Annotated in this window: 58 protein-coding genes and 1 pseudogene (2 of these 59 only partly in view); 23 read left to right on the forward strand and 36 right to left on the reverse strand. The window is 67.2% G+C overall.

What is annotated here, in order from left to right; all coding sequences use genetic code 11:
* A protein-coding gene (locus tag AASM09_RS19955; protein ID WP_100443705.1) for an arylamine N-acetyltransferase family protein crosses the window boundary here: on the forward strand, window positions 1–634 show its 3' portion. The gene continues 206 nt to the left of window position 1, outside the view; only the last 634 of its 840 coding nucleotides appear in the window; its start codon lies off the left edge, out of view; it ends in the stop codon at window positions 632–634.
* A gap of 102 nt (window positions 635–736) precedes the next feature.
* Window positions 737–928, forward strand: a pseudogene (locus tag AASM09_RS22250) (arylamine N-acetyltransferase family protein); the annotation flags it as partial.
* An 84-nt stretch (window positions 929–1,012) separates the two neighbouring features.
* Here the strand turns inward: AASM09_RS22250 and AASM09_RS19960 are convergent.
* From AASM09_RS19960 to AASM09_RS19970, 3 genes are read right to left on the reverse strand one after another with little or no spacing between them, the layout of a single operon-like run.
* Complete coding sequence (locus AASM09_RS19960; RefSeq protein WP_049428964.1) at window positions 1,013–1,384, reverse strand: VOC family protein; 372 nt, start codon at window positions 1,382–1,384, stop codon at window positions 1,013–1,015.
* 22 nt (window positions 1,385–1,406) lie between these two features.
* Window positions 1,407–2,045, reverse strand: coding sequence for a response regulator transcription factor (locus AASM09_RS19965; protein WP_049429006.1), 639 nt, complete (start codon window positions 2,043–2,045; stop codon window positions 1,407–1,409).
* Entirely contained in the window at window positions 2,042–3,142 is a 1,101-nt protein-coding gene (locus tag AASM09_RS19970) for a sensor histidine kinase (protein ID WP_049428965.1), read from the reverse strand. Before AASM09_RS19970 ends, AASM09_RS19965 begins: the two co-directional genes overlap by 4 nt.
* Before the next feature lie 161 nt (window positions 3,143–3,303).
* On the opposite strand from AASM09_RS19970, the gene AASM09_RS19975 reads away from it, so the two are divergent.
* The 3 genes from AASM09_RS19975 to AASM09_RS19985 all read left to right on the forward strand — a co-directional run bounded on the left by AASM09_RS19975 (window position 3,304) and on the right by AASM09_RS19985 (window position 6,056).
* On the forward strand, window positions 3,304–3,726 hold the full coding sequence (locus AASM09_RS19975; protein WP_049428966.1) for a DUF2141 domain-containing protein: 423 nt from the start codon (window positions 3,304–3,306) through the stop codon (window positions 3,724–3,726).
* Window positions 3,727–3,752: 26 nt separating this feature from the next.
* On the forward strand, window positions 3,753–5,276 hold the full coding sequence (locus AASM09_RS19980) for a carotenoid oxygenase family protein (protein WP_049428967.1): 1,524 nt from the start codon (window positions 3,753–3,755) through the stop codon (window positions 5,274–5,276).
* Window positions 5,277–5,339: 63 nt separating this feature from the next.
* Window positions 5,340–6,056, forward strand: coding sequence for an ABC transporter substrate-binding protein (locus AASM09_RS19985; protein ID WP_019338955.1), 717 nt, complete (start codon window positions 5,340–5,342; stop codon window positions 6,054–6,056).
* A gap of 91 nt (window positions 6,057–6,147) precedes the next feature.
* Here the strand turns inward: AASM09_RS19985 and AASM09_RS19990 are convergent, their stop codons facing one another.
* The gene (locus AASM09_RS19990; protein WP_010481100.1) at window positions 6,148–7,047 is read right to left on the reverse strand and encodes a LysR substrate-binding domain-containing protein; all 900 of its coding nucleotides are present in this window, start codon (window positions 7,045–7,047) and stop codon (window positions 6,148–6,150) included.
* Between the two features lie 98 nt (window positions 7,048–7,145).
* Between AASM09_RS19990 and AASM09_RS19995 the strand changes: the two genes are divergently transcribed.
* Entirely contained in the window at window positions 7,146–7,289 is a 144-nt protein-coding gene (locus AASM09_RS19995; RefSeq protein WP_180849023.1) for a hypothetical protein, read from the forward strand.
* A gap of 7 nt (window positions 7,290–7,296) precedes the next feature.
* Here AASM09_RS19995 and AASM09_RS20000 read toward each other — a convergent pair whose 3' ends face one another.
* Both AASM09_RS20000 and AASM09_RS20005 read right to left on the reverse strand, forming a co-directional pair.
* Window positions 7,297–7,863, reverse strand: coding sequence for a GIY-YIG nuclease family protein (locus AASM09_RS20000; protein ID WP_049428968.1), 567 nt, complete (start codon window positions 7,861–7,863; stop codon window positions 7,297–7,299).
* Window positions 7,864–7,905: 42 nt separating this feature from the next.
* Window positions 7,906–9,459, reverse strand: a complete 1,554-nt coding sequence (locus AASM09_RS20005) for an alkaline phosphatase (protein ID WP_049428969.1) — start codon at window positions 9,457–9,459, stop codon at window positions 7,906–7,908.
* 119 nt (window positions 9,460–9,578) lie between these two features.
* Here AASM09_RS20005 and AASM09_RS20010 point away from each other — a divergent pair, with 119 nt between their 5' ends.
* Entirely contained in the window at window positions 9,579–10,373 is a 795-nt protein-coding gene (locus AASM09_RS20010; protein WP_049429007.1) for a D-alanyl-D-alanine carboxypeptidase family protein, read from the forward strand.
* A gap of 6 nt (window positions 10,374–10,379) precedes the next feature.
* On the opposite strand, the gene AASM09_RS20015 is transcribed toward AASM09_RS20010, so the two are convergent.
* Complete coding sequence (locus AASM09_RS20015; protein WP_049428970.1) at window positions 10,380–10,973, reverse strand: TetR/AcrR family transcriptional regulator; 594 nt, start codon at window positions 10,971–10,973, stop codon at window positions 10,380–10,382.
* 16 nt (window positions 10,974–10,989) lie between these two features.
* A complete protein-coding gene (locus AASM09_RS20020) occupies window positions 10,990–11,586 on the reverse strand; it encodes an NAD(P)H-dependent oxidoreductase (protein WP_049428971.1) in 597 nt (198 codons plus the stop codon).
* Between the two features lie 126 nt (window positions 11,587–11,712).
* Here AASM09_RS20020 and AASM09_RS20025 point away from each other — a divergent pair, with 126 nt between their 5' ends.
* Window positions 11,713–12,246, forward strand: a complete 534-nt coding sequence (locus tag AASM09_RS20025; RefSeq protein WP_049428972.1) for a hypothetical protein — start codon at window positions 11,713–11,715, stop codon at window positions 12,244–12,246.
* A gap of 151 nt (window positions 12,247–12,397) precedes the next feature.
* Here AASM09_RS20025 and AASM09_RS20030 read toward each other — a convergent pair whose 3' ends face one another.
* Window positions 12,398–13,225, reverse strand: coding sequence for an isocitrate lyase/PEP mutase family protein (locus AASM09_RS20030; RefSeq protein WP_049429008.1), 828 nt, complete (start codon window positions 13,223–13,225; stop codon window positions 12,398–12,400).
* Window positions 13,226–13,393: 168 nt separating this feature from the next.
* Here AASM09_RS20030 and AASM09_RS20035 point away from each other — a divergent pair, with 168 nt between their 5' ends.
* From AASM09_RS20035 to accC, 5 genes are all read left to right on the forward strand, one after another.
* The gene (locus AASM09_RS20035) at window positions 13,394–14,122 is read left to right on the forward strand and encodes a DOPA 4,5-dioxygenase family protein (RefSeq protein WP_049428973.1); all 729 of its coding nucleotides are present in this window, start codon (window positions 13,394–13,396) and stop codon (window positions 14,120–14,122) included.
* Between the two features lie 358 nt (window positions 14,123–14,480).
* Window positions 14,481–14,930 (forward strand): type II 3-dehydroquinate dehydratase, encoded by a 450-nt coding sequence (gene aroQ, locus AASM09_RS20040; RefSeq protein WP_049428974.1) that lies wholly within the window; start codon window positions 14,481–14,483, stop codon window positions 14,928–14,930.
* A complete protein-coding gene (locus AASM09_RS20045; RefSeq protein ID WP_049428975.1) occupies window positions 14,927–15,352 on the forward strand; it encodes a lysozyme inhibitor LprI family protein in 426 nt (141 codons plus the stop codon). Before aroQ ends, AASM09_RS20045 begins: the two co-directional genes overlap by 4 nt.
* Before the next feature lie 53 nt (window positions 15,353–15,405).
* Window positions 15,406–15,885 carry an acetyl-CoA carboxylase biotin carboxyl carrier protein gene (gene accB / locus AASM09_RS20050; protein WP_010481080.1) on the forward strand — a complete coding sequence of 160 codons (480 nt, stop codon included), beginning with the start codon at window positions 15,406–15,408 and terminating at the stop codon, window positions 15,883–15,885.
* Between the two features lie 10 nt (window positions 15,886–15,895).
* Entirely contained in the window at window positions 15,896–17,263 is a 1,368-nt protein-coding gene (gene accC, locus AASM09_RS20055; protein ID WP_049428976.1) for an acetyl-CoA carboxylase biotin carboxylase subunit, read from the forward strand.
* A 127-nt stretch (window positions 17,264–17,390) separates the two neighbouring features.
* Here the strand turns inward: accC and AASM09_RS20060 are convergent, their stop codons facing one another.
* The gene (locus AASM09_RS20060; protein ID WP_005411254.1) at window positions 17,391–17,765 is read right to left on the reverse strand and encodes a hypothetical protein; all 375 of its coding nucleotides are present in this window, start codon (window positions 17,763–17,765) and stop codon (window positions 17,391–17,393) included.
* Window positions 17,762–18,727, reverse strand: a complete 966-nt coding sequence (locus AASM09_RS20065; protein WP_049428977.1) for a hypothetical protein — start codon at window positions 18,725–18,727, stop codon at window positions 17,762–17,764. Before AASM09_RS20065 ends, AASM09_RS20060 begins: the two co-directional genes overlap by 4 nt.
* A 164-nt stretch (window positions 18,728–18,891) precedes the next feature.
* Here AASM09_RS20065 and prmA point away from each other — a divergent pair, with 164 nt between their 5' ends.
* The 3 genes from prmA to fis all read left to right on the forward strand — a co-directional run bounded on the left by prmA (window position 18,892) and on the right by fis (window position 21,015).
* Entirely contained in the window at window positions 18,892–19,812 is a 921-nt protein-coding gene (gene prmA, locus AASM09_RS20070; protein ID WP_049428978.1) for a 50S ribosomal protein L11 methyltransferase, read from the forward strand.
* 42 nt (window positions 19,813–19,854) lie between these two features.
* Window positions 19,855–20,625, forward strand: coding sequence for a DUF3426 domain-containing protein (locus AASM09_RS20075; RefSeq protein ID WP_049428979.1), 771 nt, complete (start codon window positions 19,855–19,857; stop codon window positions 20,623–20,625).
* A gap of 114 nt (window positions 20,626–20,739) precedes the next feature.
* Window positions 20,740–21,015, forward strand: coding sequence for a DNA-binding transcriptional regulator Fis (gene fis, locus AASM09_RS20080; RefSeq protein WP_005419706.1), 276 nt, complete (start codon window positions 20,740–20,742; stop codon window positions 21,013–21,015).
* Window positions 21,016–21,143: 128 nt separating this feature from the next.
* Here fis and AASM09_RS20085 read toward each other — a convergent pair whose 3' ends face one another.
* The 6 genes from AASM09_RS20085 to AASM09_RS20110 are packed head-to-tail and all read right to left on the reverse strand — an operon-like array spanning window position 21,144 to window position 26,952.
* Window positions 21,144–22,139: a phosphatidate cytidylyltransferase gene (locus tag AASM09_RS20085; protein WP_049428980.1), complete on the reverse strand. Its 996-nt coding sequence runs from the start codon at window positions 22,137–22,139 to the stop codon at window positions 21,144–21,146.
* Window positions 22,136–22,765: a lysophospholipid acyltransferase family protein gene (locus AASM09_RS20090; protein WP_049428981.1), complete on the reverse strand. Its 630-nt coding sequence runs from the start codon at window positions 22,763–22,765 to the stop codon at window positions 22,136–22,138. Before AASM09_RS20090 ends, AASM09_RS20085 begins: the two co-directional genes overlap by 4 nt.
* Window positions 22,766–22,778: 13 nt before the next feature.
* Window positions 22,779–23,216: a hypothetical protein gene (locus AASM09_RS20095; RefSeq protein ID WP_049428982.1), complete on the reverse strand. Its 438-nt coding sequence runs from the start codon at window positions 23,214–23,216 to the stop codon at window positions 22,779–22,781.
* A complete protein-coding gene (locus AASM09_RS20100; RefSeq protein ID WP_238378662.1) occupies window positions 23,213–24,517 on the reverse strand; it encodes a phosphatase PAP2/dual specificity phosphatase family protein in 1,305 nt (434 codons plus the stop codon). The genes AASM09_RS20095 and AASM09_RS20100 overlap by 4 nt, the downstream gene beginning before the upstream one ends.
* A 23-nt stretch (window positions 24,518–24,540) precedes the next feature.
* A complete protein-coding gene (locus tag AASM09_RS20105) occupies window positions 24,541–26,292 on the reverse strand; it encodes a bifunctional alpha/beta hydrolase/class I SAM-dependent methyltransferase (protein ID WP_049428984.1) in 1,752 nt (583 codons plus the stop codon).
* A gap of 39 nt (window positions 26,293–26,331) precedes the next feature.
* Window positions 26,332–26,952: a CDP-alcohol phosphatidyltransferase family protein gene (locus tag AASM09_RS20110; RefSeq protein ID WP_049428985.1), complete on the reverse strand. Its 621-nt coding sequence runs from the start codon at window positions 26,950–26,952 to the stop codon at window positions 26,332–26,334.
* Window positions 26,953–27,175: 223 nt separating this feature from the next.
* On the opposite strand from AASM09_RS20110, the gene purH reads away from it, so the two are divergent.
* The 3 genes from purH to purD are packed head-to-tail and all read left to right on the forward strand — an operon-like array spanning window position 27,176 to window position 30,996.
* Complete coding sequence (purH, locus tag AASM09_RS20115; protein WP_343368581.1) at window positions 27,176–28,759, forward strand: bifunctional phosphoribosylaminoimidazolecarboxamide formyltransferase/IMP cyclohydrolase; 1,584 nt, start codon at window positions 27,176–27,178, stop codon at window positions 28,757–28,759.
* Window positions 28,760–28,775: 16 nt separating this feature from the next.
* The gene (locus AASM09_RS20120) at window positions 28,776–29,654 is read left to right on the forward strand and encodes a hypothetical protein (protein WP_049428987.1); all 879 of its coding nucleotides are present in this window, start codon (window positions 28,776–28,778) and stop codon (window positions 29,652–29,654) included.
* 58 nt (window positions 29,655–29,712) lie between these two features.
* A complete protein-coding gene (gene purD / locus AASM09_RS20125) occupies window positions 29,713–30,996 on the forward strand; it encodes a phosphoribosylamine--glycine ligase (protein ID WP_049428988.1) in 1,284 nt (427 codons plus the stop codon).
* Window positions 30,997–31,155: 159 nt separating this feature from the next.
* Here purD and AASM09_RS20130 read toward each other — a convergent pair whose 3' ends face one another.
* From AASM09_RS20130 to rhlB, 8 genes are all read right to left on the reverse strand, one after another.
* A complete protein-coding gene (locus tag AASM09_RS20130; RefSeq protein ID WP_100443706.1) occupies window positions 31,156–31,488 on the reverse strand; it encodes a helix-turn-helix domain-containing protein in 333 nt (110 codons plus the stop codon).
* Complete coding sequence (locus AASM09_RS20135) at window positions 31,472–31,855, reverse strand: type II toxin-antitoxin system RelE/ParE family toxin (protein WP_049429009.1); 384 nt, start codon at window positions 31,853–31,855, stop codon at window positions 31,472–31,474. The genes AASM09_RS20130 and AASM09_RS20135 overlap by 17 nt, the downstream gene beginning before the upstream one ends.
* Window positions 31,856–32,031: 176 nt before the next feature.
* Window positions 32,032–32,907 (reverse strand): RNA polymerase sigma factor RpoH, encoded by an 876-nt coding sequence (gene rpoH, locus AASM09_RS20140; protein ID WP_049428989.1) that lies wholly within the window; start codon window positions 32,905–32,907, stop codon window positions 32,032–32,034.
* A gap of 278 nt (window positions 32,908–33,185) precedes the next feature.
* Complete coding sequence (gene ung, locus AASM09_RS20145; RefSeq protein WP_049428990.1) at window positions 33,186–33,899, reverse strand: uracil-DNA glycosylase; 714 nt, start codon at window positions 33,897–33,899, stop codon at window positions 33,186–33,188.
* Window positions 33,896–34,738, reverse strand: coding sequence for a response regulator (locus AASM09_RS20150; RefSeq protein WP_049428991.1), 843 nt, complete (start codon window positions 34,736–34,738; stop codon window positions 33,896–33,898). Before AASM09_RS20150 ends, ung begins: the two co-directional genes overlap by 4 nt.
* A gap of 7 nt (window positions 34,739–34,745) precedes the next feature.
* Complete coding sequence (gene ftsX, locus AASM09_RS20155) at window positions 34,746–35,693, reverse strand: permease-like cell division protein FtsX (RefSeq protein WP_049428992.1); 948 nt, start codon at window positions 35,691–35,693, stop codon at window positions 34,746–34,748.
* A 3-nt stretch (window positions 35,694–35,696) separates the two neighbouring features.
* Entirely contained in the window at window positions 35,697–36,383 is a 687-nt protein-coding gene (gene ftsE, locus AASM09_RS20160) for a cell division ATP-binding protein FtsE (protein WP_049428993.1), read from the reverse strand.
* A gap of 169 nt (window positions 36,384–36,552) precedes the next feature.
* The gene (gene rhlB, locus AASM09_RS20165) at window positions 36,553–38,277 is read right to left on the reverse strand and encodes an ATP-dependent RNA helicase RhlB (protein ID WP_049428994.1); all 1,725 of its coding nucleotides are present in this window, start codon (window positions 38,275–38,277) and stop codon (window positions 36,553–36,555) included.
* Between the two features lie 511 nt (window positions 38,278–38,788).
* On the opposite strand from rhlB, the gene trxA reads away from it, so the two are divergent.
* From trxA to AASM09_RS20180, 3 genes are all read left to right on the forward strand, one after another.
* On the forward strand, window positions 38,789–39,118 hold the full coding sequence (gene trxA / locus AASM09_RS20170; protein WP_005411275.1) for a thioredoxin: 330 nt from the start codon (window positions 38,789–38,791) through the stop codon (window positions 39,116–39,118).
* Window positions 39,119–39,346: 228 nt separating this feature from the next.
* Window positions 39,347–41,092, forward strand: coding sequence for a transcription termination factor Rho (rho, locus tag AASM09_RS20175; RefSeq protein ID WP_049428995.1), 1,746 nt, complete (start codon window positions 39,347–39,349; stop codon window positions 41,090–41,092).
* A 209-nt stretch (window positions 41,093–41,301) separates the two neighbouring features.
* Window positions 41,302–42,876, forward strand: a complete 1,575-nt coding sequence (locus tag AASM09_RS20180; RefSeq protein WP_049428996.1) for a sensor domain-containing diguanylate cyclase — start codon at window positions 41,302–41,304, stop codon at window positions 42,874–42,876.
* A 34-nt stretch (window positions 42,877–42,910) separates the two neighbouring features.
* On the opposite strand, the gene AASM09_RS20185 is transcribed toward AASM09_RS20180, so the two are convergent.
* Window positions 42,911–43,798: an energy transducer TonB gene (locus tag AASM09_RS20185; RefSeq protein WP_049428997.1), complete on the reverse strand. Its 888-nt coding sequence runs from the start codon at window positions 43,796–43,798 to the stop codon at window positions 42,911–42,913.
* Window positions 43,799–43,864: 66 nt separating this feature from the next.
* Window positions 43,865–45,595 carry a bifunctional isocitrate dehydrogenase kinase/phosphatase gene (gene aceK, locus AASM09_RS20190; RefSeq protein ID WP_049428998.1) on the reverse strand — a complete coding sequence of 577 codons (1,731 nt, stop codon included), beginning with the start codon at window positions 45,593–45,595 and terminating at the stop codon, window positions 43,865–43,867.
* Window positions 45,596–45,836: 241 nt separating this feature from the next.
* Between aceK and AASM09_RS20195 the strand changes: the two genes are divergently transcribed.
* Window positions 45,837–46,574 (forward strand): KilA-N domain-containing protein, encoded by a 738-nt coding sequence (locus AASM09_RS20195; RefSeq protein WP_238378648.1) that lies wholly within the window; start codon window positions 45,837–45,839, stop codon window positions 46,572–46,574.
* A gap of 153 nt (window positions 46,575–46,727) precedes the next feature.
* On the opposite strand, the gene AASM09_RS20200 is transcribed toward AASM09_RS20195, so the two are convergent.
* From AASM09_RS20200 to AASM09_RS20240, 9 genes are all read right to left on the reverse strand, one after another.
* The gene (locus tag AASM09_RS20200) at window positions 46,728–47,087 is read right to left on the reverse strand and encodes a hypothetical protein (RefSeq protein ID WP_049424080.1); all 360 of its coding nucleotides are present in this window, start codon (window positions 47,085–47,087) and stop codon (window positions 46,728–46,730) included.
* A 53-nt stretch (window positions 47,088–47,140) separates the two neighbouring features.
* On the reverse strand, window positions 47,141–47,557 hold the full coding sequence (locus AASM09_RS20205; RefSeq protein WP_049429000.1) for a roadblock/LC7 domain-containing protein: 417 nt from the start codon (window positions 47,555–47,557) through the stop codon (window positions 47,141–47,143).
* Complete coding sequence (locus AASM09_RS20210; protein WP_049429001.1) at window positions 47,550–48,098, reverse strand: GTP-binding protein; 549 nt, start codon at window positions 48,096–48,098, stop codon at window positions 47,550–47,552. Before AASM09_RS20210 ends, AASM09_RS20205 begins: the two co-directional genes overlap by 8 nt.
* Window positions 48,091–49,053, reverse strand: a complete 963-nt coding sequence (locus AASM09_RS20215) for a hypothetical protein (RefSeq protein ID WP_049429002.1) — start codon at window positions 49,051–49,053, stop codon at window positions 48,091–48,093. The genes AASM09_RS20210 and AASM09_RS20215 overlap by 8 nt, the downstream gene beginning before the upstream one ends.
* A gap of 362 nt (window positions 49,054–49,415) precedes the next feature.
* Window positions 49,416–51,638, reverse strand: a complete 2,223-nt coding sequence (locus tag AASM09_RS20220; protein ID WP_049429003.1) for an NADP-dependent isocitrate dehydrogenase — start codon at window positions 51,636–51,638, stop codon at window positions 49,416–49,418.
* Between the two features lie 337 nt (window positions 51,639–51,975).
* Window positions 51,976–52,488, reverse strand: coding sequence for a hypothetical protein (locus AASM09_RS20225; RefSeq protein ID WP_049429004.1), 513 nt, complete (start codon window positions 52,486–52,488; stop codon window positions 51,976–51,978).
* A 45-nt stretch (window positions 52,489–52,533) separates the two neighbouring features.
* Window positions 52,534–52,827 (reverse strand): LysM peptidoglycan-binding domain-containing protein, encoded by a 294-nt coding sequence (locus tag AASM09_RS20230; protein WP_005411287.1) that lies wholly within the window; start codon window positions 52,825–52,827, stop codon window positions 52,534–52,536.
* A gap of 174 nt (window positions 52,828–53,001) precedes the next feature.
* Window positions 53,002–53,820, reverse strand: a complete 819-nt coding sequence (queF, locus tag AASM09_RS20235; RefSeq protein ID WP_049429005.1) for an NADPH-dependent 7-cyano-7-deazaguanine reductase QueF — start codon at window positions 53,818–53,820, stop codon at window positions 53,002–53,004.
* Window positions 53,821–54,351: 531 nt separating this feature from the next.
* Window positions 54,352–55,190: the 3' portion of a M20 family metallopeptidase gene (locus AASM09_RS20240; protein ID WP_049427338.1), read on the reverse strand. The gene runs 481 nt beyond the window's last position; the window shows 839 of its 1,320 coding nt (coding positions 482–1,320); the start codon falls outside the window, past its right edge; it ends in the stop codon at window positions 54,352–54,354.

Raw genomic sequence — 55,190 nt, forward strand, 5'->3', positions numbered from 1 at the left:
CTGCTTCGAACTCAACGGCGGCCTGCTGGCCCTGCTGCAGGCACTGGGCTTCGATGCGCAGCCGCTGAGTGCGCGCGTACTGCTGGCCGCACAGGACGGCGAGCTGACTGCACGGACCCACCTGCTGCTGCGCGTGCAGGTGGACGGCGATGATTGGCTGGTGGACGCCGGTTTCGGCAGCCTGACCCCGACCGTGCCGCTGCGCCTGCACGATGCGCAGCCGCAGGCCACGCCGCACGAGCGCTATCTGCTGCAGCGCCTGCCCGAGCAGGGCGACTTCGTGCTGTCAGCCGAATCCAGCGACGGCTGGCGGGCGATGTACCGCTTCGATCTGCAGGCACCGGCACCGATCGACAACGTGGTGGGCAACTGGTACGTGTGCACCCACCCCGATTCCAGCTTTCCGGGCCAGCTGCGCGCGTCGCTGACCGGGCCCGACTGGCGCCGCACCATCGGCAGCGGCAACTACACCGAGTACCGCCCCGGGCAGGCGCCGGACAAGCGCCCGCTGCACGATGTCGGCGATGTGCGCGAGGTGCTGCAGCAGCGTTTCGGCATGCAACTGCCCGACGATCCACGACTGGACCCGGCGATCAACGACTGGCTGCAGCGCTCGCGTGCCTCGATCTTGTAGAGCCGAGCCCATGCTCGGCTGAGCTTGGGCGCCTGGGCCAACAGCAGCCGAGCGTGGGCTCGGCTCTACAGAACTGCGCGGGCCTGCAGCGCGATGCGGTTGCCTTGCCAGCTGCGCGCGTCGCTGACCTGGCCCGACTGGCGCCGCACCATCGGCAGCGGAAACTACACCGAGTACCGCCCCGGGCAGGCGCCGGACAAGCGTCCGCTGCACGATGTCGGCGATGTGCGCGAGGTGCTGCAGCAGCGTTTCGGCATGCAACTGCCCGACGACCCACGACTGGCTGCAGCGCTCGCGTGCCTCGATCTTGTAGAGCCGAGCCCATGCTCGGCTGAGCTTGGGCGGCTGGGCCAACAGCAGCCGAGCGTGGGCTCGGCTCTACAGAACTGCCCGGGCCTGCAGCGCGATGCGGTTGCCTTCACTGTCGCGGATCTCGGCCACTCGCCAATCGCCGGCATCGGCCGGGCCGAAGCGCAGTTCGGCACCTGCCTGCAGCGCGCGCGCGAGGCTGGCATCCAGGTCATCCACGCCGATGTAGATGCGCGCGCCCTGCTCGGAGGGCCTGTAGTCCGCACCTTGCACCAGCGCCATGCTGGCACCCTCCGCGTCATCCGAAAACGGCAGGTACGCCATCTGGCAGTCATGCAGCAGGATCGGCGCATCCACGTCCACCCGCAGCCATTGCTGGTAGAACGCAATGGCACGGGCCAGGTCACTGGCGGGGATCTCAACGTGCAGGATCGAGTTCATGCCTTTTCCTGGTGCCGGCAACTCAGATGATGCGCAGGGTAATCGCCTTCAGCACCGCGCGGGTGCGGTCACGGGTGCCGAGCTTGTCGAGGATCGCCGAGACATAGTTCTTCACCGTGCCCTCGGCCAGGAACAGGCTGCGCGCGATCTCCTTGTTGCTGTAGCCACCGGCCAGCAGGCGCAAGATCGCTACTTCACGCTCACCGAAGGTATCGGTGGGCGGCGCTTCATCATGGAAGCGGTAGCGGGCGCGTACCGGCTCGGTGCTGACCGGCAGCAGCAGGGTCTCACCGGTGGCAACGCGCTCGATCGCCTCGCGAAGGTCGGCCGGTGCTGCGTCCTTGAGCAGGAATCCCTGCGCTCCCGCCTCGCTGGCGCGCAGCAGCAGATCGCTTTCGTCGAAGGTGGTCAGCAGCAGCAGCGGGGTGGCGTCACCGCGTGCGCGCAGCTGGCGCAGCGCTTCGATGCCGTCCATCCCGGGCATGCGGATGTCACTGAGCACCACGTCCACCGGCTGGGTGGCCAGCGCATCCAGCAGCGCCTGGCCGTCTTCGGCCTCCAGCACCACCTCCACGCCCAGCCCCTGCAACAGCGCGCGCAGGCCGGCACGGACCAGCGCCTGGTCGTCGGCCAGGGCAACACGGATCGCGCCGCCGCTCATGCTGGCACCCACGCGGTCAGGTGCATGCCACCCTGCGCGGTGCGGGCCAGTTCCAGCTGGCCGCGCACTGCGGCCAGGCGCTCACGCATGCCGGCGATGCCGTTGCCCTCTCGGATGCGCTCGGCGCACTGGCCGTCATCACGGATGTCGATACGCAACCGGGAATCCTCTTCGTTGATCGTCAGCCATACGGTGTCTGCGTTGCCATGCCGGGCGGCATTGGTCAGCGCTTCCTGTACCAGGCGCAGCACAGTCTCTGCCATCAGCGGGTCGGCCACGCGCACGCTCTCGCCGATCTGCAGCTGCAGCTTCGGGCGCGGAAACGGCGCGGCCAGCGCGTGCAGCGCAGTAGCCAGATCGAGGCCGCGATCATCGCGCATCGATTGCACCACCTGGCGGATGTCGGCCAGCAACTCGCCGGACAGCTGCTCGGCCAGCACCAGTCCTTCGCGCCCGGCCAGCACAGGGTCGGCCGCAAGGGCGCGCAGGTTCAAGCGCATCGCGGTGAGCTTGTGCCCGGCCACATCGTGCAGTTCGCGGGCCAGGCGCAGGCGCTCGGCATCGCGTGCACTGTCGGCCAGCAGTGCACGTGTCGCCAGAAGATCGGCATTGACGCGGGCCAGGTCATCGCGGGCCAACGCAGTGCTGCGCGCGTAGTGTGCGGTCAGTGCGGCAAATGCCTGGAACCCGCCATACAGCAGCACCACCAGCAACGGCTGGGTGAAACCACTGTGGCGCAGCACGAGATACATGGCGAGGTTGGCCAGCAGTGCAACACCCAGCACGAAGCGCGGTGGCCAATGCTCGGCCAGCTGCGCCACCAGCACCACCAGCAGTACCGGCGCGGTTCCGGTGCGCGGCTGCAGGGCAACCAGTGTGATCGCCAGCACGGCCTGCAGCGCCGCAGCCAGTGCACGCACGCGGATCGGCATTGCCGCCCATCCGTGCACCACGAACAGCAGCAGGAACGCGCCAAGCGACGCCTGGCTGAGGCCGGCACCGGCGCCCTGCACGCCGAATGACAGGCCCACCACCAGCACGGTGACCAGGCCGGCGAGGCTGAGGGGACGCAACAGGTGGCGGAACAGGCTGGGCATGACCTGATGCTGACGGCCGCGGCAGCAACCGGCAATGGGTCCAACGCAGAAAGTGACTTCTGGCACGTCGGATCGATGACCACTGGCCCTGAACCCACCAACGCGCCCCGCGCAGACTGGCTCCACACCGCAACACACCACCCACCTCCGGAGCCACCGCCATGATCCGCACCGCCCTGCTCAGCACCGCCCTGACTGCCCTGGCCCTGGCCAGTGGTGCCCACGCTGCCGATCTGGCAGTGACCGTACACGATGTCCGCGTGCAGACCGGCACCCTGCGCGTTGCACTGGTCGACAGCGCTGCCGCCTGGGACGGCAAGGCCAAGCCGGTGCAGGCGCAGCAGGCGACGCCCAGCGGCGACAGCGTCCACTTCACATTCAAGAACCTGCCGGCCGGCAGTTATGCCGTACTGCTCACCCACGACGAGAACGACAACGGCAAGCTCGACACCAACCTGGTCGGCATGCCGGTGGAAGGCTATGGCTTCAGCAACAACCCGCAGGTGATGCGCAAGCCGACCTTCGACGAGGCACGCGTCGACGTGCCGGCTGCCGGCGCTGCCATCGACATCACCCTGCGCTGATTCCTGCATCCAGACCCGAGGCCATCATGGACCGTCGCCGCTTCCTCCATACCCTGCTCAGCAGCAGCGCCTGCCTGGCTCTGGGCGCCACCGCACTGCGCAGCGCGCCCGCCTTCGCCGGTGACCCGGCCCGTTTCGCGCAGGGCCTGCAGGAGCACCCGTGGCTGCTGGGCTGGCGCGGCGTCACCAGCGAGAGCCTCGGCCCGGCCACCGTGCAGCTGCAGGGCCGGCTGCCGGCCGGCCTCGCCGGAACGCTGTACCGCAATGGCCCGGCCTGGACCGAGCGCGATGGCTTCCGCTACGACCACTGGTTCGACGGCGACGGCATGGTGCATGGCTGGCGCTTCAACGGCGATGGCAGCCTGACCCACCACGGCCGCATGGTGGCCACGCCGAAGTTCAGCCGTGAACAGAAGGCCGGCCGCTTCCAATACCCGGCGGCCGGCACAAGCGTCCCCGGTGCCCTGGCGGTACGCAACAACGATGACGCCAACGTGGCCAACACCTCGGTGACGATGATCAATGGCCGGCTGTTCGCGCTGTGCGAGTCCGGCTCGGCGTTCGAAGTGGACCCCGATTCGCTGCAGACCCTCGGGCCGGTCACCTGGCGCCCGGATCTGGCCGCGCTACCGTTCTCCGCGCATCCGCTGCCGGACCGCGATGGCAGCGTGTGGAACTTCGGGTCGATCAGCCTGATGGGAGGCCACGGCCTGCTGGTCTGGCACATCGGCAGGGACGGCCAGCTGCGCAGTGCCAATGTGATTGAAACGCCGGAACATGGCTACCTGCATGCCTTTGCGATGACCGAACAGCACCTTGTGTTCGTGCTGATGCCGTTCGACTTCAACGGCACCGGCGGCAGCTTCTTCGAGCGCATGCAGTTCGCGTCGCAGCGCCCGTCACGCATCGCGGTGGTGGCCAAGGATGCGCCGGACAAGGCGCAATGGTTCGATGCACCGTTCGCGGCGATCTATCACTTCGGCGATGCCTTCACCCGCGACGGCGGCATCGTGCTGCGCGCGGTGCGCCACGACGACATCAGCGAAGCGCGCTCGCCGATGAAGGAAGCGATGGCCGGGGACGGCGCGCACGCGGCGAACAGTGGCGCCAGCCTGGTCGAGTTGCACCTGGACCTGCGCCGCGGACAGGCACGCTGGGAAACCCTGGACATCAGCGCGGTGGAGTTCCCGCTGTTCGATCCGCGTTCGGCCAACACCCGGGGGGCGCGCCTCTACGCGCCGACCATCGATGGCCCGGCCACGGCGCCGTACTTCAACGCAGTGGCTGCATTCGATATCGAGCGTGGGCGTCGCCAGCTGTGGCACTACGGGCCGGACATCATGGCCGAGGAACATGTGTTCGTGCCGCGGCCGGGCAGTCGCAACGCCGATGACGGCTGGCTGGTCGGCACCCTGCTCGACCCGGTGAACAAGCGCAGCGGCCTGGCGGTGCTGGATGCGCGCCATGTGGATGACGGCCCGCTGGCACAGGCCTGGCTGCCGTATGCGGTACCACTGGGCTTCCACGGCACTTTCGCCGCGCACGGCTGAGTCCACGCTACGCGGACACCGTTGTTTGGCATGCTGGGACTCCCCTGCCCCGTGGAGTCCTGCATGTCCTTGGCCGACCATCGAAGTACGCTGGCACCGCACGGTTTCCTGCGCGTGGCGATCAACCTGGGCAACCCGGTGCTGGCACAGGGCGATGCGCGCTCACCGCGCGGCCCCTCGCTGGAACTGGCTACCGCATTGGCGCAACGGATGGGGGTGCAGGCACGCTTCACCTGCCACGATGCCGCAGCCTCGGTGGTCGCCGCAGCGGGCGAAGACGGCTGGGACCTGGCTTTCCTGGCCATCGATCCGGCACGCACCGACCGCATCGCCTTCAGTGCCCCGTACGTGGAGATCGAAGGCACCTATCTGGTTCGCGAGGACAGCCCTGCGCAGCAGGTGGCCGACCTCGACCGCGAAGGGCTGCGCATCGCGGTGGGGCGTGGCGCGGCCTATGACCTGTTCCTGAGCCGTGAACTGCGCAACGCCACGATCGAGCGGGCGGAGACCTCGGCGGCGGCCATCACCCTGTTCGATCAGCAGCGTCTGGATGCCGCCGCCGGCGTGCGCCAGCCGCTGGTGGCCTGGGCACAGGCGCATCCCGGCCATCGCGTGCTGGCCGACCGTTTCACCGCGATCCAGCAGGCGGTGGCGGCGCCAGCGTCGCGCCCGGCCGAGGCACTGCAGACGCTGTTCGACGAGGTGGAAGCGATCAAGACCGGTCCCTTGCTGGGCGAAGCGTTCGCCCGTGCCGGGCAGGCAGTCACGCTGGTGCGGTGACTGTAGCGTCGAGCCATGCTCGACTGCTTCTTCGAAAGACCAGTCGAGCATGGCTCGACGCTACAGATGCGAGATCGAGCACCGCGCCACGCTACAGATGCGCGTCTGCCATGTGCCGCACGTGCTCGGCGGCCTGCGCATGCAGCCAGTCGCGGAACGCGAGGAAGCCACGATGGCTGGCCGAGCGCTGCGGGTACACCAGCCAATGTGGCCAGTCGGTCTTCAGGCGCTGGCTGGACAGCGCGACCAACTGGCCCGAATCCAGCAGCAGCCGCGCCCGCGTCACCCGCCCGAGGGCCACGCCCACGCCATCCAGAGCGGCGCGATGGTGCGCCTCCGAATCATCCAGCACCGCCACGAAGCGCGACGGCGGGCTCTGCCCGCTCAACGCGAACCAGGCGCCCCATGCCCCGTCCGGATCACCCAGCAGCGGCCACTGGGTCAACGGCACACGGTCGACGCCTCCCATGCGTTCGATCAGCGCCGGGCTCGCCATTGGCAGCAGCCATTCGTCGAACAGCGGCTCCACCACCAAGCCTGGCCATTGCCCGCTGCCCAGCCGCAGCGCGGCGTCGAACTGGCGCTGCCGCTCGAAATCAATCAGGCGTTCACTCGACTGCAGGTTGATCTCGATCTGTGGGTGCTCTGCCACGAAGTGACCCAGGCGCGGCACCAGCCAGGCCGAGGCCATCGACGGTACCGCGCTGATCGTCAGCACGTGCTCGGCACGTGCGGCATAGGGCTGGAAGGCTTCGTTGATCGCATCCAGATGCGGACCCACCTGGTCGAGCAGGCGCTGGCCCTCCAGGGTGAGGGTGACACCACGCGGCTGGCGGATCAGCAGCGGCTGCCCGAGCCGTTCTTCCAGCTGCCGCATCTGATGGCTGAGCGCGCTGACGGTCAGGTTCATCGACGCCGCCGCGCGCGACAGGTTGCCGAGCCGGGCGGCGGCCACGAAGCCCTGCAGGGCATGGAGCGGTGGGCGGGACATCAGGCTTGAATTCCTCTCAAGGCATGCTTGCGGAAATGTCGCTTTTTCCCCGCCCATGCTGCCCGTATCGTGCAATCCACTCAAGTGGAGGCACGCTCATGAACATCTTCGGCGGCTTGTTGTTCCTGCAGGGCCACGTGGCCAGCACCGAGCTGGCACGCCAGCTGGCCAGCCCTCCCACACCTGCCCCGCAGTGCGCGCAGCAACCGGCTGCGCCTGTTCAGCCGCCGAGAACCCGTTGAACGCTCCTCACCCTGCGTACCAGCGTTGGACGTGTTCAGGCAGCCACGGGATCGGATCGATATCCAATGCCCGACAACCGTCGAGGGTGTCACGCAGCGCGCGCTCGCCGGGGCCACTGGGCAGCCGCAGGCCTTCCTCCTCCGGAAGTTGCACCGCAGCCCAGTCGTGCAGCCGGTCCATGCGCAGGCGCAGGGCGGCCCGCAGCCACGCCTTCAGTGGATAGCAGCGATAGCCTTGTTCGCCCAACGCGATAATTGCACGCGACAAGGCCTGGTTGGCACCACGTACCCATTCGGTGCGGCCTCCAGCCTTGTCCTGGACCGTCATCGGCGCCGGCGCGCGGTGCGCCTTGAACGGCGAACGCAGCTGCAGCTCCAGGTCTCGCGCATCGCGCTCGCTTTCCGCTTCCACCAGTGCACCGGCGTCGAGGTCGAAGAACTCGAACCAACGCCGGTGCAATGCGCTGATGCGTCCGAGCGGATCACGTGAGAAACCGATCTTCGCGTAGTCTTCCCACGCACAGGGGAAGACGTAGGCGAAGAAACGACCGTCGATGCGGATATCCGACTGCATGTGCGCAGGCTGCCTCGATAACAGCCCGGGTGCAACCGGGCGTTACCGTGGACGCTGCAGCGCCTCCTGCACCGCCGCAGCCACGTCGGTGTTGTCGATGTAACTGCCGTCGTTCCAGCGCACGTGCTGACGGTAGCCGGCATCAACGCCGCGCACGCGCTTGGCCAGCAGTTCCGACCCCGCGCCCTTGGCCCACAATGGCACCAGCGCGTTGGAGTGGTTACCGGTGGGTCGGAAGCTCATCCCCGGCATGCGGCCGCGTCCATGGTTCCTTATCGGTTCGAAGGCCACGATCTGCGCGTCCGGGCCCATCGGCATGCTGTTGTCGTGGTCGGTGGTGACGATCAACAGGTTTCGCTCCCAGCCACCGTTACGCTCGATCCAGTCGACCACCGCCGTCACCGCGTCGTTGAACTCCACAGTTTCCTCGATCAGGCGGCCGTACTGCGGCTGGTCCGTGCACTGGCCGTAGTGCCATTCGGTACCGCAGGCACTGGTATGCGCGGCCCAGTCGGTGGCGCCGCCTTCCACCATCAGGAACAAGCCGCGGGGGGAACGCTGCTGCAGGAACTGCAGCGCGCCACGGGTCATGGTCGCCAGATCGGGCACGCTGTCGATCTTCCTCACTCCCGAAGGCGTGGCTGCATCCTTGCCCAGCACCTGCAGGCGGCGCGCCTGCTGCAGGGTGTTGGCCACGCGCGGTACACCGATCAGCGGCCTGTCGGCCGGCAACCGTCCCTGCGCCAGTGCGGCGAACGCTTCCTTGCTGCGGATCAGGCGCCACGGTCCCGCCGGATTGCCGGCGATGGTGCTGCCCGCTTCCAGCTGCTGCCAATCCTGCTGCGACACCCACTGCCATGGATTCGCGCAGCCCTCTGCGTTTGCGGCGTCCGTGCCTTCGTTACAGGCGCGGCCGTCGACGCTGTAGCCGGGGCCACCGGTGCCCATCACCAGGTCCATGTGCCCTTGCGACAGCATCTGGTGGGCGATGGCGTGGTAGTTGTTGCGCGCTGCGTTCTGCGCTGCGAACGCAGCGGGCGTGGCGTGCGCGAAAGGCACCGAGGTGACCACGCCGGTGGCCATTCCCAGGCGCTTGGCGCGCAGCGTGTTGAATTCAACAGCGTTGCCATCGTTGTCCACATTGATGGCGTTGTTGTAGGTCTTGATGCCCGAAGACAGCGCCGTGCCTGCTGCGGCGCTGTCGGTCGCCACCGCGGCCAGGTACTGGTAGCCGGCGAACGGCAGGTCCTGCGCCGGCACCGGCTCGGTATCCCAGGCCTTGCCAACGTCGTAGCCGAGGGTCTGCGCGTTGTCGCCGGTCGGCTGGCTGCTGGCGTTCAACGGGAACGTGGTGACCGCCAGGCGATGCGGGAAATCCGCATAGGGGGCGCCTTCGCGGCTGCCGTATTGCCAGTAGGCAGCGGCATCCCAGGTACCCCAACCCGCGCCGTCATTGATCATCACGATCACGTTGTACGGACGGACGTCACCGGAAGGAACGGCCCCGGCACGCAGAGCGGGCTGGCAGCCGCCAAGCCCGGCCAGCGCAAGCAGCAGCGAGGAGTGGAGCCAGCGGCGTGGCGTACGTGCCGTCATTGAACAGTCTCCCAGGCCATAGGCGGCCGAAATGACGGTACGTTATATCGTTTCAATATTGCAGCTTCATGCAGCCGCCGCGGACTATCCTGCAGGCCTCCTTCGCCATCGCCGCATGCATGCCGTCTCCCACCTCCGCGCGCGACCCGCTCTCGTCCATCACCCTCGATGCAGCAACCCTCACGGTGATCCACCAGCACAACGCCGACATCGCACGACAGCCGGCGTCGCTGACCAAGCTGATGACCGCCTACGCGGCCTACGCATGCATCGGGGAGTACGGGCACTCGTGGGACGAAACGGTCACCGTCGCTGACGACGATGTGCATGCCGTGGCCGACGACGAAACGCGCATGGGGCTTGTCCCCGGAGAGACCGTCACCCTGGGACGTCTGCTGGAAGGCCTGATGATCGTCTCCGGCAATGACGCGGCACTGGCCATGGCACGTCATCTGGGCGGATCGCAGCCTGCATTCCTGGAACGCATGAACCGGCACGCGCGCCAGCTGGGCCTTCGCAGCACGTGGTTCGCCAGCGTGTCGGGCATCACCACGCCGCGTCATGCATCCAGCGCGCGTGACATGGCGGTGCTGGCCGCCTGCCTGCTGAACGATCATCCGCAGATCCTGGCGATCACCGCGCAGCGCGCGTTTGAACATGGCAGCTTCAGCCGCAACAACCAGAACGCCCTGCTGGGCGATGACGGCGTGGATGGATTGAAGACCGGTTATACCCGCGCTGCAGGCTTCTGCCTGGCGGCGACCGCGTGCCGGGCGGTACCCGGGCGTGCGCAGCCGGTGCGGCTGATCACCGTGGCCCTGGGTTCTGAAAGCCGCGAGGCACGCGATGCACGGGTACGTGAGTTGCTGGCCGACGGTTTCGCTGCGCTGGCCGGCACCGCCATGGATGCCTGAGGCCGATCAGCGGCGCTTGACCGTAGCCACGATCAGGCGCTGCAATTCGGCTTCGGCGTCACCCTTGTCCAGCGCCCCGGCAACCACGGCTTCGGACAGGGCTTCGGCTGCACCGAGAATCGCCCAACACCCCGCCAGCGGCACTGAGCCGTCAGCGGCGAACGGGCCCAGCCAGGCGTCGCAGTTGTCGATGAAGTCCTGCTGGTAGCGCCGGCGCACCTCATGCAGCTCCGGCGCGCCCACCAGCGCGGCGAGGATGCCCTGCACTTCACTGCCCTGGCTGAGGATGCAGTCGATGTAACCGGAGGCGATGGCGGCCGCACGATCAGCCAGCTGTGCCCTGGCGCGACCGATACGCTCGTGGAAGACCACCGTCTGCCGTCCGTCGTAGTCATCGTAGAGCGCGGCCAGCAGGCCGTTGCGGGTCACGAAGTGGTCGTAGGCCACCGGCTTGGTCACGCCCGCCGCTTCGGCCAGCCGGCCCAGCGTCAGCGCATCGGTGCCTTCTTCGCCGACCAGCGTCCACGCCACCTCCAGCAGCTGGCGGGCGCGCTGCTCTCGGGTCAGGCGGCGGCGCATGGGAGAGGTGTTGGCAGGCATCAGCGGAACACGGTGATCAACTCATCGGAGTACCAATTTTACGGCCGATTTCCACGGCGGTCTGCAGGTGTGCCTGCGCGGCACCGCTGTCGGCGTCGAGCAGCAGTTCGGACGACAGCACGCGCGCGCCACAGTAGTCGAAGATGCCCATGTCGATCTGGGTCTTCATCGCTGTGCCATAGCCGCGCCGTTCGATCATTTCCGCGCCCGCACCGCCAACGCCGACCAGGTGCACGCGCAGGCGCTGCAGCTTCTTCTGCACCTTGCCATCGGCGCCGTCCTGATAGGCCCAGCCCTGGGTGAACACGCGATCGATCCATCCCTTCAGCAGCGCGGGGAACGACCACCAGTACAGCGGATAGACCAGCACCAGCGTATCGGTGGCGTCCAGCCGTGCATGCTCGGCGGCCACGTCGGCCGGCACCACGCCGGTGCCACGGAACAGCGCCTGGTCCTGCGCGGTGAAGCGCGGATCGAAGCCCTCGGCCATCAGGTCGGCGTGGGCCACGGTGTTGCCGGCATCGCTCGCAGCGATGGCGTCGCCGATGCGCTGGGCGATGGCATGGGTGAGCGAACCGGGTTCGGGATGGGCGGTGACGATGAGGCTATGCATGCGGGAACGCTCCAGGATTCTCTACCTACCAATGGTAAGTATCAATTTCCGGGACACCAGCACCACCGGTGGGACGCTGTTTTCGCACCCCTTATAGTGACGAGGTTGCCCGTGAGATTCCCGACGATGCGCCGATACCTGTTTGCTTCATTGATGTACCTGTTGCTGGTTACGTCGGCACCGCCTGCCTTGGCCGGCGAGCTCACCCCGGCCGAGTCGGCCGGCCTGCGCGAGGACGTACAGGCGATGTTGACCGCATTCGCCAAGGGCGATGCCGAGCTGATCATCGCCCGCACGCATCCCAGCCTGAAACGCCTGGCCGGTGGCGATGAGACCTACGCCCAGTCGACCCGCGATACCGTCAAGGCATTGCACAAGGCTGGCGTCGTCATCATCAGTGACGAGGCCGGAGTGCCCGGCCGCACCTATGCCGCCGGTGACGAAGAAGTCTGCTTCGTACCGCGGCAGTCACTGCTGCGTGTGCGCGAAACCGCTATCCGCAGCACCTCGTTCATGGTTGCCGTGCGCCACGTCGGCACTTCGCAGTGGCGCTACCTTGATGGCGCCGGGCTGATCGACAATCCAGCGATGCTCCGGCAGCTGTTGCCGGCACTCGAGCCGGGCGTGATCCTGCCCAAGGGCGGAGTGGAAACGCTGTAGCGCACTTGCAGGGCGACGCTACGCTCCGGCGCATCCATCCACGCATGGCGTGGATCCATCGGCATGCGGGCACAGCTCCTCGGTGGGTGCGTAGCTTGCTGCGCACCGGGCATCCTGCATCCACGCATGGCGAGTATCTACCGGCTGTCCGCTAGCGGAACAACGCGTTCAACGCCGCACCCGAGGCCGCCTGCTGCAGGCCATCGAAACGACCGTCCTGCATGATCGGCTGTGTCGCCTGCATCAAACCTCCCCAGGCGGCGCGCGCCAGCGCACCCCCCAGGCTGACCCGCCGCACGCCGAGTGCGGCGATGTCCTGCAGGCTCAGCGGCGTCGGCCCACCGACCAGCAGGTTCACCGGCTTCGTTCCTGCTGCGGCAACCACCGCACGGATCTGCTCCGGGGTCGTGATGCCGGGTGCGTACAGCACATCGGCACCGGCTTCGGCATAGGCGCGCAGGCGCTGCAGCGTGTCCTGCAGGTCGGGCACGCCCACGAAGAAGTTCTCGGCACGCCCGACCAGCAGCACCTCGCCGCCCGCACGGTCGATGGCCGCACGCGCCGCACGCAGGCGTTCGACCGCCTGGTCGATCGGGCGCAGCGGTGCATCGGCCACGCCACTGGCGTCCTCGATCGACAGCGCGGCGATGCCGGTATCGATCGCTGCGGCCACCGCCTCCCCCACCGCCTGCGGCGTGGCGCCGAAGCCATCACCGAAATCGGCATTCAATGGAAGTGCTGTCGCCGCCGCCATCAGCCTCAGGTGCTCCAAGGTGGCCTGCAGCGAGACCGCACCGTCCGGTCGCCCTTCGCTCCAGGCGCAGCCGGCACTGGTGGTGGCCAATGCCAGGAAGCCCTGCCGCTGCAGGTAGCGCGCACTGCCCACGTCCCATGGGTTGGGCAGCACGAAGCACCCCTGCGCGTGCAGTTGGCGGAAAGACACACGCTTGTGCTGTGTGTCGGCATCGGGCGGGGTCATGGCAGGGCTCCGGGGCGGCAGACCTGCACCGTAGCCCGCCGTGCGGTCGCGCTCAATGGCATCGAAGCCCGCCATGCATGAGGTGATGCTGCCTGCTTATTGGACGCCACCGGCCACACTGCCCGAGCGTGCGTGCTTGCCCACACCCATGCCGCCACGGAGCCCTTCATGCAGCCTGACCCGCATCTCCTCATCGATGACGGCGACGATGACGCCCACTGGGCCGACCTGCTTTCGCCGGCACGGCGGCGCCTCATCGCCTCGGCCGGGCTGGCCGCCGGAGGCCTGGCCAGTGCCTCGACAGCCTCGGCATCGCCCCATGGCGACGTTGCAGCGAACACCACCGAGCCCGGCCGTCCCGGCTTCCGTGCCATCGTGCCGCCGGCGCCGAAGGGGCGCAGTCCCTGGGGCCAGGCCACGGCCAGCGAACCCACCCCGCGGCCAGCCAGCGTGCGTCCCGGCGAAGCCACGCTGCCCACCACCCCGCGCGCCTATACCGACATCAAGAGCTATCACGCACATATCTACTTCGATGAAGACAGCTTCGAGAAAGCCGCCCTGCTGCGGCGCTGGGCGGCCGAGCGCTTCCCGGTGGAACTGGGCAACTGGAACCTGGAGCCGCGCGGCCCGCATGTAACACCGTCGTTCTACTTCGGCTTCAACAACGACCTGCTGCCGGTGTTGGTGCCGTGGCTGCAGCTCAACAGCCTGGGGCTGACCATCCTGATCCATCCCAACACCGGCGATGGCCGCGCCGACCATCTGTACTACGCCCTGTGGGTGAACCGCGCGCAGCCGGTGAACGCCTACAACTGGCCGGTGCCCAAGCCGGGCGAGCGGGAGGCATTGGAAGAAGTGTTCCCGAACGTGGTGCCGACGGTGCCGCTGGAGACGTGAGCCGCCTTTCCCGCAGGTGCGCAGCTTGCTGCGCACCTTGGGCTGCCCTCCGGTGGGTGCGTAGCTTGCTGCGCACCGAACTTCCATCATCCATGCATGGCGGGGATCTACCGGTCGGTGGCCCTTCACCCGCACGTGGCGCGGGTCCCCGGACAAGGCTCTTGCCGCCATCGTCGGCCTACGTGCACGCATCCCCCGCCCGCACGGCGTTCAGCGCGCCTTGAACCGCCGCCCCGCATAGGGCCACAAGCGCTTCGGCAGATTTCAAACAAACGATTGAAACGCAGCAAACTTCGCCGAACTGGACAGCATCCGCCGGTTCCGCCAGACTGCCGCCCTTTCCCGTCTTCCGGATCCCATGGCGAAGCTGCTGGTCCTGCACGGCCCCAACCTCAACCTGCTCGGCACCCGCGAGCCGGAGGTCTACGGCCACACCACGCTGGCCGACATCGACCAGGCCCTGATCGCGCAGGCCGCCGCCGCCGGGCACACCGTGGAGAGCCTGCAGTCCAACGCCGAGCATGTGCTGGTGGATCGCGTGCAGGCGGCGCGCAACGACGGAACCGCTTTCATCCTGATCAACCCCGCCGCCTTCACCCACACCTCGGTCGCCCTGCGTGACGCGCTGGCGGCGGTGGCGCTGCCGTTCATCGAGATCCACCTGTCCAACCCGCACACACGCGAACCGTTCCGCCAGCACAGCTACTTCAGTGACAAGGCGGTGGGCGTGGTGTGTGGTTTCGGTGCCGACAGCTATCGCTACGCGATGGATGCGGCGCTGCTGCGCGTACAGGCGGCCGTCGCGTGAAGGTGCTGCCGCACGTGCTTGCCAGCATCCTGCTGTGGGCCGGCCTGTGCGGTGCCACCGCGGCATTCGACCGCAAGGACGAAGGCATCGACTGCGCGCATCCGACCACCACGATGGAGAGCGACCTGTGCGCCTCGGACGTGGCCGCGGCCGCTGACGCCGAACTCAATGCCGTATACGCCCTGGCGCGAAAGCAACTGCGCACGCCGGCCAAAGGCGGCAGCTGCAGCTACTGCGGCGATGCCGAGCAGCAGCTGGTGCTGGCGCAGCGCGCCTGGGTGCAGCTGCGCGACCACGACTGCAACGCGGTCTATGCCCTCAATTCCGATGGCACGGCACGCAACGGCGCACAGATGCGCTGCCTGACCACCCTCGCGCGCGATCGTACGCGCCAGCTGCGCGAGTTCTACGAACTGCTTTGACCCGAGCGCGCTGCGCTCCCCACCACACTGACATCAAGAGCAAAGAGGCCACCATGGATCTCCGCAAAATCAAGAAGCTGATCGACCTGCTGGAAGAGTCGAACCTGGCTGAAATCGAAATCAAGGAAGGCGAAGAGTCGGTGCGCCTGTCGCGCGCCCCGGTGGCCGGCTATGCCGCCCCGGTCGCCGCACCGGTGTACGCCGCTCCGGCCGCCCCGGCACCGCAGGCGATGCCGATGCAGTCGCCGACCGAAGCCTCCACCGGCGGTACCGCCAAGCCGGGCCCGGCGCTGCCGGAAGGCCACGTGCTGCGTTCGCCGATGGTCGGCACCTTCTACGCTTCGTCCGCCCCGGACAAGCCGGCCTTCGTCACCGTTGGCCAGCAGGTCAAGGAAGGCGAGACCCTGGCCATCATCGAAGCAATGAAGATGTTCAACCCGATCGAGGCCGACAAGTCCGGCACCATCGTCGCCATCCTCGGCGAGAACGGCCAGCCGGTGGAATTCGACCAGCCGCTGTTCGTGATCGGCTGAGGGGCACGCCATGCTCGACAAAGTCGTCATCGCCAACCGAGGGGAAATCGCGCTGCGCATCCTGCGCGCGTGCCACACCCTCGGCATCCGCACGGTGGCCGTGCATTCCACGGTCGACCGCAACCTCAAGCACGTGGCCATGGCCGACGAGTCGGTCTGCATCGGCCCGGCGCCGTCGCCGCAGAGCTACCTCAACATCCCGGCGCTGATCGCCGCTGCTGAAGTCACCGACGCGCAGGCGATCCACCCGGGTTACGGCTTCCTGTCGGAGAACGCCGACTTCGCCGAACGCGTGGAAGAGTCCGGCTTCATCTTCATCGGCCCCAAGGCCGACACCATCCGCATGATGGGCGACAAGGTCGAAGCCATCCGCGCGATGAAGTCGGCCGGCGTGCCGTGCGTGCCCGGCTCGGGCGGCCCGCTGGGCGAGGACATCGTCGCCAACACCAAGATCGCCCGTGAGATCGGCTACCCGGTCATCATCAAGGCGGCCGGCGGTGGTGGTGGCCGTGGCATGCGCGTCGTGCACGCCGAAGCCTCGCTGAAGACCTCGATCGAAACCACCAAGAGCGAGGCCAAGGCCGCGTTCGGCAATGGCGAGGTCTACATGGAGAAGTTCCTGGAGAATCCGCGCCACGTGGAAATCCAGGTGCTGGCCGACGGCCAGGGCAACGCCATCCACCTGGGTGAGCGCGACTGCTCGATGCAGCGCCGCCACCAGAAGGTGGTGGAAGAAGCCCCGGCACCGGGCATCACCGCCGAACAGCGCGAGCAGATCGGCAAGGTGTGCACCGAAGCCTGCATCCGCATCGGCTACCGCGGCGCGGGCACGTTCGAGTTCCTGTACGAGGACGGCCGCTTCTACTTCATCGAAATGAACACCCGCATCCAGGTGGAACATCCGGTCACCGAAATGGTCACCGGCATCGACCTGGTGGCCGAGCAGCTGAAGATCGCCGCTGGCCAGAAGCTGTCGATCAAGCAGAGCGACGTGGTGCTGACCGGCCACGCGATCGAGTGCCGCATCAACGCCGAAGACGCCGAGACCTTCGTGCCGAGCCCAGGCACCATCACCGGCTTCCATCCGCCGGGCGGCCCCGGCGTGCGCGTGGATACCCACATCTACAGTGGCTATCGCGTGCCGTCCAACTACGACTCGATGATCGGCAAGCTGATCGTGCACGGCCCGGACCGCGAAACCGCCATCGCCCGCATGCGGGTGGCGCTGAGCGAGATGGTGGTCGACGGCATCAAGACCAACATCGCCCTGCAGCAGCGGATCATGCGTGACAAGGGCTTCCAGGCCGGTGGCCAGAACATCCATTACCTGGAAAAGCGCCTTGCCGAGCGCAAGAACAAGCCGATCGCACTGACCTGATCGGCAGCAGGTGCTGGACATGAAAAGGGCGGGGATATCCCCGCCCTTTTCTGTTGTTGTAGAGCCGGGCCCACGCTCGGCTTGCTGGAAAAGCAGCCGAGCATGGCTCGGCTCTACAGCAGGTGCATCAGCGCTTGTCGGCAGCTTCGGCCGGGATCTGCGAATTCGCCAGCGGGCGAACACCATTGGGCGAGCTCGGGTCGACGATCACCATCGTCTCGGTGGACCCATCGGGCCACACCACCTGGAAAGTACTGCCTGCCGGCAACGAAGCAAACGGCATGCCGCTCTGCGCGCGATAGACCGCAGCGACCTGGCTGGCACCCACGCGGCGCACATCTTCCTGCGCCTTCACCGTGGTCAGTTCCACTTTTGAAAGATGCCGGTAACGATCTTCATAGGTGTCGATCATCAACAGCCCGACCGCGCCGGCCGAATAGGCCACGAACAGCGCCACCCAGAACCAGAACTTGGCTCCATGCAGGAATCGACGGTAGTTCATTGCCCGCCCCTCTTTCCAACCAATCGCTTGATCCACTGCTTCATTTTCCCCGCACCTTGCCGCGAAACCGCAGCGTCATACACGAAATCCCGGAAATCCTGCGTCCCATCCTGCGAACAGATCCCTCCATTCGCACAAAAACTGTTGACCAGCACACTGTCGGCACCACACGGTAGACCGAGTTCGCAGGCCGCAACCCGCCATGCCAGTTCACTGAGCTGTTCTCCCGCCACCAGGCCAGTGAGCGCCTGGTCCCCCGCCGCGCGCACGCCCATCCCCGGCGCGATCGCCATGAAGGCCTCCGGATCGCGCGATGTGCGCACCCGCTCGACCAGGTCACGGCGGTACTCGGGGCTGTCATGCAGCGGTTCGCCCTCGGCGAACAGCGATGCTTCCGCAGCCAGGTTGCCCTGCGTGGCCGCCTTGCGACGCTCGGCCAGCACCAGCGCGGACCCCAGCTTGTCACCGGGTACGAAACCGCCACAGCGCTGTGCCACGCGCTCGCGGGCCTGCACCATGGCCGGCGCGGCGGTCAGGCCCAGCCCGGCCAGCACGTTGTTGTCCAACCGGTAACCGCCCGGATCGATGGCGTACTGCGCGCAGTAGTCGTAGACCCGGCTGAGCATCCAGCGGGCTTCGTGGTTGCCTTCGTCGGCCTGCACGCGCAGGCGCTGCGCGTAGGCGTACAGATCGGTCGCATCCTCGATGTCCGCGCGCAGGTCCAGCGGCAGGCCCGAAGGCAGCCCGTTGCCGCGCTCGAACGCCGCCAGGCGACGCGCCAACGCTTCCGGCACGACCGGCAGGCTTGCCGCATCGTCCGCCGCAACCCGCGCCGTCGGCAGCTCGCCTGCGGTCACCGGCACCGATCCGGCATGGCCGCTGGCCCGATACCCGGCCACGCCCAGCACGGCCACCGCCGGCAGCACGAGCAACCAGGTTTTCAGGGTCGGAGCAAAGGCCATTGGCGGCAGTGAGCGTTCACGGCGCACAGGAAAGCACCAAGTTTAACAAGGCCCGACAGGCCTGTCTGAACCGGTTCCGTTCATCTCCGAGCGGCATCTCAGGCAATACGGAGACGCTCCGATGGTCTAGCATGGCCCCCTTTCCCGCGATTGCCCCCACCGCCATGCCGTTCCTGGAACTGACCCTGCGTTGCACCGAAGCTACCCAGCCCCGCTATGAGAATGCGCTGGAGGACGTTGGCGCACTGGCCGTCACGCTGCTTGATGCCGAGGCCGATACCAGCAACGAACAAGCCATCCTCGAGCCGGGCGTGGGCGAGACCCCGCTGTGGGACACCCTGGTGCTGAGCGCGCTGTTCCCGGCCGACAGCAATGCGCTGCTGCTGTTGGCCGCACTGGAGTACTTCGACCCGGAGCTGGACTGGAGCAGCGGCAGCTTCCGCGCGGTCGAGGACGAAGACTGGGAACGCGCCTGGCTGGACCAGTTCCAGCCGATGGATTTCGGCAGCCGTACCTGGATCGTGCCGTGGAACCATGAACTGCCGGAGGCCGCGCAGGCGGCCGACGCCGCCGTGGTGCGGCTGGACCCGGGCCTGGCGTTCGGCTCGGGCACTCACCCGACCACCGCGCTCTGCCTGCGCTGGCTGGACCAGCTGGCCGTGGACGGCCTGCTGCAGGGCCAGCGCGTGCTCGACTTCGGCTGCGGCTCCGGCATCCTTGCGCTTGCCGCGCTGAAGCTGGGCGCCGCTGAGGCCATCGGCGTGGACAACGATCCGCAGGCACTGGTCGCCACCGCCGACAATGCCGAGCGCAACGGCCAGCAGGCGCGCATGCACGTCTACCTGCCACAGGACGAACCCGTCGCCACCTACCCGATCGTCGTCGCCAACATCCTTGCCTCGGCACTGGACGCGTTGGCCGAGCTGCTGGCCGCACGCGTCGCTGCCGGTGGCCGCATTGCCCTGTCCGGCATCCTGCATGGCCAGGAAGGTGAACTGCTGCAGCGCTATGGCGCATGGTTCGACGATCTGCAGGCCACCCAGGATGGCGACTGGATGCGCATCACCGGCGTGCGCCGCGCCTGATCGTGGTTGAATGACCGCTGGATCCGAGCCCGCACCCTGAGCATGTCCGAGCCGAACCCACCGCGCCGTCCCCTGGCCACCTTCCTGCGCACGACGCCGGAGGGTGAGGCTGCGCCTGCGACCGATGCGCGCACGCAGCACGACGTTGAGCACACAGCGCCTGCAATGCAGGCGCCGACCGAGCCCGTTGATCTGGCACATGCGCCGACGGCGGAGATGCGACACGACGATGACACGGTCATCGTTGATGACACCGCAGCCATCGAACCGGCACCGGTCGTACTACCGGCAACGACGGTTGCCGCCGATGCACCCAGTTTCCTCGGCAACCCGCGCCCACCTGCCCTGCCAACGCCGCGCTGGCACTGGGTGCTGGTCGCCGCGCTGGCGCTGCTGCTGGTCCTGCAGAGCGTGCTGGCCGATCGCACGCGGCTGGCCGCCGACGCCGGCAACCGTGCATGGCTGGGCACGCTCTGTGGCGTCCTGCGCTGCAGCCTGCCGGCCTGGCATGAACCCACCGCCTTCACCATGACCAGCCGCGAGATCCGCCCGCTGCCCGGGCAGGCCGGTGTGCTGCAGGTGCAGGCCAGCATCCGCAACGACGCACGCTGGGCACAGGCCTGGCCGGACCTGCGCCTGTCACTGTCCGATGCTGATGGCCGTGTGATCGGCAGCGGTGTGTTCACGCCTGCGCAGTACCTGGGCGAGAACCCCGGTGCGGCCCTGCTGGAACCGGGCCAGAGCGCGCGCGTCGCGTTCCGGGTACAGGAGCCCGCCGCATCCACCGTCGCATTCACCTTCGACTTCCTCTGACCGTGAAAAGGCGACCGGCCGTGGCAGGCCGGGCACGCTCGCGCTAGACTGGCCGCCACCACCTCGTCCGGCCGCGCGCTCCGCGCGCACGGGCCAACCGAATCGGGAACCCCCTTGAACGCTGTCCTTTCTCGTCCTGACAACAGTCGTGGCGCTCCCCGGCCACCGCTGCGTGAACATGTCGCCCAGTCCGTGCGCCGTTACCTGCGTGACCTTGATGGCTGCGACGCGGACGATGTCTACGAGATCGTGCTGCGCGAGATGGAGATTCCGTTGTTCGTGGAAGTGCTCAACCACTGCGAAGGCAACCAGAGCCGCGCTGCGGCAATGCTGGGCATCCACCGCGCCACCCTGCGCAAGAAGCTGAAGGAATACGGCATCAGCGCCTGAGCGCGCGCGTGGATAGTGCCGGCCGCTGGCCGGCAACCCCGTGAACGATGGCAGGATGTTGCAGTTGCCGGCCAGCGGCCGGCACTACCGGTAGATCCACGCCATGCGTGGATGGAAGCCCGGCAGAATCACCCGCCCCCGCCCGCCTTCCAGTAATACCGCACCACATGGAAGAACACCGGCGCGGCGAAGCACACCGAATCCAGCCGGTCGAGCATGCCGCCATGGCCCTCGATCATGTGCCCCCAATCCTTGATGCCACGGTCACGCTTGATCGCCGACATCACCAGGCCGCCCCAGAATCCCATCAGGTTGATCAGCAGCGACAGGCCGAACGCCTGCAGCGGCGTGAACGGGGTGATCCACCACAGCGCAGCGCCCAGCGCGCTGGCACTCAGTACGCCGCCGATGAAACCCTCCACCGTCTTCGACGGCGACAGCTTCGGCGCGATCAGGTGCTTGCCCAGCAGCTTGCCCCAGATGTACTGCAGCACGTCCGAGGACTGCACCACGATCACCAGGAAGGCGAACAGCAGCACATTGCGCGACGGATCATGGCCGGGCACGTGCAGGTTCAGCAGCAGCGGCACGTGCGAGATGCAGAACACGCAGATCATCAGCCCCCACTGCACCTTCGCCGTGCGCTCCAGGTAGTGCGTGGTGTCGCCGCCGATGGTCGACAGGATCGGCAGGAACAGGAACGCATAGACCGGAATCAGCAGCGTGTACATCCCGTACCAGTCGATCCACACCAGGTAGTACTGCCAAGGCAGCACGATGTAGAACGCCGCCAGCAGCGCGTAGTAGTCACCCGAGCGCGTCGGTGCCAGGGTGATGAACTCGCGCAGCGCGAACAGCGAGATGATCGCGAACAGCACGATCACCCCGGCACGGCCGAAGAACAGCGCCAGCCCGACCACGATCGCCATCACCCACCATGCGCGGATGCGCGACACCAGATTGGCGATCACCGCGCTGGGCCGGCCGCGCTGGCGCCAGCGCAGCGATTCGGCCACCAGCGTGGCCAGTACCAGCACCGCACCGACGCCGGCGAACAGCAGGCCGGTCTGCTGGCCCACACTCTGCGTTGCCAGGTCGCCGGACACATCGATCAGGAAACTCATGCGCGCCCTCCGTTCGGCGCCAGGTCCAGCAGCGCCTGCCGGCTGCGGGCCAGGAATGCAGCCTTGTCCTCGTCGGCCTGCAACCGCAGCGGCGTGCCGAAGGTAGCCGTGCACAGCAAGGGCAGTGGCAGGAAGCGGCCCTTGGGCATCACACGCTTCAGGTTGTCGATCCATACTGGAACGAACTCCAGCTCCGGGCGTTGCCGGGCCAGGTGGTAGATGCCGCTTTTGAACGGCAGCAACGGCTCATCGCCCACGTTGCGCGTGCCTTCCGGGAACAGGATCAACGAGCAGTCCTCGTCCACGGCATCGCGCAGGGCCTGCAGCGGGTCCTGCTGGCGATGCCCGGCCTCGCGCTCGACCAGCACGCCGTTGAACACCGCATCGATCAGGTAGCGACGCAGGGCATCGCGCTGCCAGTACTCGGCAGCAGCAACCGGGCGCACCTGGCGCCGCAGCGCAGGCGGCATGGACGACCAGATCAGCACGAAGTCACCATGGCTGGCATGGTTGCCGTAGTACACGCGACGCTCGCTGGACGGCGCGCAACCGATCCACAGCGCGCGCGCGCCGGTCACCACATGGATCGCGCCACTGCAGGCGCGGGCAATCAGTTCGGCGAACATTGGTCCCTCCCGTTCACGTCTGCGGCCACAGCACGGCCAGCACCAGCAGTGCGAACTGCGCCGCGGTCAGCAGGTACTGGCGCAGCAGCAGGCGACGCATGCCGGCCCAGCGCGCGTCCCAGCCCCGCAGGGGCGCATCGGGCGCCGCGCGGCGCAGGCCACTGTCCTGCAGCAGCTGATCGGTGCGGCGCGCGGCGGCATCGCCGTCCAGGCCCTCATCGCGCAGCAGCTGCAGCAGGCTGGCGTCCAGCGCCACCCGCCACGCGTGGTACGTCTGCGCCGCCCCCGCAAACATGCTGGCCAGCAACCACCCTGCAGCGACCATCGCCAGGCCCGGCTCGGTGCCAAGCAGCAGCAATGCCACCAGCAGCAGCCCCAGCGACAGGCATGCCGGCCAACGCCCCTGCCGCAACAGCAGCTGCATGGTCGCAATGTCAGGCGTCGTGCTCATGCAGGGTCTCCGGCGGCAACGGTGATCCCGCGCAGGTGCGCCTTGCCCAGCACGATGCCTGGACGCGCTGCACGCACGATCGCCACCGCCGCATCGGCATCAGACGCACGACCACTGCGCAGCAGCCAGGCCGCCACGCTGGCAGCACTGCGCGAGTAGCCCAGCGCACAGCACACCAGCAACGGCCCCTGCGCCCGCAGGCGCTCGATGGCCTCGGCTGCCTCGCGCAGCTGCTCCGGCGTGGGCACCACCAGGTCCAGCATCGGCACACCGGCGTATGCCGCACCCGGCGCGCAGCAGGACAGCTCGGCGCAGGCATCGACCACGCCCACCAAAGGTGTCGGCAATGCCGTGCAGGGAATCCGGCCCAGCCACACGCCGTCCAGCACCGGCACCGGCTGCGGCGCGCGCCGGGTCCATAGCCGTGAATTCATCCACGCTGCCGCCAGATATGGAGCCAGCAGCCAGCGTGCCGCCATGGTCAAGCGACCATCGGCGCGCTTCTGGAACACCGCCGTACCCAGCCCGGCATAGGCAAGCGCTACCAGCAGCAGCGACGCCACCGGCCACAGCAGCCACAACGCCGCGCCACGCAGAAGCACCACCGGCACCAGCACTACAGTAGCCGCCAGCAGGTACAGCGCCGCCAATCGCCAACGTTTGGCATCGCGCGCAGTACGCCAGGCACGCAGCGGCGGCGTGCCCTGTTCCGGCCACAGCCACACGCACAGCCAGCCGGCCAGCAGCCCGGTCGGGATGTCGATGAAATGGTGCTGGAACGTGGTCAGCACCGAGACACCGATCAGCAGCGCCCACACATGCAGCACCCAACGCCACACGCCGTGCAGGTACTGCGCGAACTTCACCCAAAGCACGATCAGCAGCACGATGTGCAGCGATGGCGCCTGGTTGAACGGCTTGTCGAAGCCCAGCAGCACATCGAACAGCCAACCGAACACGCCGCCGATCTCCGGCCGCTCGAAACTGAAGCGCAGCGGCCACAGCAGGAAGCAGGTCACCGCGATCAGCTGTGCACTGAACAGCCGCAGCGCATGCCGGTCCAGTTCCAACCGTTGCCGGCACAGGAAGAAGGAGACTGCGTAGAAAAGGTCGATCGACCAGTACGGCACGATCGTCCACGGGACGAAGGGAATGCGCGTCTCCCAAGCGAACGCCATCACCGGCAGTTCGGCATGGCGACCGGCCATCCAGTTGGCGAAGCCGTAGCTGGCGAAGAAGAACGGACCCAGCAGGGCCAGCCACAGCAGAGCGCGCCGCCAGGGGCGCCCTTCCGCGGCCAGCGGGGTGGCGGCCAGTGTCGCCATCACGCGGTCCGGCGTGCCAGTGACACGGTGAAGATGCCGAATTCGTCGATGCGCTGCGCCACCTTCTCGAATCCAGCCAGGCGCACCAGCTCATCCATCTCCTGCTGGGTACGACGACGCATCACCCACGCTGCGCCGCCGCGGTGGCTGGTCAGCGCGCGCGCAATGAATTCCAGCTGCGGGTGCCAGGGCTGGCCGGTGTAGGCCAGGTAGCCGCCCACCGGCACCGTTGCGGCGATGCCCTGCAGCGAGCGCAGCACGGCGTCGTTGTCGGGGAACAGTTCGTACAGGCCCGACACCACCGCCAGCGTCGGCGCCGGATCGACCTTCGCCAGCTGCGACGGATCGAACGCATCGCCCTGCTCGAAGCGTGCGATGTCGGACGCACCGAGGCGCTCGATCAAGGCCTGGCCCTGGGTCACGTTCAGATCGCTGAAGTCACGCAGCACGATGCGGTCGGCGCGCTGTTCGCCCTGGCCCAGCGCTTCCAGCACATAGCGGCCATGCCCGGCGGCCACGTCCAGCACACGCACCGGCGTGCCTTGCCCACGCAGGCGCTGGGCGGCATCGCGCAATAGTTCCTGCAGGTGCTGGCCACGGATGCGGATGCCACGCCAGCCGATCGCATCCAGATAGTTGCGGTCGACCATGCGGCCGAACGGACCCTTGCCGCGCGCTTCGTCGCGATAGATGTAGTCCAGCGTGCTGCCGGAATCAAAACCGGTCTGCAGGCCCAGCGCGATGCCTTCGGACAACGTGCCGCCAAAACGCAGGCCGCCACGCACCACGCGCCAGCGCAGGTCCGCGAGGCTGTTGCGTTCCGGCGGCCAGGCCAGGATCTCCGATTCCTCGAAGGTCGGCCCGTGCCGGTGCGCATCGCGCCGTGACAGCTCACGCAGCGGCTCGGCGAAACGTGCCTGGATGAAACTGCGGATGCGCGCCAGCGCCGGTGCGCGGTCGCGCTCGCCCAGCGTGTCGTGGAAGAAGCCCGGCAGGTGCACGCGCTCCTTGACCGGGCTGGACAGGCGCTCGTAGAAGCGGTCCTGCGGGCCACGATGCACGACGAAGTCGGATCCGGACACCAGCAGCTGCACCGGCACGCTGATTGCCTGCGCATCGGCCACGATACGGTCGGCGGCCTCGTACAGGCCCAGCAGTACGCGCACCGAGATCGGGCGGGTGATCAGCGGATCGGTGCGGTAGCTCTCCACGCGCGCCGGGTCATGGGTCAGCCACTGCGGCTTGACGTAGCTGTTGACGAAGAAGTTGCCACGCAGCTTCTGCATCAATGCCAAGCCCGGGCGTGCGAACGGCACGTACAGCTTCACCTTGAACGCCGGCGAGGCCATCACCAGCGCACGCAGGCGCGGTGCGTAATCGTGCACCCACGTGGCAGCAACCACGGCGCCCACGCTCTGCGCGATCACCACGATGTTCTCCACCGCGATGCCGTGTTCGGCGCCGATGTGGGCGATGAAACTGTCCAGGTCACGCACCAGCGCCGGGAAGCCCGGTGCATCGCCACGTGCGCCTGGCGAACGGCCGTTGCCACGCGCATCCCAGGCGAAGAAGGCGGTGTCGGGCAGGTCCAGCTCGTCGACCAGGTGAGTGACGCGGCCGGAGTGCTCGTGGCCGCGGTGCAGCAGCACGATGGCCTTGCTGGCCGGGGCTGCGGTGGTGCCCGGCCAGTACCGGTAGAACAGCGGTACCTGATCGAAGCTGTGGAATTCCCGTTCCTGCGCCTGACGCATGCAATCTCCTGATTGATGTGGCGTGTTGTCTTGGTGTGTCTATCGCCGCGGCGTCGCCGCGGATTCCTTCAGCCCGTGCCGTACGCGATTGATCATCGTCAGCATGCACAGCACTGCCATGGCTGCGGCCACGCCGCTGACCGTCATCGCACCACCCCAGCCGAACGCCAGCAGCAGGCCCAGCACGCCGATCAGGAAGGCGCGGTCGCTCTTCCCCATCGGGCCGTCATAGCGACGGCTGGCCCCGACCATCAGCCCCAGCACGCCGGCGTATTCGCTCAGTGCCGCGGTCCAGGCCAGCAGCCACAGCGCCTCCGGGCGCACGCCGGGTACGCTGAGCAGGCTCAGGTACAGCGCCGCATCGGCGATCACATCGCACACTTCGTTCAGATAGGCGCCCAGCCGCGATTGCTGGCCGAATTCGCGCGCCAGCATGCCGTCCACGGCGTTGAGCGCCATGCGCAGCAGCATCCACAACGGCAGCAGCAGGTACAGCAGGGGCTGGGCAGGCGCGCAGCACCACACGGCCGCGGCCACCAGCAGCGAGACCACGGCGGCGGCCACGGTCACCGTGTTGGCGGTGATGCCGAGGCGGTAGAGCCCGCGCACGGCCGGACGCAACAGGTCCTGGAAACGTCCTTTCAATGCATAGATCGACATGATCCGTACCCGCTGATCCTTGGCAGTGCGGGCACAGCCTACCCCATCGTCGACTGATTCCGACAACCCGTCGCCGGTCCGGGGCTCAGCCCCCTGATCGGGCCGGATCAATGTGCCCAACCCGGTCCTGGGCCGATTGCTGCGGCAAATTACCCCTTCCGGCACCCGCCACCGGCCCCCACCGCCTACAATATCGGCCCCGCTCCGCTGCCGATTCTGTCCCATGACTGCTGATCTGTTGCCCGTCCGCCGGGCCCTCCTCTCCGTTTCCGACAAGACCGGTCTGGTCGAGCTGGCCACTGCGCTGGCGGCACGCGGCGTGGAGCTGCTGTCCACCGGCGGCACTGCCAAGGCGATCCGCGATGCGGGCCTGGCCGTGAAGGACGTGGCCGAGGTCACCGGTTTTCCGGAAATGATGGACGGCCGGGTCAAGACCCTGCACCCGATGGTGCACGGCGGCCTGCTGTGCCGCTCCGGCCTGGACGACGCAGTGATGGCCGAGCACGGCATCGGTGCCATCGACCTGCTGGTGCTGAACCTGTATCCGTTCGAATCGGTCACCGCCAAGGCCGACTGCACCCTGGCCGACGCGGTCGAGAACATCGACATCGGCGGCCCGGCCATGCTGCGTTCGGCAGCCAAGAACTTCGCCCGCGTGGCAGTGGCAACCGATCCGTCGCAGTACGCCGAACTGCTGGCCTCGCTGGACGCCAACGGCGGCCAGCTGACGGCTGCCACCCGCTTCGCGTTCTCGGTGGCCGCGTTCAACCGCGTCGCCCAGTACGATGCGGCGATCAGCAACTACCTGTCGGCGGTCACCGCCACCGACGCCGCCGTGCCGGCACGCGCCGAGTACCCGGCGCAGATGAATTCCACCTTCGTGAAGGTGATGGACCTGCGCTACGGCGAGAACCCGCACCAGAGCGGCGCGTTCTACCGCGACCTGTACCCGGTGCCGGGCACCCTGGCCACCTTCCAGCAGCTGCAGGGCAAGGAACTGAGCTACAACAACCTGGCCGATGCCGATGCGGCGTGGGAATGCGTGCGCCAGTTCGATGCGCCGGCCTGCGTCATCGTCAAGCACGCCAACCCGTGCGGCGTGGCCGTGGGTGCCGGCAACGGCGATGCCTACGAGCTGGCCTACGCCACCGACCCGACCAGCGCCTTCGGCGGCATCATCGCCTTCAACAAGCCGCTGGACGCCGCCACCGCCAAGGTCATCCTGGACCGCCAGTTCGTGGAAGTACTGATCGCCCCGGACTACGAGCCGGCCGCGCTGGAATACGCACAGAAGAAGGCCAACGTGCGCGTGCTGCGCATCCCGCATGGTGATGGCCTGAACAACTTCGACAGCAAGCGCGTGGGCTCGGGCCTGCTGCTGCAGTCGTCGGACAACCGCGGCATGACCCGCGACGAACTGAAGGTGGTCAGCAAGCTGGCACCGACCGACAAGCAGTTCACCGACCTGCTGTTCGCGTGGAAGGTGGCCAAGTTCGTGAAGTCCAACGCGATCGTCTACGCCAAGGACAACCGCACCATCGGTGTCGGCGCCGGCCAGATGAGCCGCGTGTACTCGGCCCGCATCGCCGGCATCAAGGCCGCCGATGCGAACCTGGTGGTCGAGGGTTCGGTGATGGCCTCCGATGCGTTCTTCCCGTTCCGCGACGGCATCGACGCCGCTGCTGCCGCCGGCATCAAGGCAGTGATCCAGCCGGGCGGTTCGATGCGCGATGCCGAAGTGATCGCCGCCGCCGACGAACATGGCCTGGCCATGGTGTTCACCGGCGTGCGCCACTTCCGCCACTGATGCTGGAGCGACACGGATGTCCACAGCTTCAATGAAATCGCTGGCCGTGCTCGCCCTCGCAGGCACGGCCACGCTGGCCGGCTGCAAGCCCGCAGTGGCCCCCCCGCCTGCGCCGGCGTCGGAGGCCGCCACGTCGGCCCCTGCCGAGCCGACGGCGCACGTGAGCCGCACCGCACGACTGCGGGCATTCCTGGTCCAGCGCTATGGCAAGAAGGCCAGGCTCTCCGGTGAATGGCACGGCAGCTGGAACGACGACGGCGAGACCCGCCCGATGGACTGGCACGTCTGCGCCGAGCAACCGGTGGTGAGCGGTGACAGCTGGCAGCAGTTGCTGGCGGTCTGCGGCGCACTGTCCGAAGGCGCACACATCGATGCGGGAATGATCGACTTCTTCGTGCTGCGCCCGAAGGGCGATGGCTTCGAAGTGGCCAGCGAACTGACCGGCGAACGCTTCGGCAGCGGCGGCCAGCCCGGCACGGTCAGCGTCATCCGCGCCGGCAGCGACTTCCATGGCTTCCGTGTCGAGGACGGCTGGTTCGGGCAGGGCTTCTCGCTGCTCTCGCAGTCGCTGATCCTGCCAGGCCCGAACGGCCTGGTCGCCACCGGCAGCGTCCGCAGCCATATCGACAATGACGCCCAGTACGAGTGCGACAACCTGGGTCCCGGCACCGACCCGGACACCGCCGAAGACTGCCGCACCCGCCGCTTCAGCATCGATTTCGCACTGCGTTTCGACGACAGCGATCGCAGCGCGCGCATCTGGCCGCTGCTGATCGAGGAAACCGGCACCACCTGTGGCGGCAAGCAGGTCCGGCAGGAACACCGCTTTACCCTGGACCCGAAGACCTGGGCCTATTCCTTCCCCGAATCGCTGCGACGCGAAGGCTGCGAATGAAGCACCTGCGCCGACGGGGACATCGACCTTCCCTTCCCACGCAATCTGGAATCTCGTGATGAACGTACTTGTCATCGGCTCTGGCGGCCGCGAACACGCCCTGGCATGGAAGCTGGCCCAGTCCTCCCGTGTCACCGAAGTGATCGTGGCGCCCGGCAATGCCGGCACCGCCAGCGAAGACAAGTGCCGCAACGTGGCGGTGAAGGTCACCGACATCGACGGCCTGCTGGCGCTGGCCCAGGCCGAAGGCGTGGCGCTGACCGTGGTCGGCCCGGAAGTACCGCTGGTGGCCGGCGTGGTCGACCGCTTCCGCGCCGCTGGCCTGCGCGTCTTCGGGCCGACCGCCGCAGCCGCGCAGCTGGAGGGCAGCAAGGCCTACGCCAAGGATTTCCTGGCCCGCCACAACATCCCCACCGCGTTCTATGCCGTGCACACCGAGGTGGATGCGGCGTTGGCCTACATTCGCGACAAGGGCGCGCCGATCGTGGTCAAGGCCGATGGCCTGGCCGCCGGCAAGGGCGTGATCGTGGCGATGACCCTGGCCGAAGCCGAGGACGCCGTGCGTGACATGCTGTCGGGCAACGCCTTCGGCGACGCCGGTGCGCGCGTGGTGATCGAGGAATTCCTCGATGGCGAGGAAGCCAGCTTCATTTCGATGGTGGACGGCGTGCATGCGCTGCCGATGGCCACCTCGCAGGACCACAAGCGCGTCGGCGATGGCGACACCGGTCCGAACACCGGCGGCATGGGCGCATACTCGCCGGCCCCGGTGGTCACCCCGGAAGTGCATGCCCGCGTGATGCGCGAGGTGGTGAACCCGACCGTGCAGGGCATGATCGCCGACGGGATCCCGTTCACCGGCTTCCTCTATGCCGGCCTGATGATCGATGCCAACGGCGCGCCGAAGGTGATCGAGTTCAACGTACGCTTCGGCGATCCGGAAACCCAGCCGGTGATGCTGCGCCTGCAGTCGGACCTGGTCGAGCTGGTGGAAGCGGCCATCGACGGCCGTCTGGACCAGGTGCAGGCGCAGTGGGACGCACGGCCGTCGCTGGGCGTGGTGATGGCGGCGAAGCCGTACCCGGAAGCGCCGATCACCGGTGACGTGATTTCCGGCCTGGATGAAGTGCCGGCCACTGCCAAGGTATTCCACGCCGGTACGGCATTGGATGCACAGGGCCAGGTGGTCAGCGCCGGCGGCCGCGTGCTGTGCGTGGCCGCGCTGGGCGACAGCGTGGGTGATGCGCAGGCCAATGCCTACGCCGGCGTGGCCAAGGTGACGTGGGCCAACGAGTTCCACCGCAACGACATCGGCTGGCGCGCGATCGCACGCGAGGGCTGAGGCCGACGCGGCATCAGGGCATCCATGCATCGCGTGGATCCACTGGATCTTGCCGCATCCATGCATGGCGTCGATCATGCGGGGCTTGGGGTAGATCCACGCCATGCGTGGATTGAACACCATGGAAAAGCGAAGGCCCGGCAGAACCGGGCCTTTGCTTTACAGGACTGCTTCGAGGCCCTTCCGTTCAATCAGGTTAAGCAACTTCAGTGACGGTCCGCTGGGCTTCTTTTCGCCCTGCTCCCAGCTGCGTACGGTGGAAACGCTGGTATTGAGAACTCCCGCAAATACCGGCTGACTGAGCTGCAATGACGTACGCAGGGCACGGATCTGGGCACTGCTGTATTCAGGGACCGGCTCAAGGCAAAGCGCTTCGTAGCTGCTCAACCGACGTTTATCAATGAAACCATGCGCGTGCAGACTCACAGCCGCATCATGCACCGCTTCAAGAAGCGCACTTTTCGCACGCCGTCGCTCAGGGGGCTTCGTCATGGCCGATCTCCTGTAGATCCCCGTATTCCACGGCACGATTCAGCTGCGCCGTACTCATTTTCAGGAACTCCGATGCGTACAACTGCAGCGCATCCCGTTCCGCATTCGTGATCGCAGTACGTTCATTCTTCTCGTAGCCGAAAAGGAAGAACCAATGCCCGCCTCGCTGCGTAGCGACGATGATTCGAACGCTCCCACGCTTTCCTCGCCCCGGCAACGCAACGCGCTTCTTGAAGATTCCGCCGCCAAGATCAGCATCCACCAGACCCGCTTCCATTTCACGTACCGACCGGTACAGCGCAGCGTCGGACAGGGTGGTCCTGCGCATGCTGCGATTGAAACTTCGTGTGCGGAAGATGCGTGGCATGATCATACCGTGCCACTGCGTGGTACGGCGTGAACATCAGCATCCAGCACATGACCCGGTCGGCGCAATCACCGCCCTGGCGTCAGAGTAGAGCCACGCCATGCGTGGCCAAGCCCCACAAATGAAGAAGGCCCGGCACTGCTGCCGGGCCTTTCACAATTCCAACGCCCTCCCGCTTACGCGGTGAACAGCGCCTTCATCTTCTTCAGCGCGTTCGCTTCCACCTGGCGGATGCGCTCGGCCGACACGCCGTACTCGTCGGCCAGCTCCTGCAGCGTCACCTTGCTGTCGGCATCCAGCCAGCGGCGGCGGATGATGTCGCGCGAACGGGCATCCAGCTCGGCCAGGCCTTCGCGCAGCAGCTGCATCTGGTTGTCTTCGCTATCGGCACGTTCGTAGGCCATCGACGGATCTTCGTCGTTGGCGACCAGGAACGCGGCCGGCGACGGCGGCGCGTGTTCGTTGTCCTCGTCGGTCGGCGCATCGAAACCGATATCGCGACCGGACAGGCGCGATTCCATTTCCATGACCTCGCGCTCGGACACGTTCAGGTCCTTGGCGACGGCACTGACTTCAGCCGCGTTCATCCAGCCCAGGCGCGTCTTCGACTTGCGCAGGTTGAAGAACAGCTTGCGCTGCGCCTTGGTGGTGGCGACCTTCACGATGCGCCAGTTCTTCAGGATGAACTCGTGCATCTCGGCACGGATCCAGTGCACGGCGAAGGAGACCAGGCGCACACCCATTTCGGGGTCGAAGCGCTTGACCGCCTTCATCAGGCCGATGTTGCCTTCCTGGATCAGGTCACCCAGGGCAAGGCCATAGCCGTTGTAGCCGCGGGCCACGTGCACCACGAAGCGCAGGTGCGAATGCACCAGCTCGCGGGCGGCGTCCAGATCGTTGCCGTCGCGGAAGCGACGGGCCAGGTCCTGTTCGTCATCGACCGACAGCACCGGTATCTGGTGCACGGCACCGATGTAGGCGTCCAGCGAACCGAGCGCACTGGGAATCGGGAGATTGTTTGCCACAAGGGCAGTAGAGGTGTTCTGGCTCATAGGCACCCATCTTAGCAGTCCGGGATTTGGACTGCTAAAGGAGGAAAAAGTTCCAGCATCCTATTGATGCAACACTGGTCCCAAACAGAGCCCTACCGTAGCGCGATTTGATGACAGTGGCGAGCATGCTTTTCGGGATTCACAATCCCTTGGAATTCAAGCAATTACCTACCGGAAACCGGCCGATTCCGGTCAAGCTTAGCTGAACAGGCCGTCCCGGACGCCCATTCAGGGCCGGCAACGTTGCCCGGCGTTCAGCCCCGGACCGGCACCGCCGCTCAGAGCGCCGAACGCGGCGGCAGCGACCAGTCGACCGGGGCCTGGCCGCGGCGCTGCAGGTACTCGTTGGCCATCGAGAAATGCCGGCAACCCAGGAAGCCACGGTGGGCCGACAACGGCGACGGATGCGGCGACTTCAGCACGCGGTGGCGGCGGGTATCGATGACCTTGCCCTTCTGCTGCGCATAGGCGCCCCAGAGCATGAACACCAGGCCTTCGCGTTCGCGGTTGAGCACATCCACCACGTGATCGGTGAAGCCTTCCCAGCCACGGCCCTGGTGGGCGCCGGCCTTGCCCTCTTCCACCGTCAGCACCGCGTTGAGCAGCAGCACGCCACGCTGCGCCCACGGAATCAGGCAGCCATGGTCCGGGCGCGGGAGGCCGAGATCGCTCTCGATCTCCTTGTAGATGTTCAGCAGCGACGGCGGCACCGGTACGCCAGGCGCCACCGAGAAGCTCAGGCCATGGGCCTGGCCTCGGCCGTGGTACGGGTCCTGGCCGAGGATGACCACCTTTACCTGCTCAAACGGCGTGGCGTCGAACGCAGCAAAGATCTGCGGGCCAGGCGGGAACACTGCCGCACCAGCGGCCTTGCGCTGGCGCAGGAAGCTGGACAGCTCGCGCATCTGCGGCTGCAGGAGGTAATCGCCGACATGCTGCTTCCAGCTCGGTTCCAGCTGGATCGTCGGGGTGTCGGCTACTTCATCCATCATCGAATCAGGGGTCCATCGTTCAATCGGGCCAGCCGCAGCTGGAACAACACCTTGGTGACCAGCAGCCGTTCTTCGATCGGCTTGAGCACCAGGTCGTTGGCACCGGACTGCAGCAGCCCGGTCTGGTTGTGCGGGTTGCCGTCGCCGGTCATCACCAGCACCGGCAGGCGGCGCTTGCCGTAGCCAAAGTCCACGCGCACGCGCTGCACCACATCGCGGCCGCTCAGTTCGCCCTTCAGGGTGACGTCGGTCAGCACCAGGTCGATGCGGTGGCGGCTGCGGCCCAGCGACTCGGCAGTGAGCAGCGTGAACGCCTCTTCGGCACTGACCACGTGCAGCACGTTCAACTGCTGACGTTCCAGCATGCGCTTGGTCGCTTCGGCCACCACGCGGCTGTCCTCGATGTAGAGGATGGTGGCGCCGGGAATGGTCTGCGGCTGCACATAGCCGCGGATGAAGGTCGCCAGCGCTTCATGGCCGAGAGACTTGTCGAAATAGTCGGTGACGTACTCGGTAAAGCGGCGCTGCTCCAGGTGCTGCTGGGCGTCGCCGGACACCACGATCACCGGCACATAGGCCTGGCCGGCGGCTTCGCGGACCATCCGCGCCAGGGCCAGTCCGTCGCCGTCACGCAGCGTCAGCGAGGTGGTCACCAGGTCCACCGGGCCCTGCGCCAGCGCCTGCTGCGCGTCCTCGATGCTGTCGCAGCCGATCACGTCCACGCCGGGCAGGTCGCGCTTCAGCACGTCGGCGATCAGCTTGCGCACCAGCTTCGAGCCATCGACCACCATCACCCGCGTCGCGGGCCCTTCAAGGTGCTTCAGCGCTTGCGGTTGCATGCCGGTCTCAGGTGTCGGTCGGGCGCGTCTGGCGCAGGAAGTGGCCGGTCACCAGCCACGCACCCAGCCAGCCCAGCAGCAGCGTGCCGAGCAGGACCAGGCCGCCATGCAGCAGGTCCAGGCCGTGCAGCACGAACGGACTGCCGTAGCTGCGCGAAAGTTCGGCCAGCGGCACGCGCAGCGCGGCACCGGCGGCGCCGATCAAGGCCAGCGCCACTGCACCGGCACCCAGGCCATACCACGCGCCCAGGTACAGGAACGGGCGGCGGATGAAGCCATCACTGGCACCGAGCAGCTGCAGCACGCCGATCTCTTCGCGGCGGGCCTGGATGTCCAGGCGCACGGTGTTGCCGACCACCAGCGCGGCGCCGACGCCGAGCAGCACCGACAGCACCTGCACCAGCCGTGCACCGAACGCCAGCCAGGCATCCAGGCGCTGGCGCCACAGTGCATCGTGCTGCACCAGGTCGGCCTCGGGCAGGCTCTCCAGCGCACGTGCCAGGCGTGCGTCGTCCTTGCCCTGGCCGGGGGTGATCACCAGCAGCGAGGGCAGCGGATTGTCATTGAGTGCGTCGATCGCCTCGCCGAGGCCGGCATCGCGCAGTTCCTGCAGGCCCTGCTCGGGCGTGCGCACGTTCACTTCGGCCACGTCGTCGCGGTCGCGCAGCTGGCCGGCCAGGCGCAGCGCACCGGGACCATCGACGTTGCCCTTCAGGAACACGTTGATGTCGCGCGACTGCTGCACGCTGCCGGCGAACTGCTTGAGGTTGTCCAGCGCGATCGACAGGCCCAGCGGCAGGGCCAGCGCCAGCGCCATGACCATCACCGTCAGCAGGGTCGCCCACGGCTTGCGGAAGGCACGGCCGAGGCTGAACACCACGCTGTGCGCGTGGTGCTGGAACCAGACGCCCACCCGAGAGGGAGCGGCGGTTTCGCTGTTTTCGTTCTTCGCCATGCGTTACTCCGCCAGGTCCTGCGGCGAGATGTCATCCACCAGCCGGCCATGGTCGAGGATCAGCACGCGCTTGCGCATGCGGCGCAGCAGCGGCAGGTCGTGGCTGACCACCAGCACGCTGGTGCCGCGCGAGGGCAGCTCGGCGAACAGGGCCATGATCTCCGCCGCCAGGGTCGGGTCGAGGTTGCCGGTAGGCTCGTCGGCCACCAGCAGCTTGGGTTCACCGACAATGGCGCGGGCGATGCCGACGCGCTGCTGCTCGCCGGCCGACAGCTGCGAGGGCAGTGCCTTCTCGCGATGGCCCAGGCCCATCCGCTCCAGCACCGAGCGCACGCGCTTGCCGATGTCGCCGCGGCGGGTGCCGCGCAGGATCAGTGGCAGCGCCACGTTCTCGGCGATGGAGCGGTCCATCAGCAGGCGATGGTCCTGATAGACCGCACCGACCGCGCGACGGTGGCGGGGCACGTCGCCGCCGCGCACCTTCAGCAGGTTGCGCTCGTCAAACACGACGGCACCGCGGCTGGGCCGCTCGTCCAGGTGGATCAACTTGAGCAGGGTGCTTTTGCCCGCACCGGAATGGCCGGTGACGAACAGCATCTCGCCCGGCGCAACCTCGAAGCTGACATCGATCAGCGCCTCGTGGCCACCGGCGTACTGTTTGCTGACATTGTCGAAGCGCAGGACACTCATGCCCCGATTATGCAGGAGCGGCGCGACGGCGTGGAGATGGTGGGGCGATTGGTGGCAGCCGCGAGAGCAGCCGAGCGTAGGCTCGGCTCTACAGGGCGGCATGGGGGCTGTAGAGCCGAGCCCATGCTCGGCTCAGTGCGGACCAAGGTCCGCACCCACCCCCGGCCGATCAGCTGCCCGACAGCATCCGGCGGATCTTGCGGCCGATGCGGGTCAGGAACGAATCGCCGGTATCAGCGGCCGTGCGCACCGGCTTGGCCACCACCTGCACCGGGGTGACCGGGCTGGCGCTGTTGCCGGTATTGGCCTGCACGCCCTCGGCACCCTCGACCGGACGGCCGTGGCGACGACGACGGCGCTTGCGCGGCTTGTGCTCGCCGTCCACCGCACCTTCCGGTGCGCCTTCGGCACGCGGCGGGCGCGGCGGACGCGGAGCCTGGGCGGTGGCGCCATCGGCACCGGCGGCCGGCGCGGCAGCGCCCTGCTCGCCTTCCACGCGTGGCTTGCGCGGGCCACGCGAACGGCGTTCGCCGCTGCGCTCACCGTCACGGCCACCACGGCCACCACCGCCGCCGGAACGGCCGCCACTGCGGCCACCGCCTCGACGCTCTTCCTCGGCGGCGCGGGCTTCGCGCGCTTCGCGGAAGATCTGGCCGACGCTTTCGTTGTCCTCGCCTTCCTCGCCTGCCGCCGGGGCCGGGCGTTCCGGGCGCGGCAGCGGCGTCAGCAGTTCCTTGGTGACCGGCTCGGACGGAATCTTCTGCTCGATGTAGGCCTCGATGTCCGGCAGGCCCATGGCGTAGCGCTCGCAGGCGAAGCTGATCGCGTCGCCCTCTTCCCCCAGGCGCGCGGTGCGGCCGATGCGGTGCACGTAGTCTTCGGCATCGAACGGCAGGTCGTAGTTGTAGACGTACTTGATGCCGTCGATGTGCAGGCCGCGGGCGGCCACGTCGGTGGCCACGAGGATTTCCAGCTGGCCCTTCTGGAAGCGGTTGAGCAGGCTCTCACGCTTCTTCTGCGGCACGTCGCCGGACAGCACGCCCACGCGGTAACCGGCCTTTTCCAGCGAACGCGCCACGCGCTCGACGAACACCTTGGTGTTGACGAAGACCATGGTGCGCGCGCCTTCGCTGCGCGACAGCAGGCCGAGCAGCAGCGGGATCTTCTCGTCGTCGGCCGGGAAGTAGATGCGCTGGCGCACGCGGGCGGCGGTGATGGTCTCGGCTTCGACCACCAGCTTCTGCGGCTCGTTCATGTGCTCGTAGGCCAGCTCCAGCACGCGATGGCTGAGGGTGGCACTGAACAGCAGGGTCTGGCGGGTGGTGCGCTCGGGCATGCGGCGCAGCAGGAAGCGGATGTCCTTGATGAAGCCCAGGTCGAACATGCGGTCGGCTTCGTCCAGCACGCAGATCTCGCAGGCGTGCAGCGAGACCACCTTGTGCTGCTTGACGTAGTCGATCAGGCGGCCCGGGGTGGCGATGATCACGTCCACGCCCTGCTGCAGCAGTTCGCGCTGCTTGTCGTAATCCACGCCGCCGTAGACCAGGGCGAAGCGCAGGCCCAGGTCGGAACCGAACTTCACCGCATCCTTGTGGATCTGGATGGCCAGTTCGCGGGTCGGGGCGAGGATCAGCGCGCGCGGATCTTCCGGCTTGCGGTCGGCCAGCGCCGGACGCGTCAGCAGGCGGTTCACGACAGCGACCAGGAAGGCCAGGGTCTTGCCGGTGCCGGTCTGGGCCTGGCCGGCAACATCACCGCCGGGCAGCGCGACCGGCAGGGTCAGCGCCTGGATCGGGGTGCAGCGGGTGAATCCGGCTCCTTCAAGACCGGCCTGCAGGGCCGGATGCAGCTCGAAGGAGGAAAAGGTCAAATCGGTCAGCGGTTTGTCGCTCATGAGTCCGTCTTGGTATGGCCGCCGGCCCGTGGGGCGGCTGGCACTTCATCGTCTAGGGGCACCGTCGCAAACTGCGGCCCCTGCGGCGGGTTGGCAGGCTGGGACCGCTCGGTCCGAACGCCGCACAATGGCCCAGTTTAACGCACTCGGGCCGGCAAACCGGAATGCCCTGTCTCACGAACCGAAGAGACGACCAGTCTTCATCCAGCCACACCGGACTTGAACGACCTGGCCGGGCCCGCTGGTGTCGCCCGCTGCCACCCCCATCTTCGGGAAGACAGTGAAATCCGACACATACCGAGCTTCGAAGCGATCACGATACGCTGGGTTCCAGCCGGCGCCTGTCCCCGCCCTGCGATAGGGGTACACTGCCGGCCGTGAGCGTCCAGGCATCCCGCCGCACGCACCGCGGCAGTGCGCCGCGAGGCAACGACGAGGGTCGCGCCACCGGGCATGGCCCAGTTCACCCACCTCCGGCATGGCCGGGTGCAATCCAAGACGAGAAACCAAGATGAGCGACAAGGTTGTACATGTCGGCGACGCCGACTTTGATAGCGCAGTGCTGAATTCCAAGGAACCGGTGCTGGTCGATTTCTGGGCCGAATGGTGTGGCCCGTGCAAGATGATCGCCCCGGCGCTGGACGAACTGGCCGATGCCTACCAGGGCCGTGCCAAGATCGCCAAGGTCAACGTCGACCACAACCGTGCGCTGGCCGCCAAGTACCACGTGCGTTCGATCCCGTACCTGGTCGTGTTCAAGGACGGCGAGAAGGTCGGCGAGCAGATCGGTGCGGTGGGCAAGGCCCAGCTGGCCGGCCTGCTGGACAAGGCCCTGGCCTGATCCTGCTGTTCCCCGGCAGCCGCCGACCGCGGCTGCCGGCGGGCGCACCGCGCCCATGATGAATGCTGTTCCCGGCAGCCCTTGCATGGCGCCGCAGGCCGATGATAGTGTCGGCATATCCGGCCGCGTTCGCGTGCCGCACCCTCTGGACGCAGTTTCTTCCAGACCCATTCCCAACGTTCGCCGCCCCAGCCGGGCGCTCGCACCTTCAAGCGAGGAATAACGCTCTTGTCCGATAACACTTCCGAAACCGGCAGCGCTGATGCGCCCGCCGAAAAGCGCGTGCGCAAGCCCCGCGTGAGCAAGGCCGCCGCCCCGGCAGCCGCCGAAACCAGCGCCGCTCCGGCGCAGCCGACCCTGCCGCTGGCCGCCGCGCCCGAGGCACCGGCCCCCGCCTCCGCACCGAGCGCACCCGCCGCCGAGGCTCCTGCCAGCAGTGGCGGTGGCGAAGGCGGTGAGGGTCGCGAATCCGGCCAGCCGCGGCAGCAGAACCACCAGGGGGGTGGCCAGAACCAGGGCCAGAACCCGTACAACCAGAACGGCCAGCAGGGCCAGGGGCAAGGCCAGGGCAACCGCCGTGACCGTTTCCGCAACCGCCGCGACCGTGACCGCAACAACAACCGCTTCCGCGACGACGGCCTGCCCAACGACGGCGGCGAGCAGCAGCCCTTCGTGCCGCGCCCGCATGCGAACGTGCCGGAAGGCTTCCCGGTTTATTCGCTGAGCGACCTCAAGCGCATGCCGGCACAGAAGCTGCTGGAAATCGCCGAGCAGCTGCAGATCTCCGAAGGCGTGGCCCGCGCCCGCAAGCAGGACGTGATCTTCGCCCTGCTGAAGGTGCTGACCCGCCATGGTGACGGCGTCGCCGCCGACGGCGTGCTGGAAATCCTGCCGGACGGCTTCGGCTTCCTGCGCGCGGCCGAAGCCAGCTACCTGGCCGGCCCGGACGATACCTACATCTCGCCCAGCCAGATCCGCCGCTTCAACCTGCGCACCGGCGACCACATCTCTGGCCGCATCCGCTTCCCGAAGGACGGCGAGCGCTACTTCGCGCTGAACATCGTCGACACCATCAACGGCGAGCCGATCGAAGCGTCGAAGAACAAGGTGCTGTTCGAGAACCTGACCGCACTGTTCCCGCGCCGCCGCTTCACCCTGGAGCGTGGCAACGGTTCGTCGGAAGACATCACCGGCCGCATCCTCGACCTGATGGCACCGCAGGGCAAGGGCCAGCGCTCGCTCATCGTGTCCCAGCCGAAGGCGGGCAAGACGATGATGATGCAGCAGGTCGCCACCGCCATCACCACCAACCATCCGGACGTGCACCTGATCGTGCTGCTGATCGACGAGCGCCCGGAAGAAGTGACCGAAATGCAGCGCACCGTGCGCGGCGAGGTCATCAGCTCGACCTTCGACGAGCCGGCCGCGCGCCACGTGCAGGTGGCCGAAATGGTCATCGAGCGTGCCAAGCGCCTGGTCGAGCACAAGAAGGACGTGGTGATCCTGCTGGACTCGATCACCCGCCTGGCCCGCGCCTACAACAACGTGGTGCCGAGCTCGGGCAAGGTGCTGACCGGTGGTGTGGACGCCAACGCCCTGCACCGCCCGAAGCGCTTCTTCGGTGCCGCGCGCAACGTGGAAGAAGGCGGCAGCCTGACCATCATCGCCACCGCGCTGGTCGACACCGGCTCGAAGATGGACGAAGTGATCTACGAAGAGTTCAAGGGCACCGGCAACAGCGAAGTGCACCTGAGCCGTCGTATCGCTGAAAAGCGTGTGTTCCCGGCCATCGACATCAACCGTTCGGGCACCCGCCGCGAAGACCTGCTGATCGAACCGGAACTGCTGCAGAAGATCTGGATCCTGCGCAAGCTGCTGCATCCGATGGATGAAATGGCCGCGATGGAATTCCTGCTCGACAAGATGAAGAACACCAAGTCCAACGACGAGTTCTTCGGTTCGATGAAGCGCTGATCCACGGCATTGCATCGAAAAGAACCTGCCGCTCGCTGCGGCAGGTTTTTTTTTGCCTGCAGGGCGACCCACTTCACTTCACCGCCGCCCGGTTTTGGCGATAATCCGCCCGATGCCCTGCCCGGCCCCGAGGGCCTGGCCACCGATTCCCGCTGTCGCCCCTTCCGGAGAACCGGTCGGGTCCAGCCTCCTGCCGGATCCGTCGACGCATGCGAACGCTGTCTCCCCGCCTCAACCTGGGCAAGCTGATCCTCGCCCTGGCCCTGCTCAGTGCCATCATCGCGCTGGCCAACACCCTGCTGGCCAGCTACCGGGTGCAGCGCGACCAGCTGGTCGGCAATACCTTGGAAGCCAACCGCGTCTACGCCACCAAGCTGGCCGAGACCACCCAGAACTTCCTGCTGGCTGCCCAGCAGGAACTGGCCTACGCCGCCACCCGGCTCGGCCAGGGCAATCTCGATCCGGCGCAGGCCCAGGACGAAGCCAGCCGCCTGCAGCTGCAGACCAACAGCTTCAACTCTTCGCTGGTGGTGGATGCCGACGGCCTGGTGATCGCCACCTCGCCGCAGACCCTGCAGCTGCAGGGCGAAGTGCTGCACAGCGTCGGCAACAACGCCGCACTGGCCGCGCGCCAGCCGATGATCAGCGACCCGTACCAGTCGGCCACCGGCAAGCTGCTGGTTTCGCTGTCACACCCGATCTTCGACCGCCAGGGCCGCTATCGCGGCTACGTCAGCGGCACCCTGTACCTGCGCCAGCGCAGCGCGCTGCACACGCTTCTGGGCAAGCACTACTACCGTGATGGTTCCTACCTGTACGTGGTCGACCGTCATGGTCGCCTGCTGTACCACGCCGATGGCAAACGGGTGGGCGACTACGTGGTCGGCAACCCCGCGGTGAAGGCCGTGGTGCGTGGCGAGCGCGGCGCGCAGCAGGTGCGTAACAACCTGGGCGTGTCGATGCTGGCCGGCTACGCGCCGGTGGCGGCCACCGGCTGGGGCATCATCGCCCAGCGCCCGACCGAGGCCACGCTGCAGCCGCTGTCGCGGTTGATGACCGCAGTGATCTGGAACGCGATTCCGCTGGGCCTGCTGTCGCTGCTGATCACCTGGTGGTTCGCCCGTCGCATCTCGATGCCGCTGTGGCAGCTCGCACGCAACGTGCAGGGTGGCGAAGACACCGGCAACGCGATCAACCACGTCAGCGGCATCCGCGCGTGGTACTTCGAGGTCGCCCAGCTGAAGCAGGCGGTACTGCACAGCTTCAATGCGCTGCAGGACCGCATCGGCACGCTCAACCGCGCCAGCCGCACCGATCCACTGACCGGCCTGCTCAACCGCCGTGGCCTGCAGCAGGCGCTGGATGCCCTGCAGGTACAGGGCATCCCGTTCGCGATCCTGGCACTGGACATCGATCGCTTCAAATCGATCAATGACAACCACGGCCATGATGTCGGCGACGCCGCCATCGTCCATATCGCCGACCAGATGCGCCGCTACTCGCGCGACAGCGACATCCTCTGCCGCGCCGGTGGCGAGGAGTTCCTGCTGCTGTTGCCGGGCATCAGCGCCGAGTCAGCGCGACAGGCTGGCGAGCGTCTTCGCCAGCACATTGCCGACCATCCGTTTGAGCCGGTCGGCACCATCACCGTCTCGCTGGGCGTGGCCCATTTCCCAAGCTTCCACATCGACGCCGAGCAGGCGCTGCGACTGGCCGACAAGGCGCTGTACCTGGCCAAGGAACAGGGCCGCAACCGGGTGGTGGTCTACCCCTACGCCGATTGACGCGGAGCCGGCCTGGCCGGCTCCGCAGTGATCGTCAGCCCTGCTCCAGCGGCGTCAGCAGGCGCAGGCCGCGCTTGGCGCCGTCCACCATGTAGATGCCGCCCTCGGGCAGCAGGTCGCTGCCGGCCTGCTCGATCGCATCTGCCTTCCGCCACGGCACGGCCTGCCGCGGGCCCGGAATGAAGGCACGCCAGCGGCCATAGCGCTCCGCTCCATTGGGATCATCGTTCAGGCCGAAATTCACCGGTATGCGTACCGTCCAGCTGTCGCGGGTGCTGGCTTCGCCGGTAGTCGGTGGCTTGAACGTCCACTTGCGGGCACTGCTGACGGCGGCCCTGGCCAGGATCTCGCGCATCTTGGCAAGGGCGCGCTCGCGTCCGACCACGGTCATGTTCACCTGCTCGGCGACGACATCGGCCACCGTGCCATCACGCGCGATCCTGACCACCAGCAGCACTTCACCCTGCCCACCGCTCCGATAGACCTCTTCCGGATAGCGCGGGGGAGTCATGCGCCCTTGGGTCACCGAATCGGTGGCCTTCTCATCGTACTCGCTGAAATTGACGCTGGTCATGCTGACTTCGTAGCCACCATCGGCCATGGCCTTGCCGCGCAGGCGCACCCGCAATGGCGCACGTGCCGCCACCGCCTTGCCATCGCGCAGGGTGGGTTCGAAGCGCCAGCCACCGATGGTGCCCTCCACGAAGGACGCGATGCTCGGAGACAGCATCGACTTCTGGTCCAGTACCAGTGAACTGACCGCGCCCTCGGGCGTGACCTCGATATGGCCAGAGAGCACCATGCTCATCTCCGCGGTGGCACGCACCGCGCGCGTGGTCTGTGCGCTGGCATCGCCAGCAAGCAGGGGAGCGCCGGCACCGACGGCCAACGCGAGAGCGAGGAACAGGGGGCGACGCATCATTGCCGGATCCTTGGTGATGAGTGCCGAGCGTAGCGCAGTCTTCACATCCGGGACAGTCCGGCCTGGCTACGCCAACCGGTGCGCGCCAGCATAGGGCGGTGTATCCGGATAGTCACCGCGGGCGAAGCGCTCCTGCAGGCCCTGCCACCACGCCGGATCGAACAGATGCCGGTAGTGCTCGCGGACCGCGGCCAGTTCACCCGCCGGCAGGCCCATGAACGGGCCGAAGCGTTCGGGGAACACATCGCGCGGCCCCACATGGAACCAGGGTTCGTCAGCCAGTGCTTCCTCCGGTGTGCGCGGCTGTGGCCAGGCGCGGAACACGCAGTCGCTGACCAGGCACAGTTCGTCGTAGTCGTAGAACACGGCCCGGCCGTGCCGCGACACACCGAAGTTCTTCGGCAGCATGTCACCGGGGAAGATGTTGTTGCGTGCCATGTCGGTGATCGCCTGCGCGTAGTCGAGCACCGCTGCACGTACCGCCTCCCCGCCCTGCTCGCGCAGGTACAGGTTCAATGGACGGAAACGGCGCTGCACGTAGCACAGTGCGATCTCCACCTCGTCGCCATCGACGCGCACGCTCTGTGCACACTGCTGCAGCAGTTCGTCCAGCAGTGCAGGAGCGAAGCGGTCGCGTGGGAAGCGCAGGTGGCGATAGGGCTGTGCGTCGAGCAGGCGGCCGACGCGATCGAGGTTGAACACCAGCGCGTACTTCTCTTCCACCTGCTGCCGCGACATCGCCTTGGGCCATGCGAAACGGTCGCGGATCAGCTTGAACACCAGCGGATAGCTGGGCATGGTGAACACCGCCATCACCATGCCCGGCGTGCCTTCGGCATGCACCAGCCGCTCCTGCGGATGCTCGTTGAAGTGGCGGAAGAAGGTGCGGTAGCGCTCGGTCTTGCCCTGCTTGGCACGGCCCAGCACGGTGTAGATCTCATCAATGGGCTTGCCCGGCAGCAGGCTGCGCAGGAACACTACGGCATCACCTACCGTGGCCAGGTTTGCCTGGAAGTAGCTGCGCGACACGCCGAACAGATGGGCGACGTCGCGGCGCCGGGTCAGTACCGCGTCGGCACGCAGTCCACGCTCATCGTTGACCAGCGCGATCACGCAGGGTGAGAAGCGGTGCTCGCCGAACACGCGGCCGACCAGATAGGCGCGGCGCTCGCGATAAAACACGGTGTCGAGCAGCTCGACGCTGCGCACGGGTGTATCGCCCCAGTGGGCCAGGTCGTCCTGCAGGCGCACGGCGATGGCCGCCGCGCAGCGCAGCTGGTGCGCATACGGAATGTCGAAGCGATAATCGGCCAACGCGCGCTGCAGGGCCTCCACCGGCCGCGTCGGCGAAACCGCGTAGGTATGCCGCGCGACCGGATGGGTGATCGCATCGGACGGCTCGACATCAAAGGCGATGAACTCCAACGCCGGATCCACGCCGCGGGTGGCGAACATGCGCCGCGACAACGTGTTGTAGAAGGTCTTGTACAACTCGGCGTCGATCAGTCCCAGCAGCAGCGCGCTGTACTGCGCGTGCACCTGCAGCCATAGCGCACGTTCGCCGATCGCCTCGCCGGCAAGGCGGCGCAGTGCATCCATCTGCTCGGCAATGCACAGGTCGTACAGCGCAATGCGCTCGACCGCATCCTGGCGGGCGCCGGCCCAGTCGCGCTGCTCGAAGCGCTGCCGCGCGCGGGCGGTCACGCCTGCGAATCGAGCGTGGTAATCCTCGAAGCCATCGCGGATGGCCACCGCGATGCGCGGTGCCAGCTCGGCAGCAATGTGAGGCTCGGACATGCAGGACTCACCCGGTAGGACCGGCTTCACCATACGCTGGCGTGGGGTGGCTTGTGTAGAGCCGGGCCCATGCCCGGCCCGGTTCACCGCAATCTGCCCGAAGCACAGCCGAGCGTCGGCCCGGCTCTGCCGGGGCAGGCCCCTTGCGTCCCACGAAAACGCAACGATTCCTACAGACCCCGGTCCACCGCGTTGCCTACCCTTTCAGGCTCACAACGGCACGAGGTGACGCATGCAGCAAATGACCCTGATCCCACGCATGGAGGAAGGCAACGTAATCCCGCAGCGGGTGCGAGACGGCTACATCAGCGCCACCGCGCTGTGCCAGTCCGTGAACAAGCGCTGGTCCGACTACCGGGCACTGAAATCGACGGAGGAGTTCCTGCAGGAGCTCACCCTCCAGACCGGGCTGGCCGAGCACGAACTCATCCACGTGGTCTCCGGCGGAATCCCGACCATGCAGGGCACCTGGATCCATCCCTATCTGGCCATCAACCTGGGCCAGTGGCTGTCCCGCAAGTTCGCGGTGAAGGTGGCGCAGTGGGTGGTGGAATGGCAGCAGGGTCGCGCCAACGCGGTGATGCCCGTGCATATCGAGCGCTACATGCAGAACCGGGCCAGGGTGCCGTACACCCACTTCTCGATGCTCAACGAGCTGACGTTGAACCTGATTGCACCGCTTGAACAGGCTGGCTACACCCTGCCGCAGGCGCTGGTGCCGGACATTTCCGAAGGGCGCCTGTTCTGCAAGTGGCTGAGGGACCAACGGGGTGTCGACACCGATGCACTGCCGACGTATGACCACACCTACCCGGATGGGCGCACGGTGCCGGCCAAGCTGTACCCCAACGAGTTCTACGAGGACTTCCGCCGCCACTTCAATGAAGTATGGCTCCCCGAGAAAGCACCGGCGTACTTTGCAGCGCGCGACAGCAAGGCGCTTTCGTTCGTGGCCGCGCTGCTGCTTCCGGCGAAGTGACTGCGGCTGAAAGCAGCCGAGCATGGCTCGGCTCTACAGATGCGAAGCGCAGCCGAGCATGGCTCGGCTCTACAGATGCGACGCGCAGCCGAGCATGACGTTTCGCTCTCCTGTGGAGCCGAGCCCATGCTCGGCTCCACAGAAGCCGGCGCTTCAGATCGCCAGATCGGCCTCCACGTCCTGCACCTTGCGCCGGGCCAGGGCCAGGTTGGACTTGGTACGGTCGAGCACGATGTAGAAGAACAGCCCCTTCTTCTTCGCCACCGGGCGCATGATGTGGTACGCCTTGCCCAGCGAGATCAGGATGTCCTCGATGCTGTCGTTGAGATTCAGCGATGCGGCGGTCTTCATCTTGGCGCGGATTACTTCAGTGTTGCCGGCGGCGGCCACTTCCATGTCCATGCCGGCACCGGCCTCGCCCAGCAACATGCCGCTTTCGTAGTCGACCAGCGCCACTGCCTGCGCGCCGTCGATGCCCATCAGTGCGTTCAACGATTCATTCAATCCAGCCACGTCGCACCCCTTGTCGATGTTGGTTCGAGCCCCTCGTTCCCCTGCGGCCGGGCTCACGATCCGCCGAGTTCAGCCAGGATCGCCTGGCCACATTCCCTGCTCTGCCACAGCACCTGGCCGATCACGCTGCGCTGGTCGCAGGCCGCCATCAGCAGCAGCGGCGCGCGCCCTTCGGCCTGGATCGCCAGCATCAGCACCTTGCCGCCCGCGGCCTCCAGCATCAGCGTCTGCAGATCACCCAGCACCAGTTCGCGCCCCACCGCTGCGGCCAGCGCCAGCATCGCGCTGGTCATCGCTGCCAGGCGTTCACCACGCCCTTCGGCACCGGCACTGACCAGGGCGAAGCCATCGACACTGGCCAGCACCACCGTGCGTACGCCTTCCACCCGCTGCCGCAGGTCCTGCAGCAGCGGCTGCAGGCGCTCACGCTGGCCGGCATCGGGCAGTACCGCCACCTGCCCGTCAGCCATGCGCGGCCACCAGTGCGTGCGCTTCCATCTCACCCATCAATACATCCATCAGCAGCAATCCCTGTTCGCGGTCGCGGGCATCCACTGCCAGCAAGGGCAGCGGTTGATCATCGAGGCTGGCGCGTGCAGCCCAGTCATCCAGCGCGGCGTGCGGCGCCTGGTCGAGATGGGTGACGGCCACCACCAGTGCCAATGACGATGCGAACGGCCGCAGCACCTGCAGGTAATCCTCCAGTTCGGCAACCACGCCCGCGCGCCGCGCGTCCAGAAGCAGCACGGCGCCGCGGGCGCCCTGCAGCAGGATCGGCCAGAGGAAATCGAAGCGCTGCTGGCCCGGCGTGCCGTACAGGCGCAGACGCTCGCCATTGGGCAGGTCGATATCGGCATAGTCCAGGGCGACGGTGGTGGACGCCTTGTCGGCACCGACGCGGTCACTGTTGGCCACATCGGTATCGATCACCGCCCCGGCCGCGATGCTGCGCACCAGGGTCGATTTGCCACTGCCCATGCCACCGAGCACCACCACCTTGTGCTCACGCATTGCGCTCGCTCCCGCGCAGGTGCCGCCACAGGCGGGCGAGCAGGCCGTTGTCGGTGCCGGCAGCACCTGCCGACAGCGCTACCGCCGGCGCTGCCTGCAGCTGCGCATAGCCGCACAGGTAGGCGGCATGGATGAAGTCGCGCACGGCAGCGGCTGGCAGCTCGAGCAGCATCGCGCACTCGTCCACCGTGCACGCGCGCTTGAGCAGCAGCGAGCACAGCCGGAAGCCATCGTGGTCATGGCCCAGCACACGGAAGTCGGGCCAGCGCAGCAGCTTCACCGAAGCACCACGCAAGCGCTCGTCCAGCGCCTGCCAATGGCGGCTGCGCTGTGCCCACTGCCACAGCAGGGGCCGCAGCGGCTGCCGCGGCCGATCAGCGGCCAGGGCCTGCAGGCGCGCTGGCGTGAGCGCATCCAGCTGCAGGCGTTCGAAGGCATCGGCCAGGCGTTCGACCAGCGCAGCGGCAGGCTCCTGCAGCAGCACCGCCTGGTCGTGCTCCAGGTCCATCAGCAGTATCGGCTCGCCGGCATCGCAGAGCAGGGCCTGGCCCTGGCGCAACGGCAGCCGCTCGCGCAGGAGGCGGGTGATGGCGTGTGCACCATCGGCCAGGCGGATCGGTGCGGGTGCCTGCATGGCCAGAGGCTCCACTGCCAACTGCATCCCGCGCAGCGCGCGGCCGATGGCTCCGTCATCAAGTACGTCCTGGTGGCCATCGCCGTCGCGCAGCTGGCCCCCCAGATCCTCGATCCAGCACTGCAGTCGCGGTCGTTGCTGGCGCATGCGCAGGGCTGCATTGCGCAGCGCCGGTGTATCGCGGATGACCAGCAGGTCGCAGTCGTCCAGGTCCTGGCTGCGACGGATCTGGCCATCAGGCAGGGCCGAGGCCAGTCGCAGCCGCTGCAGCAGGGCTTGCTCGCCCTGGATGTCGGTTCCCACTACCAGCACGCGTGCCATCGGTGTTCCCCGTGCGACCACCTCCCCGGTGGTCTCGCGTCGCCAAGGCTAGGGCATCGCTGGAGGCAACCGTCGTGATCGATTGCTCAGATTGAAGGCAACTGCAAACCCGTGCCGATCCATTCTGCGACCGCCATCGCGGGCAAGTTTCATGCCCTCTTGACAGCATTACGCCGGTTGACGGATTTCGCGGTTCTGGTCGCCGGGGGATGGGGTCGGAGCCCTCTGCGGGCAGAGGGATCCGACCCCCAAAGCAGATTGGGGTCAGATCCCTTTTGCGCGCAGAAGGGATCTGACCCCGGAGGCAAAAAGAAACCCGCGCCGAGGCGCGGGTTCCGGTGTCACGACCAAGCGGCGATGTATCAGCCGCGCAGCTGCTCCAGCGCGGCGTTGAAGGTCGCGCTCGGGCGCATCGCCTTGCCGGCCTTGGCCACGTCCGGGCGGTAGTAGCCGCCGATGTCCACGGCCTTGCCCTGCACAGCGATCAGCTCTTCAACAATCTTCTGCTCGTTGTCGGTCAGCGCCTTGGCCAGCGGTGCGAAGCGTGCCTTCAGCGCAGCATCTTCGTCCTGCGCGGCCAGCGCCTGGGCCCAGTACAGCGCGATGTAGAAGTGGCTGCCACGGTTGTCGATGCCACCCAGCTTGCGCGACGGCGACTTGTCGTTGTCCAGGAACTGGCCGTTGGCTTCGTCCAGCGCCTTGGCCAGCACGCGGGCGGCGGCATTGTCGTAGCGGTTGCCCAGGTGTTCCAGCGACGCGGCCAGGGCCAGGAACTCACCCAGCGAATCCCAGCGCAGGTAGTCCTCTTCAACGAACTGCTGCACATGCTTCGGGGCCGAACCACCGGCACCGGTCTCGAACAGGCCACCACCGGCCATCAGCGGCACGATCGACAGCATCTTGGCGCTGGTGCCCAGCTCCATGATCGGGAACAGGTCGGTCAGGTAGTCGCGCAGCACGTTGCCGGTCACCGAGATGGTGTCCTCGCCCTTGCGGATGCGGTCCAGCGAGAACGCGGTGGCTTCCACCGGCGGCAGGATGCGGATGTCCAAGCCGGCGGTGTCGTGGTTCTTCAGGTACTGCTCGACCTTGGCGATGACCTGCGCGTCGTGGGCGCGGGCGGCGTCCAGCCAGAACACGGCCGGGGTGCTGCTCAGGCGAGCGCGCTCGACGGCCAGCTTGACCCAGTCCTGGATCGGCGCGTCCTTGGTCTGGCACATGCGCCAGATATCACCGGCTTCCACGGCATGTTCGAAGACCACGGTGCCGGCGTCGTCGGTGACCTTGACCACGCCGTCGGCGGCGATCTGGAAGGTCTTGTCGTGCGAGCCGTACTCCTCAGCCTTCTGCGCCATCAGGCCGACGTTCGGCACCGAGCCCATGGTGGCCGGGTCGAAGGCGCCGTGCGCCTTGCAGTCGTCGATGACGGCCTGGTACACGCCGGCGTAGCAGCGGTCCGGAATGACCGCCTTGGTGTCCTGCAGCTTGCCTTCGGCGTTCCACATCTTGCCGGAGTCGCGGATCATCGCCGGCATCGAGGCGTCGACGATCACGTCGCTCGGCACGTGCAGGTTGGTGATGCCCTTGTCCGAATTGACCATGGCCACGCCTGGACGCTGTGCGTACTCAGCGGCCAGGTCGGCTTCGATCGCGGCGCGGGTGGCTTCCGGCAGCGACGGCAGTCGCGCGGCCAGGTCGCCGATGCCGTTGTTGGCATCGAAACCGGCCTGCTTGAGCACGTCGGCGTGCTTGGCCAGCACGTCCTTGTAGAACTCGTTGACCGCCACGCCGAACATGATCGGGTCGGAGACCTTCATCATGGTCGCCTTCAGGTGCAGCGAGAACAGCACGCCCTGGGCCTTGGCATCGGCAATCTGCTCACCGATGAACGCGGCCAGTGCCTTGCGGCTCATCACCGCGGCATCGACGATCTCGCCGGCCTTGACCGCGGTCTTTTCCTTCAGCACGACGGCGCTGCCGTCCTTGCCGTGGAAGGTGATCTTCAGCGAACCGGCATTGGCCAGGGTGGCCGACTTCTCGCTGCCGTAGAAATCGCCGGCGGCCATGTGCGCGACATGCGACTTCGAATCCGACGCCCAGGCGCCCATGCGATGCGGGTGCTTGCGCGCGTAGTTCTTCACCGACAGCGGTGCGCGGCGGTCGGAGTTGCCTTCACGCAGCACCGGGTTCACTGCACTGCCCTTGACCTTGTCGTAGCGCGCCTTGTAGTCGCGCTGCTGGTCGTCAGCCGGGGTTTCCGGGTAATCCGGCAGCGGGTAACCCTGGTCCTGCAGTTCCTTGATGGCCGCCTTCAGCTGCGGCACCGAAGCGGAGATGTTCGGCAGCTTGATGATGTTGGCGTCCGGGGTGGTCGCCAGCTGGCCCAGCTCGGCCAGGTCGTCGCTGACCTTCTGTGCATCGGACAGCAGTTCCGGGAACTGCGACAGGATGCGGCCGGACAGCGAGATGTCACGGGTTTCCACCACGATGCCGGCAGTGGCGGTGTAGGCGTCGACGATCGGCAGCAGCGACTGGGTGGCCAGGAACGGGGCTTCGTCGGTCAGCGTATAGAGGATCTTGGACATGGGGGACTTGGACTCTGTAGCAATGCTCAGGGGAAGGCCGGCGCCAGCGCCGGGCCACGTGCAACCGTGTCGCTTTCCCCCGTCGCCGTCAGGGTGGGCGCGCGGCGGGGAAACCCCTGCATTGTCGCGTTTTCAGCCGCGCGGGGCAAAGCCGCGCCATACGCGGCGGTACTGCACGGCGGCAACGGTGTGATCCATCCACGCGTGGATGAAACCCAGCCCCAGCATCGGTAGATCCACGCCATGCGTGGATGAAGCCAACCGTCGCCCAATAAAAAAGGACGCAGCCTCGCGGCTGCGTCCATCGTGAGTCCTGCCGGGAGAGAGTCGGCAGGACTTACTTGACCTCGAACTCCTGCGGCGTTCCGGCCGCCTTGCCATCGACCATGACCTCGGCGCGGTACTTGCCGGCCGGCCAGCCCTTTGCATTCTTGAACGTGACGTTGGTGGTCTCCGCGCCGCTGGCATTCAGGGTCGCGGTCTGTTCGCCGGCCACCTGGCCGTCCTGGAAGGTCAGCTTGGCGCCGACATTGACGTTGTTGGCAGCGCCATCGGTCTTGACCGAGACGATGACGTCATCCTTCGGCGAGAACAGTGCAGCCGGGGTGACCGACTTGTCGGCGGCAGCGGTCTTGCCCACGGTGACTGTGGAAACGCTGACCGCAGCAGCTTCCGCCATCGGCGGCGGTGCACCGGTCATCGGCGCCGGCGCTGCCGGCTCGGCTGGAGCCGTGGCAGCCGGAGCGGCGTTGGTGTCGGTCGACTCTTCCTTCTTCTTGCAACCGACCAGGGCGACACTGCCCAGCAGGGCGGCGATCAGGGCGGTCTGGAGCGGGGTGGTCTTGATCATTCGGGGTTCCTCCCAGGGATTGTCGGACGGCGTTCGAACGCCGGCTTACTTCGGCGGCAGCTTCAGGGTCTGGCCCGGGAAAATCTTGTCCGGGTCGTCAAGCACATCTCGGTTGGCTTCGAAGATCTTCTTCCAGGCGTTGGCGTCGCCCAGATGCTGCTTGGCGATCTTCGACAGCGAGTCGCCCTTCTGCACGGTGTAGGTGCCGCCGCTGACGATCTCGGCGGTGCTGTCCACCGAAGCGCTGACGCCGGAGAAGTCCGCCTTCGGCACCTGCTCGGCGGTACTGTCGACGCTGGCGCTGACGCCGGAGAAATCGGCTTTCTTCTCGGTACTCATCCACAACTCCCGTCTGCATGACTACGTGGCTCGCACGTTGCCATGGCGGTTGTTAAACGGGGATGGTGCAGATGTGAAGCCGCCCCGGGGGGCGGCTGAACAATCGAGGCGGAAGGTGGCCGCTGCGCTCGCCGGGCGTGGCCCGGCGCTACCCGTAACCGCCTGCGGCGGCGGTTACTGGCGCAGTTCGCGGTAGGTCGCTGCCGGGGCGACGATGCCGGGGCTGGCGCGCCACGGGTTGATGTCCAGGCCGCCACGGCGGGTGTAGCGGGCTTCCACTTCCAGCCATTGCGGCTGGCAGCGCGCGGACACCTCGCTGAAGATCCGCTCAACGCACTGCTCGTGGAACTCGGCGTGTTCGCGGTAGCTGACCAGATAGCGCAGCAGGCCGGCACGGTCGATCCTCGGCCCGCGGTAACGCAGGCTGACCGTGGCCCAGTCCGGCTGGCCGGTGACCGGGCAGTTGGACTTCAGAAGCGCCGAGACCAGGGTCTCTTCCACCACTTCACCGGCATCGGCCGAGAGGAAGTCGGCCTGCGGCGGGCCGTAGCAGTCGATCTCCAGTTCCAGCCCGTCGATGGATTCACCGAGTGGCGTCTCGCGCAGGCCCGGCAGGCCGAACTCGACCTGGACCGGCGCACCGGCGCAATCCGACAGATCCGCCACGATGCGCGCACGCAGTGCCTCGGCGCTGTCGATGCGGGTGCTGTTGAGGGAATTGAGGTACAGCTTGAACGACTTCGATTCGATCAGCCGTGGCGAGGTGCACGGCACCTGCACGGTGGCCACGGCCACCTGCGGCTTGCCGCGCGGGTCGAGCCAGCTCAGCTCGAAGGCATGCCAGCGGTCGTGGCCGACGAACGGCAGCGCGGCGTCATCGAGACCGATCTCGGCGCGGGCGCCGCTGCGGGGGATGGGAAACAGCAGGCCGGGATCGTACTGCGACGGGTAACTGACCTCGCGACCGAGGCTGGAATCCTGTGGGGTGTTCATGGCGGGCATTGTATCGCGCGGAGGGCGGGCCTTCGGCCGGGCCGGCCAACGGCGGAGCCCCTCCGTGGTGGTTGTGTTGCCGGATGCCGGGGTTGGCCGGGAGGGTGGCTTGGCTGGGGGACGCCGTGAATCCGTCCATGGAGGCTCGGTCGCCGCATCCATGCGGCTCACGCCCCCAGCCAACCCACCCTCCCGGCCACGGACAATTTCCCGCGCCACCACGGGAAAGATCAGAAAATCAAAATCAAAATCAAAAGCCGATCCTTCAGACGTTCATGACGTCCGCCGTGTCGACCAAGGTCGACACCCACCAAAGCAGGATGTCGTTCCGGCAGCCCGCGGGAAACTGTCGAAGGCGGGGTGGGTCCGGTTGAGGGGGTGTCCGCGGCATGGATGCCGCGGCCAAGCCCCCAAGGACGGGTTTACGGCGTCCCCCTCAACCGGACCCACCCCGCCATCCCACGGAATGCCCGCTTTTGACGTTGACGTTGATTTAGGCGGGTGCAGGGCTGCAAGCCCTGCCGGCACCCCTCACCCCGCAGGAGTGCCGGCACCGTGCAGGTAATCCAGGCTCACCTGCAGCAACGCCCGCAGTCCCACATCCAGTGCCTTCTCATCCAGCAGGAACTTCGGCGAATGGTTCGCCGGCGCCGTCGCCGGGTCGATGCCCACGCTGGTCGAACCCACGAAGAAGAACATGCCCGGCACTTCCTTCGCGTACAGCGAGAAATCCTCCGCGCCCATCTGCAGCGGCGGCTCGTACACATTGTCCTTGCCCACCACCGCCTGCAGGCTCGGCAGCATCTTCGCGGTCAGCGCCGGGTCGTTCACCGTGGCCGGGTTGCCTTCCGACTCGTAGATGTCGGTTACCGCCTTGGCACCGTGCGCGGCGGCCGTGTGCTCGGCCACGTTGCGCAGGTCAGCGAAGATCTGCTGGCGCATACCCTCGTCGAAGGTACGAATGGTGCCGACCATTTCCACTTCATCGGGAATGATGTTGTAGCGGATGCCACCGTTGATCGCGCCGAAGGTCAGCACCGCCGGCTGCTTGGACAGGTTGGCGCGGCGGCTGACGATGGTCTGCGCGGTGCCGACCAGATCGGCGGTGGCCACGATCGGGTCAACGCCGTTCCACGGCGCCGACCCGTGCGTCTGGCGACCGATCACCTTGATCCCGAAGCGGTCCGAGGCGGCCATCAGCGGGCCACCGCGCACCGCGATCTGCCCGGCCTGGACACTGGAGAACACGTGCAGCCCGAACACCGCCTCCGGCTTGAAGTCGGCGAACAGGCCTTCCTTCAGCATCAGTGCGGCACCGCCCTCTTCCGGCGGCGGCGCGCCTTCCTCGGCCGGCTGGAAGATGAGCATCA

This window comes from Stenotrophomonas maltophilia (assembly GCF_039555535.1).
Taxonomy (GTDB): domain Bacteria; phylum Pseudomonadota; class Gammaproteobacteria; order Xanthomonadales; family Xanthomonadaceae; genus Stenotrophomonas; species Stenotrophomonas maltophilia_Q.

Coding starts and splice junctions, on each gene's coding strand:
- AASM09_RS20180 (WP_049428996.1), top strand. CDS start 41,302: ATGCGAACGCTGTCTCCCCGCCTCAACCTGGGCAAGCTGATCCTCGCC.
- AASM09_RS20065 (WP_049428977.1), bottom strand. CDS start 18,727: ATGGCCTTTGCTCCGACCCTGAAAACCTGGTTGCTCGTGCTGCCGGCG.
- AASM09_RS20025 (WP_049428972.1), top strand. CDS start 11,713: ATGCGCCGATACCTGTTTGCTTCATTGATGTACCTGTTGCTGGTTACG.
- AASM09_RS19960 (WP_049428964.1), bottom strand. CDS start 1,384: ATGAACTCGATCCTGCACGTTGAGATCCCCGCCAGTGACCTGGCCCGT.
- ung (WP_049428990.1), bottom strand. CDS start 33,899: ATGATGGATGAAGTAGCCGACACCCCGACGATCCAGCTGGAACCGAGC.
- purH (WP_343368581.1), top strand. CDS start 27,176: ATGACTGCTGATCTGTTGCCCGTCCGCCGGGCCCTCCTCTCCGTTTCC.
- queF (WP_049429005.1), bottom strand. CDS start 53,820: ATGAACACCCCACAGGATTCCAGCCTCGGTCGCGAGGTCAGTTACCCG.
- AASM09_RS20225 (WP_049429004.1), bottom strand. CDS start 52,488: ATGATCAAGACCACCCCGCTCCAGACCGCCCTGATCGCCGCCCTGCTG.
- rpoH (WP_049428989.1), bottom strand. CDS start 32,907: ATGAGCCAGAACACCTCTACTGCCCTTGTGGCAAACAATCTCCCGATT.
- AASM09_RS20185 (WP_049428997.1), bottom strand. CDS start 43,798: ATGATGCGTCGCCCCCTGTTCCTCGCTCTCGCGTTGGCCGTCGGTGCC.
- prmA (WP_049428978.1), top strand. CDS start 18,892: ATGCCGTTCCTGGAACTGACCCTGCGTTGCACCGAAGCTACCCAGCCC.
- AASM09_RS20060 (WP_005411254.1), bottom strand. CDS start 17,765: ATGAACTACCGTCGATTCCTGCATGGAGCCAAGTTCTGGTTCTGGGTG.
- AASM09_RS20195 (WP_238378648.1), top strand. CDS start 45,837: ATGACCCTGATCCCACGCATGGAGGAAGGCAACGTAATCCCGCAGCGG.
- AASM09_RS20205 (WP_049429000.1), bottom strand. CDS start 47,557: ATGGCTGACGGGCAGGTGGCGGTACTGCCCGATGCCGGCCAGCGTGAG.
- AASM09_RS20095 (WP_049428982.1), bottom strand. CDS start 23,216: ATGAGCACGACGCCTGACATTGCGACCATGCAGCTGCTGTTGCGGCAG.
- AASM09_RS20015 (WP_049428970.1), bottom strand. CDS start 10,973: ATGCCTGCCAACACCTCTCCCATGCGCCGCCGCCTGACCCGAGAGCAG.
- aroQ (WP_049428974.1), top strand. CDS start 14,481: ATGGCGAAGCTGCTGGTCCTGCACGGCCCCAACCTCAACCTGCTCGGC.
- AASM09_RS20210 (WP_049429001.1), bottom strand. CDS start 48,098: ATGCGTGAGCACAAGGTGGTGGTGCTCGGTGGCATGGGCAGTGGCAAA.
- AASM09_RS20105 (WP_049428984.1), bottom strand. CDS start 26,292: ATGCGTCAGGCGCAGGAACGGGAATTCCACAGCTTCGATCAGGTACCG.
- AASM09_RS20215 (WP_049429002.1), bottom strand. CDS start 49,053: ATGGCACGCGTGCTGGTAGTGGGAACCGACATCCAGGGCGAGCAAGCC.
- trxA (WP_005411275.1), top strand. CDS start 38,789: ATGAGCGACAAGGTTGTACATGTCGGCGACGCCGACTTTGATAGCGCA.
- AASM09_RS20010 (WP_049429007.1), top strand. CDS start 9,579: ATGCCGTCTCCCACCTCCGCGCGCGACCCGCTCTCGTCCATCACCCTC.
- ftsX (WP_049428992.1), bottom strand. CDS start 35,693: ATGGCGAAGAACGAAAACAGCGAAACCGCCGCTCCCTCTCGGGTGGGC.
- AASM09_RS19970 (WP_049428965.1), bottom strand. CDS start 3,142: ATGCCCAGCCTGTTCCGCCACCTGTTGCGTCCCCTCAGCCTCGCCGGC.
- AASM09_RS20150 (WP_049428991.1), bottom strand. CDS start 34,738: ATGCAACCGCAAGCGCTGAAGCACCTTGAAGGGCCCGCGACGCGGGTG.
- AASM09_RS20030 (WP_049429008.1), bottom strand. CDS start 13,225: ATGACCCCGCCCGATGCCGACACACAGCACAAGCGTGTGTCTTTCCGC.
- AASM09_RS19980 (WP_049428967.1), top strand. CDS start 3,753: ATGGACCGTCGCCGCTTCCTCCATACCCTGCTCAGCAGCAGCGCCTGC.
- AASM09_RS20000 (WP_049428968.1), bottom strand. CDS start 7,863: ATGCAGTCGGATATCCGCATCGACGGTCGTTTCTTCGCCTACGTCTTC.
- AASM09_RS20020 (WP_049428971.1), bottom strand. CDS start 11,586: ATGCATAGCCTCATCGTCACCGCCCATCCCGAACCCGGTTCGCTCACC.
- ftsE (WP_049428993.1), bottom strand. CDS start 36,383: ATGAGTGTCCTGCGCTTCGACAATGTCAGCAAACAGTACGCCGGTGGC.
- purD (WP_049428988.1), top strand. CDS start 29,713: ATGAACGTACTTGTCATCGGCTCTGGCGGCCGCGAACACGCCCTGGCA.
- AASM09_RS20135 (WP_049429009.1), bottom strand. CDS start 31,855: ATGCCACGCATCTTCCGCACACGAAGTTTCAATCGCAGCATGCGCAGG.
- accC (WP_049428976.1), top strand. CDS start 15,896: ATGCTCGACAAAGTCGTCATCGCCAACCGAGGGGAAATCGCGCTGCGC.
- AASM09_RS19995 (WP_180849023.1), top strand. CDS start 7,146: ATGAACATCTTCGGCGGCTTGTTGTTCCTGCAGGGCCACGTGGCCAGC.
- AASM09_RS20110 (WP_049428985.1), bottom strand. CDS start 26,952: ATGTCGATCTATGCATTGAAAGGACGTTTCCAGGACCTGTTGCGTCCG.
- AASM09_RS19990 (WP_010481100.1), bottom strand. CDS start 7,047: ATGTCCCGCCCACCGCTCCATGCCCTGCAGGGCTTCGTGGCCGCCGCC.
- AASM09_RS20220 (WP_049429003.1), bottom strand. CDS start 51,638: ATGTCCAAGATCCTCTATACGCTGACCGACGAAGCCCCGTTCCTGGCC.
- AASM09_RS19985 (WP_019338955.1), top strand. CDS start 5,340: ATGTCCTTGGCCGACCATCGAAGTACGCTGGCACCGCACGGTTTCCTG.
- accB (WP_010481080.1), top strand. CDS start 15,406: ATGGATCTCCGCAAAATCAAGAAGCTGATCGACCTGCTGGAAGAGTCG.
- AASM09_RS19965 (WP_049429006.1), bottom strand. CDS start 2,045: ATGAGCGGCGGCGCGATCCGTGTTGCCCTGGCCGACGACCAGGCGCTG.
- AASM09_RS20085 (WP_049428980.1), bottom strand. CDS start 22,139: ATGAGTTTCCTGATCGATGTGTCCGGCGACCTGGCAACGCAGAGTGTG.
- AASM09_RS20230 (WP_005411287.1), bottom strand. CDS start 52,827: ATGAGTACCGAGAAGAAAGCCGATTTCTCCGGCGTCAGCGCCAGCGTC.
- AASM09_RS20035 (WP_049428973.1), top strand. CDS start 13,394: ATGCAGCCTGACCCGCATCTCCTCATCGATGACGGCGACGATGACGCC.
- AASM09_RS20120 (WP_049428987.1), top strand. CDS start 28,776: ATGTCCACAGCTTCAATGAAATCGCTGGCCGTGCTCGCCCTCGCAGGC.
- AASM09_RS20075 (WP_049428979.1), top strand. CDS start 19,855: ATGTCCGAGCCGAACCCACCGCGCCGTCCCCTGGCCACCTTCCTGCGC.
- AASM09_RS19975 (WP_049428966.1), top strand. CDS start 3,304: ATGATCCGCACCGCCCTGCTCAGCACCGCCCTGACTGCCCTGGCCCTG.
- AASM09_RS20090 (WP_049428981.1), bottom strand. CDS start 22,765: ATGTTCGCCGAACTGATTGCCCGCGCCTGCAGTGGCGCGATCCATGTG.
- AASM09_RS20005 (WP_049428969.1), bottom strand. CDS start 9,459: ATGACGGCACGTACGCCACGCCGCTGGCTCCACTCCTCGCTGCTGCTT.
- aceK (WP_049428998.1), bottom strand. CDS start 45,595: ATGTCCGAGCCTCACATTGCTGCCGAGCTGGCACCGCGCATCGCGGTG.
- rhlB (WP_049428994.1), bottom strand. CDS start 38,277: ATGAGCGACAAACCGCTGACCGATTTGACCTTTTCCTCCTTCGAGCTG.
- AASM09_RS20130 (WP_100443706.1), bottom strand. CDS start 31,488: ATGACGAAGCCCCCTGAGCGACGGCGTGCGAAAAGTGCGCTTCTTGAA.